Genomic DNA, 56,378 nt, shown 5'->3' with positions numbered 1-56,378 from the left:
CCGGTGGTGATGACCGGTGTGCGCTCGGCCGCGGTGCAGGTGGTCGCCACGGCGACCGTCGCGGCGATGGTCGGGCAGGGCGGTCTCGGCCGGATCATCACGGCCGGCTTCGCCACGTACGACACCGCGCAGGTCGTCGCGGGCGCCGTGCTCGTGGCCCTGCTGGCCCTCCTGGTGGAGGGCGTGATGGTGGCCGCGGAGCGTCTCTTCGACCGGCTCGCGCGATGACCGGCTCGCCTCGCGGCGACCGGATCGCCCGACGACCGGCCCGTGCGACGACCGGCTCGCGCGCCGAAGGACTCGCGCGTCGGAGGGCGCGCGGGCCTCTGAACTTCCAACTGAACGCTGACTGGGGATGGGTGATCTCGTGAACAGGGTCTCGCGTATCGCGGGCGCGGTACTGGGTACGGCGGCGCTGACCGTCGCGCTCGCCGCGTGCGGCGGTGACAGCCTGGAGCAGGGCAAGAAGAAGGACTCCGGGAGTTCCGGGGACGCCGGGAACTCCGGTGGCGGCACGAAGGGTTCGCTGGTCGTCGGCGCGGCGGCCTTCACCGAGGCCAAGGTCCTGGCCGAGCTCTACGCGCAGACGCTGAGGGACGCCGGATACTCCGTGTCCATCACCACGGTGAAGAATCGCGAGCTCTACGAGCCCTCGCTGGAGAAGGGCGAGATCGACGTCGTCCCGGAATACGCGGCGACGATCGCGGAATTCCTCAACGCGAAGGTGAACGGGCCGAAGGCGCCCGAGGAGAAGCCGGTCGCCTCCGGTGACGCGACGGCCACGGTCGAGGCGCTGCGCAAGCTCGCCGAACCGCGCGGCCTGAAGGTGCTGGCGGTCGGTGAGGCGGTCGATCAGAACGCCTTCGCGGTGACGAAGGAATTCGCCGAGAAGAACAAGCTGACGACGCTTTCGGATCTCGGCAAGTCGAAGCTGAAGGTGAAGATCGCCGCCGGTGACGAATGCGCGGTACGGCCGTTCTGCGCCCCCGGTCTGAAGAAGACGTACGGGATCGACGTGACCGGGATCGACCCCAAGGGAGTCGGTACCCCGCAGGCCAAGCAGGCGGTGAAGGACGGGGTGGACCAGCTGGTCCTGACGACCACCACGGACGCCACGATCGACGGCTACGGCCTGGTCTTCCTCGAGGACGACAAGAAGCTGCAGAACGCCGACAACGTGCTGCCCGTGGTCAACGCCAAGGACGCCGGTTCCCCGGAGATAGCCGCCGCCCTGGACAAGATCACCAAGGTGCTGACCACAGCGGATCTCGCCGAACTCAACCGCAAGGTGGACGCCGAGCGGGCGAAGCCGGAGGACGTCGCCAAGGCGTATCTGGAGACGAAGGGGCTGCTCAAGAAGTAGGCGCCCGGTGGGGGGAGTCGGCCCGAAACGGAACCGGAACGGTGGATATCCACTTCTGGTGACGAGAAGTGGCCAAGAGATTGCCGGGCCGACACCCCACACGGCGCCTACGCACGGTAAATTTCAGGCCATGCCACGTGGACGCCACCGCCATTCCCCGCCTCTGCACAAGCTGATGCCGCCCTCCGCGGTCGCCGGCGCCGCGGTCGTGTGCGCCGCGGCCGCCTGGCTGCCCGGCGAGCTGGTCGTCGTACGGCTGCTCGCCGCCGCGGCGGCCGCCGCCGCCGTCACCGGCGCCGTCCTCATGCGCAGTTGGGACCGGAGCGCCGGCCTGCGGGTCGCCGAACTCGACCGGGCCCGCACCGCCGAGGAGTGGAAGGCCGAGGAGCGGGTCGCCGAGCTGGAGTCCGACCTGGAGGAGGCCCGCGCGCTGCGGTCCCGCCTCGACGCCAAGCTCCGCGCCAAGCGCGTGGAGCTCGCCGGGCTGCGCGGCGAGCACGCTGACCTGCTCCGCCGCTACGCCACCGCCGAGACCGAGCGGGCCAGCGCCCTGGAGGGCGCCCGCGTCCTGGCCCTGGAGACGTCCGCCGCCGCGGCCGGCACCGCCAGGGCACTGCCCGCCGGTGGCTCCACGCCCACCCCGGAGGCCTTCCGCCGCGCCGCCCAGGCGCTGCGCGACCTCCCCCGCAACGCCGCCGCCCAGCAGGCCCGCCGCACCACCGAGGCGGCCCGCGCGCGTGACCTCGCCGAGCGGGCCCTGGAGACGGAGGAACCGCGGGGGAAGCACGCGGCGGCCGCCGGAACCGAGCAGCACACCCGCCCGGCCGCCCCCGCCCTCGCGCTCCCGCCGGCCGCGCCGGTCCCGCCCTCCTCCACGAAGGTGCCGGCGGTCCCGACCGCCGCCGCGATCGTCCCGTACGCGGCCCGCAGGCCCGTCCCGCGCCCCGAGGGCGGCTTCGACTTCTTCGGTACGCAGAAGGCGGCGGAGGCCATCGAGGCCGTGCAGAACACCGACCTCGCCGATGTCGTGGGCGAGGAGGTCCTGGAAGAGGCCCTGGCCGCCCAGGCCGTGCCCGGCGCCCCCCTCCTCACCCCGATCAGCCCCTCCGGCGCCTTCGGCAACCCGCTCGCCCCCCGCCCCACGCCCCCGTCCCAGGCGGTCGGCCAGGTCATCGACCTGACCGCGCACGACGAGACCGAGCAGTTCGACGTGGCCGAGCTGCGCGGAGCGGTGAACTCGTGACCCACCGCCTCACCGACCTTCCGGTCGGCGAGGGCATCCGGCGCCGCGACGAACTCCTGGCCCTGTGCGCCCAGGCGTTCTGCGGCGCCCCCTGGCACGAGCCGCCGCTCGGCGCCGTACGGACCGTGGACAGGCTCCTCGACGCGGCCGCGTCGAAGGACGGATTCACCGCGGTGATCGCGCTCGACCCCGACGAGGCCCTCCTCGGCTTCGCCGCCGGATGGAACGACACGGCCCTCTCCGGAGCCGCCCCCGCCTTCGAGTTCGCCGAACTCGTCGTCGCCCCCGCCCACCAGGGCCGGGGCATCGGCCGGAGCCTCCACGACGCGCTGCTCGTGGTCGGGACGCCCGGCCCCGCCCGGCTCATGACCCTCGACGTACCGGAACTCACGGACCGGTACGGGCGCTGGGGCTGGACCACCGTCGAGCGACGGCGCCCCGGCAAGGAGGAGCGGGAGTACGTCGTGATGGGCCGGGAGTCCTGACCCCCGCCGGGCGTCGACAGCCCCCGACGGCCCGCTACTCGCCCCTCACTTGTCGATGTCGCCGACGACGAAGAACAGCGAGCCCAGGATCGCCACCATGTCGGCGACGAGCGTTCCGGGCAGCAGTTCCACGAGCGCCTGGATGTTGTTGAAGGAGGCCGAGCGCAGCTTCAGCCGGTACGGCGTCTTCTCGCCCTTCGACACCAGGTAGTAGCCGTTGACGCCGAGCGGGTTCTCCGTCCACGCGTAGGTGTGGCCCTCCGGGGCCTTGAGCACCTTCGGCAGCCGCTGGTTGATCGGCCCGGCCGGCAGCTCCGCCATCCGGTCCAGGCACGCGTCCGCCAGGTCCAGGGAGTTGTGCGTCTGGTCGAGCAGGCACTCGAACCGGGCCAGACAGTCGCCCTCCTCGCGCACGGCGACCCGCAGGGTGTCCTGGAGCTCGCCGTAGGCCAGGTACGGCTCGTTACGGCGCAGGTCGAAGTCGACGCCCGAGGCGCGGGCGATGGGCCCCGACACCCCGTACGCGTGGACGGCCGCCGGGGACAGGACACCGACCCCGCGCGTACGGCCCCGGAAGATCTCGTTCCCGAGGACCAGCCGGTCGTACACGTCCATCCGCGAGCGCACGTCGGCGACGGCCTGCCGCGCGCGGCCCAGCCAGCCGGCCGGCAGGTCCTCCTTGAGTCCGCCGACCCGGTTGAACATGTAGTGCATCCGGCCGCCGGAGACCTCCTCCATCACCGCCTGGAGCTCCTCGCGCTCCCGGAAGGCGTGGAAGACCGGGGTGATCCCGCCCAGTTCGAGGGGGTACGAGCCGAGGAACATCAGGTGGTTGAGGACCCGGTTCAGCTCGGCGAGGAGCGTACGGGTCCACACCGCGCGCTCCGGGACCTCCATGCCCAGCATCCGCTCGACGGCCATGACCACGCCGAGTTCGTTGGAGAAGGCGGAGAGCCAGTCGTGACGGTTGGCCAGCATGATGATCTGCCGGTAGTCCCGCGCCTCGAACAGCTTCTCCGCACCGCGGTGCATGTACCCGATGACCGGCTCGGCCTGCCGCACGACCTCGCCGTCGAGCACGAGCCGGAGCCGGAGCACACCATGGGTCGAGGGATGCTGCGGCCCGATGTTCAGCACCATGTCGGTGCTCTCCGCCGCGCCGCCGATGCCGACCGTCGTCTCCGTCATACGGCCAGTATCCCCCGCGCCCCGGACGCCCCGTCGCCCTGTCCGCGGGCCCGGGTGACCGGATCGGGCGGGCGGAGTCAGTGCCCCGCCGCCGGGACCCGCCGGGTCAGCCAGAGGAAGTCGCCGAGACCGCCGCGGGCGGTGAGCTCGGCGGCCTCGCCGGCGGTGGAGAGGGCGCGGACGTACGCCGCCGGATCGGTCGAGGCCAGCGCGATCGGGGGCCGTCCACCGGACACCCCCAGGGCCCGCAGGGCCTCCCGCTGCGCGACCGGACCGTCCGCGTCCCCGGCGGAGGCGACCGCCGCCGCGCACGCGTCCAGGGCCACGTGGGACGTCAGGTCGCAGGTGCCGTCCGGCACCGGGGGGACCTCGCGGCCCGCGCGGAAGCCGGTCAGCGTGCCGAAGGGCGGCCGGGCGTCCCGTACGTGCGCGTAGTCCACGGCCACCGCGCGGCCCGCCGCCAGTGAGGACACCGCCGCCGCCCACGCCTCGTCCCGGGGCCGGCCGATCTCGGCCCGCGCGCCCGGCTCCCGCAGCGGCCACCAGCGGGCCAGCCACTCCGCGTCCGGGCCGGAGACCGGCCCGCCGAGCCGTTCCGCGCCGTCCGCGCGGACCTCCACGTACCGGGCCGTGCCCGCCGCGTCCGCCTCGGCGACGTCCACCGGCACGTTGTCCAGCCACTCGTTCGCGAAGAGGAGCCCGCGCGCCCCCGCGGGAGGCCGGTCCGTCCACACGATCCGGGGGTCGAGCCCGGCCGGACGGGCGGCGCGCTCGACGGCGTACGCCCGGACCGTGAGGCCGCTCCCCGCCGTCGCGGCGAGTACCCCCGCGAGCAGCTCGCCGCGCCCCGCGCCGACATCCACAAGGTCGACCCCGTCGGTTCCCAGCTCCTCCGCGACCTCGCCGAGCAGCCGGGCCACGGCCGCCGCGAAGAGCGGGGAGGCGTGCACCGAGGTGCGGAAGTGGCCCGCCGGCCCCTCGGGGCGCAGGTAGAAGCCCCCGGGGCCGTAGAGCGCCCGTTCCGTGGCCTGTCGCCACCCCTGCCACTGACACGTCTCATCCGTCACGCGCCCCAGTCTCCACCTCGGGGAGTACGGGCCCCGCGCCAAGGATCGGCCCCACGGTTGATCCCGGCACCTGTCCGCCTTCCCTACTCTGGGTGACGTGCAGCGCCTCTACGACTTCATCCGCAGACACCCGACGGGCGTCGACACCTTCTGGGCCGTCGTCTTCCTCGGGTTCTCCCTGCTGTGGGTGGCAAGCTCCGTGACGACCGGCCACCCCGTCGCGTACGGGCTTGTCGCCGTGCTCTTCTCGCTGGTCGTGGCCCTGCGCCGACGGGCCCCCGAGAAGATGCTGCTGCTCGCGGTCGCGCTCGGGCTCGTCCAGGTGGGGCTCGATCTGGCACCGTTCCTGGCCGATTTCGCCATGCTCGTGATCGTCTTCACGGTCGCGGCGCACGACGGGCCGCGCTGGGCGTCCCGCCTGGCGCTCGTCGCCGGTCTCCTCGCCGCACCGATCGCCCAGGTGAGATGGCCGGTGGAGGACCCCAGCTCCGGCCCCGCCAAGATCTTCTTCACGGTCATCATGGCCGTGCCGTTCGCCCTCGCCTGGGTCCTCGGCGACTCCCTGCGCACCCGCCGCGCCTACTTCGCGCAGCTGGAGGAGCGGGCCTCCCGGCTGGAGCGGGAGCGCGAGGCGCAGGCCAAGGTCGCGGTCGCCGCCGAGCGGGCCCGGATCGCCCGCGAGCTGCACGACGTCGTCGCGCACAACGTGTCGGTGATGGTGGTGCAGGCCGACGGCGCCGCCTACGTCATGGACTCCTCCCCGGAGACCGCCAAGCAGGCCCTGGAGACCATCTCCACCACGGGCCGCCAGGCGCTCGCCGAGATGCGCCGGCTGCTCGGCATCCTGCGCACCGGGGAGCACCAGGAGGCCGGGGAGTACGTGCCCCAGCCGGACGTGAAGCAGATCGAGGACCTCGTCGAGCAGGTCAGGAGCGCCGGTCTCACCGTCGACTTCGCCATCGAGGGGAGCCCCCGCCCGCTGCCCAGCGGCGTCGAGCTCACCGCGTACCGGATCGTGCAGGAAGCACTCACCAACACGCGCAAGCACGGCGGTCCCGATGTCGGAGCCAGCGTCCGGCTGGTCTACTTCGACGACGGCCTCGGGCTGCTCGTCGAGGACGACGGCCGGGGGGCGCCGCAGGAGATGTACGAGGACGGGGGCGCCGACGGCCGGGGGCACGGTCTGATCGGCATGCGGGAGCGGATCGGCATGGTCGGCGGCACGCTGGACGCGGGCCCGCGTCCCGGCGGGGGCTTCCGGATCAGCGCCCTGCTCCCCCTCAAGCCCGCTCACTGACGAACCGAAGGAATCTGATGTCCATCCGCGTGATGCTTGTCGACGACCAGGTGCTGCTGCGTACCGGGTTCCGCATGGTGCTCGCCGCCCAGCCGGACATGGAGGTCGTGGCGGAGGCGGGCGACGGCGTCGAGGCGCTGGAGGTGCTGCGCGCCACGGCGGTCGACGTCGTCCTGATGGACGTGCGCATGCCCAAGCTCGACGGGGTGGAGACGACCCGGCGGATCTGTTCGCAGCCGGACCCCCCGAAGGTGCTGATCCTGACCACCTTCGACCTCGACGAGTACGCCTTCTCGGGGCTCAAGGCGGGCGCGAGCGGCTTCATGCTCAAGGACGTGCCCCCGGCGGAGCTGCTCGGCGCGATCCGCTCCGTGCACAGCGGCGACGCGGTGGTGGCGCCGTCGACCACGCGCCGTCTCCTCGACCGCTTCTCGCCGATGCTGCCGTCCTCGGGCAAGGACCCCGAGCACAAGGAGCTGGGGCGGCTCACCGACCGGGAGCGCGAGGTGATGATGCTGGTCGCGCAGGGCCTGTCGAACGGCGAGATCGCCGCCCGTCTCGTCCTCTCCGAGGCGACGGTGAAGACCCACGTGGGCCGCATCCTGACCAAGCTGGGCCTGCGCGACCGGGTCCAGGTCGTCGTCCTCGCGTACGAGACCGGCCTGGTGCGGGCGGGCGGCGGCGCGGCGGGCTGAACGGGGGCGCGGCGATGCCGCTGTGGATCAACGGGCCCTTCGGCGGCTGTGCGGCCGGTGCGACCCCGGACCCGGCCGCCCCGCCCCGGCCGGCCTACCGCAGCACGCTCTCCAGGAAGTCGCTGCCGAGGCGGGCGACGACCGTGACGTCCAGCTGGTGGAGGACGTAGCGGCCGCGGCGCTGGGTGGAGATCAGACCCGCCTTCCTCATGACCGCGAGGTGGCGGGAGACCTCGGGGGCGGTGATGCCGTACGTGTCGGCGAGTTCGCTCGTGGTGTACGCGCCCCGGGCGAGGCTGCGGCTCAGCCGCATCCGCATCGGGTGGGCGACCGCCTCCAGACGCAGGGTGACCGTGCCGACCGGGACGCCGCCGCCGAGGTCGCGGGTGGGGACGGGGTACTGGATGACCGGCTGCCAGCCCGGCGCGTGCAGGGCGATGAGGTGCGGCCAGCCGAACGCCGTCGGCAGGAACGTCACGCCGGAGCCCCCGGCGCCGGTGCGGGCGTGACCCAGCTTGTCGACGACGATGCGGGAGCCCGCCGCGTCCTCCTCCAGGACCATGGCGGCGGAGGCGTCCGCGACGGCCTCGGCCAGGCCCTTGCGGCGCATCAGCTCCGTCTTGTGGCGGGCGTCGGCCGCGAGCTGGACCCGGACGCGGCGCCAGGTGTCGGCGAAGAAGGCCTCGTCGCAGTCCTCCAGGAGACGCCGGATCCACGCGCGCGTGCCGGGCGGGTCGGCGAGCATCCGCTCCACGAACGCGGCCTGGCGCGGCCCGCGCGCGGTGGCCAGGTCGAGGGCGCGGCGCCGCATCCGCTCGTCGACGAGCGGCGAGGGGGCGCCGTCCGAGTAGGGGCTCGCGCAGGAGATCTCCAGGGCCGACCCGACGTACTTCTCGTCGTCCATGCGGTCGAGGTCGTCCAGCTCCTCGGCGAGCGTCTCGCGGGGCCGGGCGGGCAGCAGGATGTCGGAGCGGGTGGAGCGCCACATGAAGTCGGCCTCGTGGAGCCGGTCGGCCAGCTCGGGCCGCAGGGCGGCGGAGGTCGTGGTGGTCCAGGCGTGGAGCCTGGCGTGGTGCGCGGGCTCGGCGAGGGCGTGCAGGGCGGCGCCCAGCTCGGCCAGCGGCGAGGGGCAGAAGGCGATCCGCTCGTGCGGCAGTCCGGTGATGTCGATGGTCACGCTCACCCGTCCATGGTGCGGGGTGGGACGGGGGTGCTGTCGTGTCGTTTGACGGGTGCCGTCAATCGTTCCGCCGGGCGGGCCGGATCCGCCGTTTGACGGGTGCCGTCAATCGGCGCGCCCGGGGGGCGGGGCCCGGCGCACGGTGAGGTCATGAACGCGCTGCATCAGTACCTCTTCGACACCTACCGCGCCGCTCAGCTGGGTGAGCCGATGCCGCCGGCGCCCGGCACCCGGGACGTCGCCGTCCTGCGGGCGGTCCGCGACCGGCGCCGCTTCGAGCGGGTGGCGGCGGGCCGCCCGGCGCGGGGCGGCCTCCGGACCGCCCTGCGCCGCTGGTGGCACCCGCGCGCCACCTGAACCGGAGCGGCCCGGTGGGACCCGGCTCCGGTGGGACCTGGCTCCGGGCCGGATCCCGGCGTGACCGGCCCCGGCGCGGCCCCCGGCCTGGACAAGCCCCCGGCACGGCCCTCGGCCCGGCACGGTCCCCCGGCCTGACCGGCCCCGGCCCGGCCCCGGTCCCCTTTCCGACCCGGTCCGGATCTCAGCCCAGGCGGCCCAGGAAGTCCCGTGCCGCCGCCTTCACGTCCTGCGCCGTCCACTCCAGGCCCGGTGCCGTCACCGTCAGTTCCGTCACCGAGACGCCCGGCGGGCCGCCCGCCCCCGGGGCGAACCAGCGGCGGAAGAGGACCGTGCCGGTGGCCTCGGTCTGGGCGAGGGCCGCCGCCGTCAGGCTCTCGGCGTCGTACGGCAGCCAGACCTGGAACTGGTGGGTGTGCGGGGTCTCCGGGTGGACCCGGAACCATCCCGCGCCCGCCTCCGCGAACCCCTCCCGGACCGCCTCCGCCACCATGCGCGCGTGGGCCACGTACGAGGGCAGCCGGGGCAGCTCGACGTCCAGGCCGCGGAGCGCGGCGAGCGCCGCCGGGTACTGCTGGAAGAGCAGGCCCCCGTACCGGTGCCGCCAGACCCTGGCCTCCGCCATGACGTCCTCGGGGCCGGCGAGCGCGGCGCCGGAGAGGCCGCCGAGGGACTTGTAGAACGAGACGTACACGCTGTCGGCGAGCCCCGCGATCTCCGCGAGCGGACGGCCGAGACGCGCCGGGCACTCCCAGAGCCGCGCCCCGTCGAAGTGGACCACCGCGTCCCGCTCCCGGGCCGCCTCCACCACCCCGGTCAGCTCGTCCCAGGACGGCAGCACGAAGCCCGCGTCCCGCAGCGGGAGCTCCAGCATCAGCGTCCCGAAGGGCTCCGGGTGGTCCCGTACCTCCTCGGCGGTGGGCAGCCGGGGCGCGTCGGTCGGGTGGACCGTGCGGAGCCCGGAGACGGCCCCCAGCGCGCCGTCCTCGTGGACCTCGGGGTGGGCGAGCGGGTGGAGGGCGACGACGGGGCTGCCGGTGCGTCCGGCCCAGCAGCGCAGCGCCACCTGCTGGGCCATCGTGCCGGTGGGGAAGAAGACGGCGGCGGGGTGGCCGAGCTCTTCGGCGACCCTCCGTTCGAGCTCCTCGACCGAGCCGTCCCCGTAGGTGTCGAGCGGCCCCTCGCCGTGGCCCGCCGCGTCGGCCCAGTCGGCGAGCTCACGCAGGCGCGTGCCGACCGTGCCGTCCGCCGGGGAGTGCCACAGTTTCCGCTCGGCGCCGCCCCAGACCTTCGCCCGGTGGAGCCGGGTCGCTTCCTCGTCCTCAGGGTCCACAGGATTCATGGGACCGATCATCACACCGCCGCCCACACCCTGTGGACAGCCACGGAGCAGCGCGAAACGCTGGCGTAGCATGACCAGAAATCGTCCGGTACCCGCCGAGGACTGGAACGGAAGGCCGTCCCACCGTGAACGCACCAGCAGCGCCAGAGCCCCGAGCCGAGGACCGACCCGCCCGACTCACCGTCGGAGTCGTCGGCGCGGGCCGCGTGGGCCCCGCCCTCGCCGCCGCCCTCCGGCTCGCCGGGCACCGCCCCGTCGCCGTCTCCGCGGTCTCCGACGCCTCCCGGCGCCGCGCCGCCGACCTCCTGCCCGAGGTCCCGGTCGTCGAGCCCGCGCGCGTCCTCGCCCTCGCCGACCTCGTGCTCCTCACCGTGCCGGACGACGCCCTGCCCGGTCTGGTCGAGGGCCTCGCCGACACCGGGGCCGTACGTCCGGGACAGCTGATCGTGCACACCTCCGGGCGGTACGGGGCGCGGGTCCTCGATCCCGTCCGGCGGGCCGGCGCGCTGCCGCTCGCCCTGCACCCCGCCATGACCTTCACCGGCACCCCCGTCGACGTCCAGCGGCTCGCCGGCTGCTCCTTCGGGGTGACCGCGCCCGAGGAGCTGCGGCTGGCCGCCGAGGCCCTGGTGATCGAGATGGGCGGCGAGCCCGAGTGGATCGCCGAGGAGGCCCGCCCGCTCTACCACGCGGCTCTCGCCCTCGGCGCGAACCACCTGGTCACCCTGGTCGCCCAGTCGATGGAGCTGCTGCACAAGGCCGGGGTCGCCGCCCCCGACCGGATGCTGGGCCCGCTCCTCGGCGCCGCCCTGGACAACGCCCTGCGGTCCGGGGACGCGGCCCTCACCGGCCCCGTCGCGCGCGGTGACGCCGGGACGGTCGCCGCCCACGTCGCCGAGCTGCGCAAGCACGCGCCCGGCACCGTCGCCGGGTATCTGGCGATGGCCCGCACGACCGCGGACCGGGCGCTCGCGCACGGTCTGCTCAAGCCCGAGCTGGCCGAGGACCTGCTGGGGGTGCTCGCCGACACCTCGGCGGGCGCGACCGGCGCCACCGGCACCAGCGGCGCCGCCGACGGGCCGCAAGGAGACGACCGATGAGCCCGTTCGCCCGGGACCGCGCCGGCACCGCGCGACCCGTCCGCCACCAGCCGGCCGAGCTCCTGCGCACGGCCGGGGACCTCGCGGACGCCGCCGCCCGCTTCGGCGCCCCCGGCTCCACCGCCGTGGTCATGACCATGGGCGCCCTCCACGAGGGCCACGCCACCCTGGTCCGGGCCGCACGCGCGCGCGTGGGACGGCAGGGCCTCGTCGTCGTCACCGTCTTCGTCAACCCGCTGCAGTTCGGCGCGGGCGAGGACCTCGACCGCTACCCGCGCACCCTCGACGCCGACCTGGAGCTGGCCTTCGACGCGGGCGCGAGCGTCGTGTTCGCGCCCTCCGTCGACGAGGTCTACCCCGGCGGGGAGCCCCAGGTCCGGATCACCGCCGGCCCCATGGGCGAGCGGCTCGAAGGCGCCTCCCGGCCCGGTCACTTCGACGGCATGCTGACCGTGGTCGCCAAGCTGCTCCACCTCACCGCCCCCGACCTGGCCTTCTTCGGACAGAAGGACGCCCAGCAGCTGGCCCTGATCCGTCGCATGGCCCGCGACCTGAACTTCCCGGTCGAGATCGTCGGCGTGGAGACCGTCCGCGAGGGCGACGGCCTGGCCCTCTCCAGCCGCAACCGCTACCTGTCGGCCGGGGAGCGCCGTACGGCCCTCGCGCTGTCCGGCGCCCTGTTCGCCGCCGGCGACCGGCTCGCCGCCCAGGAGGCGCTGCGCGCGCGTGCCGAGGCCCTGCCCGGCACCCAGAACCGTGCCGCGGCGCTCTCCCGGCTCGGCGAGGCCCGGGCCGCGGCCGACGCCCACGCGGTCGCCCAGGCGGCCGACGGCGGCGGCGCCGAAGCCGTGTGCGCCGCGGCCCGCGCCGTCCTCGACGACGCGGCGAAGGCCGAGCCGCCGCTCGTCCTCGACTACCTGGCCCTGGTCGACCCGGCCGACTTCACCGAGGTCGCCGACGACCACGACGGGGACGCGATCCTCGCCGTCGCCGCGCGCGTGGGGAGCACGCGGCTCATCGACAACATCCCCCTGACCTTCGGAGCCACCCCGTGACCGGAATACGGCTGCACGCACCCGCACCCGGCTGGGCCATCGACGCCGACGTCGTCGTGGTCGGCTCCGGCGTCGCCGGTCTCACCGCCGCCCTGCGCTGCACGGCGGCCGGGCTCCGCGCGGTCGTCGTCACCAAGGCCCGGCTCGACGACGGCTCCACCCGCTGGGCCCAGGGCGGCATCGCCGCCGCGCTCGGCGAGGGCGACACCCCCGAGCAGCACCTCGACGACACCCTCGTCGCCGGTGCCGGGCTCTGCGACGAGCGGGCCGTGCTCGCCCTCGTCACCGAGGGACCGGACGCCGTCCGCCGGCTGATCGCGACCGGCGCCGACTTCGACAAGACCGCCGACGGCGAGATCGCGCTGACCCGCGAGGGCGGCCACCACCGCCGCCGGATCGCCCACGCGGGCGGGGACGCGACCGGCGCCGAGATCTCCCGCGCCCTGGTCGAGGCGATACGGGACCGGGGCGTGCGCACCATCGAGCACGCCCTCGTCCTGGACCTCCTGACGGACGCCGAGGGCCGTACGGCCGGCGTCACCCTGCACGTCATGGGCGAGGGGCAGCACGACGGCGTCGGCGCCGTCCACGCCCCCGCGGTGGTCCTCGCGACCGGCGGCATGGGCCAGGTCTTCTCGGCCACCACCAACCCGGCCGTCTCCACCGGCGACGGCGTCGCGCTCGCCCTGCGGGCCGGTGCCGAGGTCTCCGACCTCGAGTTCGTCCAGTTCCACCCCACCGTGCTCTTCCTCGGCGCCGGCTCCGAGGGCCAGCAGCCGCTGGTCTCCGAGGCGGTACGGGGCGAGGGCGCCCACCTGGTCGACGCCGACGGGGTCCGCTTCATGACCGGGCAGCACGAGCTGGCCGAGCTGGCGCCCCGGGACATCGTCGCCAAGGCGATCACGCGCCGGATGCAGGAGCAGGGCACCGAGCACATGTACCTCGACGCCCGTCACTTCGGCGCCGAGATGTGGGAGCGGCGCTTCCCGACGATCCTGGCCGCCTGCCGCTCGCACGGCATCGACCCGGTGACGGAGCCGATCCCGGTCTCCCCCGCCGCCCACTACGCCTCCGGCGGCGTCCGCACGGACCTGCGCGGCCACACCACCGTCCCCGGCCTGTACGCGTGCGGCGAGGTCGCCTGTACGGGCGTCCACGGCGCCAACCGGCTCGCCTCGAACTCGCTCCTCGAAGGCCTGGTCTTCGCCGAGCGGATCGCCGAGGACATCATCTCCGCCGCCCCGCGCGTGCCCGGCGCCCCGGTGCCGCACCCGGCCCCGGTGACCCTGCCGCTGCCCGTGGCCGGCGCCCGGACCCGTATCCAGCGGACCATGACGGCCGGCGCGGGCGTGCTGCGTTCCGAGGCCAGCCTGCGGGAGGCCGCCGAGGCCCTCGACGCCCTGCACAGCGACGCCCTCGCGGGCGGCGACGACGACACCAAGGCCGGCGAGCCGGGCGTGGACGCCTGGGAGACCACCAACCTGCTGTGCGTCGCCCGGGTCCTGGTCGCCGCCGCCCGCCGCCGCGAGGAGACCCGCGGCTGCCACTGGCGCGAGGACCACCCGGACCGCGACGACGCGGAGTGGCGCCGCCATCTCGTCGTACGCCTCACGCCGGAGCGGACGCTCGACGTCCGGACGACCGCCACGCACGACCTTCCCCCCACCTCCGATGCCCCCAGGGAGCCGTAAGTGACCACGCCCGAGGAAGCCCGTCCGCAGCCCGTGGACGTCCCTCTGATCCAGATCAACTCGGTCTCCTCCGACGAGGAGACCGGTGGCTGCGGCGACGGCTGTGGCTGCGGCGGCGGTGAGGAGTTCGAGTGCGGGCTCGACCCCGCGCTCGCCGAGCTCCTCGCGGACGCCGGTCTCGACCCCGTCCAGGTCGAGGACATCGCCCACCTCGCGATCGCCGAGGACCTCGACGGCGGCGTCGACGTGACGACCGTCGCGACCGTCCCCGAGGACGCCGTCGCCACCGCCGACTTCACCGCCCGCGAGGCCGGCGTCGTGGCCGGTCTGCGGGTCGCCGAGGCCGTGCTCTCCATCGTCTGCGCGGACGAGTTCGAGGTCGAGCGGCACGTCGAGGACGGCGAGCGGGTCGAGGCCGGGGACGTGCTCCTCAGCGTCACCGCCCGCACCCGCGACCTGCTCACCGGCGAGCGCAGCGCGCTCAACATCCTGTGCCGCCTCTCCGGCATCGCCACCGCCACGCGCGCGTGGGCGGACGTCCTGGAGGGCACGAAGGCCGAGGTCCGCGACACCCGCAAGACGACGCCGGGCCTGCGCGCCCTGGAGAAGTACGCGGTCCGCTGCGGCGGCGGTGTCAACCACCGGATGTCGCTCTCCGACGCGGCCCTGGTGAAGGACAACCACGTGGTCGCGGCCGGCGGCGTCGCCGAGGCCTTCAAGGCCGTGCGCGAGCTCTTCCCCGAGCTGCCCATCGAGGTCGAGGTCGACACCCTGCCCCAGGTCTCCGAGGTCCTGGAAGCCGGCGCCGACCTGATCCTGCTGGACAACTTCACCCCGGCCGAGACCGAGGAGGCCGTCGCCCTCGTCGCGGGCCGCGCGGTCCTGGAGTCCTCGGGCCGCCTCACCCTGGAGAACGCGGCGGCGTACGCGGCGACCGGCGTGGACTACCTGGCGGTCGGCGGGCTCACCCACTCCTCCCCGATCCTCGACATCGGCCTCGACCTGCGCGAGGTGCGGGCCTGATGCTGCTCACCATCGACGTCGGCAACACGCACACGGTCCTCGGTCTCTTCGACGGTGACGAGATCGTCGAGCACTGGCGGATCTCCACCGATCCGAGCCGCACCGCCGACGAGATGGCGGTCCTGCTCCAGGGCCTCATGGGCATGCACCCGCTGCTCGGCGTCGAGCTGAGCGACGGCATCGAGGGGATCGCCATCTGCGCGACGGTCCCCTCGGTGCTGCACGAGCTGCGCGAGGTCACGCGGCGGTACTACGGGGACGTTCCGGCGGTCCTGGTGGAGCCGGGCGTCAAGACGGGCGTCCCGGTCCTCACGGACAACCCCAAGGAGGTCGGCGCGGACCGCGTGATCAACGCGGTCGCCGCCGTCGAGCTCTACGGCGGTCCGGCGATCGTCGTCGACTTCGGTACGGCGACGACGTACGACGCGATCACCGCGCGCGGCGAGTACGCGGGCGGGGCGATCGCGCCGGGCATCGAGATCTCGGTGGAGGCGCTCGGCGTCAAGGGCGCCATGCTCCGCAAGATCGAGCTGGCCAGGCCGCGCAGCGTGATCGGCAAGAACACGGTCGAGGCCATGCAGTCGGGCATCGTCTACGGCTACGCGGGCCAGGTCGACGGCGTGGTCGCCCGGATGAAGCGCGAGCTGGTCGGCGCCGGCGGCGACCCGTCGGACGTCACGGTGATCGCGACGGGCGGTCTGGCCCCGATGGTCCTCGCGGACTCCAAGGAGATCGACGAGCACGAGCCGTGGCTGACCCTGATCGGCCTGCGCCTGGTCTACGAGCGCAACGTCGCCCGCATGTGACGCCCCGGGCCCGGGAGACAGCGCGCGACTCCGGGCCCGGTGACCCGCGGACGGCGTCCCCGGCCCGGCGGCCCCACCGGCCCGGCGCCGCAGGTGGGGCGCCCGGCGGGCCGCTCGGCCGTCGGCGCGCCGGAATGATCGCTAAGAGAAAATTGTCCGATTAGCGCGTATCGTCGGCCCATGCCCACGCCATACGGATCCCGCGGCGGCATGGCGTTCAGCGCGGACGAGCTGCGTGTGCTCCGCCGTGCCCTCGCCGTCGCCCTCCACCCCGCCCCCCTCCAGGACGAGGACGTCCAGGACGCGCTGCTCCTGGCCGCCTCCGTGGACGAGGCCGTGCGCGAGGCGGGCCGGCTGCGCGCCTTCCTCCTCGCCGACCTGGCCCGCTACCGCGAGGCGCTGCCCGGCTCCCTCAGCGGCTATCTGGAGCTCCTCCGGGACGCTCTCGCCGCCGGGTACGACCCCCAGGCCGACGACCTCGCCGCGCTCCGCGCGCTGCGCCGCAACCCGGCGGCCTCGGAGCTGCTCGCCCGCTGCCAGATCCTCGCCGAGCGCTCCGTGCGCGCGCGCCTGGCCCGGGTCTCCCAGGCCACCGCCACCTCGGCCCCGGTCGGTCCGCGGGCCCGGCTGCTCGCGCTGCCCGGCGGGCGCGCGGCGGGCGACGAGCCCAAGCCGAACCCGCCGGCCCCGGCCGAGCGTCCGGTGCCCAAGCCCTCCGAGGTGTTCCCGCCGCGCCGGAGGCCCGCACCCCCGCCCCCGCCCGAGGAGCGGGCGGCCGGATAGCTACTCTGGTCGCCATGGAATACGTATCCGCGCTCCTGCCGCCCATCGTGATGGCCGCGTTCTTCACCGCCATCGTCGTCGTCATCGTGAAGACCCAGGGCGGCTCGAACAAGGCCAAGGAGGACGCGGTCGTGGACGCGGCCCTCGCCCGTGTCGAGGCCACCCGCCAGGCGGACGGCACCACCACTTCCTGAACTCCGACCGCCCTCCTGCGGTGCCCTGGACGTACGACCCTTCGAGGTCGTACGTCCTTTTTGTTGCGTTTCCTTCCGTCAATAGCCCCTTAGTGACGCTTTGCGCACTAAAGTGGCGCTGTGCCCCGTCCTCTGGGAGAGCTCGAAGACGCCGTCATGACGCGCGTCTGGCAATGGAACCGTCCGGTGACCGTCCGGGAAGTTCTGGAAGACCTTCAGCAGGAACGGTCCATCGCCTACACCACCGTCATGACCGTGATGGACAATCTCCACCAGAAGGGCTGGGTCCGCAGAGAAGTCGAAGGCCGCGCCTATCGATATACGGCGGTCTCCACCCGCGCCGCATACGCGGCCGCGCTGATGAACGGGGCATGGGCCCAGAGCGACAACCCGGCCGCCGCGCTCGTCGCCTTCTTCGGGATGATGTCGCAGGACCAGCGCGAGGCCCTGAACGACGCCATCCGAATCGTCCAGCGCGACAACCCGCTTCCCGCCCCGCCCGAGGAGGGCGCCGAAGGAACCGGGGCCCAGGAGCGATAGCGTCCCCCCATGTCGACGCCCGCTTCCCCGGCCGCTTCCGCGGCCTCCGCAAAAGCCGTCACCGTACGCAGGGCCCGCACCGGCGATGTCGCCGCGGTCCGTCGTCTCGTCGATCCGTTCGTGCGGCGCGGCATCCTGCTCGACAAGGCGACCGTCACCCTTTACGAGTCCATCCAGGAGTTCTGGGTCGCGGAACGCGACGAGGACGCCACCGTCGTCGGCTGCGGCGCTCTCCATGTGATGTGGGAAGACCTCGCGGAAGTCCGCACTCTCGCCGTCGATCCCGAGTTCAAGGGCGCCGGCGTCGGACATCAGGTGCTGGACAAGTTGTTGCACACCGCCCGTTGGCTCGGTGTGCGGCGGGTATTCTGCCTGACCTTCGAAGTCGACTTCTTCGCGAAGCACGGCTTCGTCGAGATCGGCGAGACCCCGGTCGACGGAGATGTCTACAGCGAGCTCCTGCGTTCCTATGACGAGGGAGTCGCCGAGTTCCTCGGTCTCGAACGAGTGAAGCCGAACACCTTGGGCAACAGCCGGATGCTTCTGCACCTGTGACGCGGAACCCGCGCGGAACGCCGGGGGGAACCCCGCACGGAACCCTATGTCCGAATCGCGCACGTTTCCCGCGTTGCCGGGGTTCTGAACCTCTGCCAGGGGTTTGTGTTTTCCCGGGAAAAGCGGTTTCCTTTCCGCGTACTCCATTTTCGATGAAAGGAAATCCGGTGGCACAGAAGGTTCAGGTCCTTCTTGTCGACGACCTCGACGGCGTCGAGGCGGACGAGACCGTGACGTTCGCGCTGGACGGCAAGACCTACGAGATCGACCTCACCACCGCCAACGCGGAAAAGCTCCGTGATCTGCTCGATCCGTACACCAAGAGCGGTCGCCGCACCGGTGGCCGCACCACCGGCGGACGCGGCAAGGGCCGCGCCGTGGCGACGGGCAGCCCGGACACCGCGAAGATTCGCGCGTGGGCCAAGGAGAACGGCATGAACGTGAACGACCGCGGTCGCGTTCCCGCCGACATCAAGGCCGCCTACGAGGACGCGAACCGCTGAGGCGACAGCTGCTGAGCCACCGGCCCCCGGGCCCGGGCACTCAGCAGCCGCACCCGGTGGCACTCCGCGGCGGCGGCGGCCACGAGACGCACCAGGCAGGGGGCATCCGCATCGCCCCACGGCGCGGACCGCAGCGCCGGCAGCGAGGACTCGACCTCGCGACCCGGTGCCGGGGCCCGCAGCCACACGGCGGCGCCCGGCGTGCCGGATCCGCCCCGCCCCGGGGGAAGGGGCGCGGTCATCCGGCCGTCGGTGCCCAGCGCCGTGAGATCCAGCGAGATCCCGCCCCACTCGAGCCAGTCGAGCAGGCCGGGTAGCTCCTCCGCGCTCCCCGCGGCCACGAGCAGCCGCATCCGGTGCCCCCGCAGGGCCACCGGGCCCGTCGCGGGGCCCATCCGGCGCAGCACGCCGTGACCGGCCGAGGCGGGAAGCTCCAGGACGTCGAAGCGCAGCCCCGTGACGAGCCGCACCGGCGGACCGGCCACGGTCGCCCAGCCGAGCTCGTTCTCGTACCACCGCGCCAGGCCGCCTTCGAGCGGTGCGCGGGGGAGCGGGACGGTGAAGGCCATACCCGGGGAACTCCCGGGACGGTGCGTTGGTTACGCCCGGACGGGCCGCCGCGGTCACCTTCGGTCCCCGTCCGAACGCGCAAGGTGTCCGTGATGGGGTGTACGAGTGCATTCGGCAGCGCAAGGGTGTTCGCTGGTAGCGGAGGGAACCGGGGTGCGCCGCATGGAGTGTCCGTCCTTACGGGTAAGACATTCCTAGTGGAGAGGGGCGACTCGTCGGCTTCGGCGTCTCACGTTCGCCATCGGCGTACTGAAGACGCGGGTAACTACTTGGCCTGCGGGAACATCGTCTCGCACCATCGGGTTGGAGCATTTGTCGGCTGTTCGGCAGCAGGTCTCCCCGCGGAACAGGGGGTGATCCGGACGGATGTCGGCAGTTGGAATGAGCGGTCCCCGCTTGCGGGACTAAGCTGCGGAAGGACAGGGAGGGGATCGACCCCTAACTGACTGACCGCTCTGAGGAGCGATTAACGATGTTCGAGAGGTTCACCGACCGCGCGCGGCGGGTTGTCGTCCTGGCTCAGGAAGAAGCCCGGATGCTCAACCACAACTACATCGGCACCGAGCACATCCTTCTGGGCCTTATCCACGAGGGTGAGGGTGTCGCCGCTAAGGCCCTGGAGAGCCTCGGGATTTCGCTCGAGGCGGTCCGCCAGCAGGTGGAGGAGATCATCGGGCAGGGGCAGCAGGCCCCGTCCGGGCACATCCCCTTCACCCCTCGCGCCAAGAAGGTCCTGGAGCTCTCGCTCCGTGAGGCCCTCCAGCTCGGCCACAACTACATCGGCACCGAGCACATCCTGCTCGGCCTGATCCGCGAGGGCGAGGGCGTCGCCGCCCAGGTCCTCGTGAAGCTGGGCGCCGACCTCAACCGGGTGCGGCAGCAGGTCATCCAGCTGCTCTCCGGTTACCAGGGCAAGGAAGCCGCCACCGCCGGCGGGCCTGCCGAGGGCACCCCCTCGACGTCCCTGGTCCTCGACCAGTTCGGTCGCAACCTCACCCAGGCGGCCCGCGAATCCAAGCTCGACCCGGTCATCGGGCGCGAGAAGGAGATCGAGCGGGTCATGCAGGTGCTGTCCCGCCGCACCAAGAACAACCCGGTGCTCATCGGCGAGCCCGGCGTCGGCAAGACCGCCGTCGTCGAGGGCCTGGCGCAGGCCATCGTCAAGGGCGAGGTGCCCGAGACCCTCAAGGACAAGCACCTCTACACCCTGGACCTCGGCGCGCTGGTCGCCGGCTCCCGCTACCGCGGTGACTTCGAGGAGCGCCTGAAGAAGGTCCTCAAGGAGATCCGCACCCGCGGCGACATCATCCTGTTCATCGACGAGCTCCACACCCTCGTGGGTGCGGGCGCCGCCGAGGGCGCGATCGACGCCGCCAGCATCCTCAAGCCGATGCTGGCCCGCGGTGAGCTCCAGACCATCGGCGCCACCACGCTCGACGAGTACCGGAAGTACCTGGAGAAGGACGCGGCCCTCGAGCGCCGCTTCCAGCCCATCCAGGTCGCCGAGCCGTCGCTGCCGCACACCATCGAGATCCTCAAGGGTCTGCGCGACCGGTACGAGGCCCACCACCGGGTCTCCATCACCGACGAGGCCCTCGTCCAGGCCGCGACCCTGGCCGACCGGTACATCTCGGACCGCTTCCTCCCGGACAAGGCGATCGACCTGATCGACGAGGCCGGCTCCCGGATGCGCATCCGCCGGATGACCGCGCCGCCGGACCTCCGCGAGTTCGACGAGAAGATCGCCGGCGTCCGCCGCGACAAGGAGTCCGCGATCGACTCGCAGGACTTCGAGAAGGCCGCCTCGCTCCGCGACAAGGAGAAGCAGCTTCTCGCCGCGAAGGCCAAGCGCGAGAAGGAGTGGAAGGCCGGCGACATGGACGTCGTGGCCGAGGTCGACGGCGATCTGATCGCCGAGGTCCTCGCGACCGCCACCGGCATCCCGGTCTTCAAGCTGACCGAGGAGGAGTCCAGCCGCCTGCTCCGCATGGAGGACGAGCTCCACAAGCGCGTCATCGGGCAGAAGGACGCCGTCATCGGCCTCTCGCGGGCCATCCGCCGTACGCGGGCCGGTCTGAAGGACCCGAAGCGCCCCGGTGGCTCGTTCATCTTCGCCGGTCCGTCCGGTGTCGGTAAGACCGAGCTCTCGAAGGCCCTCGCCGAATTCCTCTTCGGCGACGAGGACGCGATGATCTCCCTCGACATGTCGGAGTTCAGCGAGAAGCACACGGTTTCCCGTCTCTTCGGTTCGCCGCCCGGATACGTCGGCTACGAAGAGGGCGGCCAGCTCACCGAGAAGGTGCGCCGCAAGCCGTTCTCCGTCGTCCTCTTCGACGAGGTCGAGAAGGCCCACCCCGATATCTTCAATTCCCTTCTCCAGATCCTGGAGGACGGTCGCCTGACCGACTCCCAGGGCCGGGTCGTGGACTTCAAGAACACGGTCATCATCATGACGACCAACCTCGGGACCAGGGACATCTCGAAGGGCTTCAACCTGGGCTTCGCGGCCCAGGGCGACACGAAGTCCAACTACGAGCGGATGAAGGCGAAGGTCAGCGACGAGCTGAAGCAGCACTTCCGCCCGGAGTTCCTCAACCGTGTGGACGACATCATCGTCTTCCCGCAGCTGACGCAGGACGACATCCTCCAGATCGTCGACCTGATGGTCGGCCGCGTCGACGAGCGCCTGAAGGACCGGGACATGGGCCTCGAGCTCTCCCAGTCCGCGAAGGAGCTGCTCGCCAAGAAGGGTTACGACCCGGTGATGGGCGCCCGGCCGCTGCGCCGGACGATCCAGCGCGAGATCGAGGACACCCTGTCGGAGAAGATCCTCTTCGGCGAGCTGCGCCCCGGTCACATCGTGGTCGTGGACACGGAGGGCGAGGGCGAGGAGCGCACCTTCACCTTCCGCGGCGAGGAGAAGACGGCTCTGCCGGACGCCCCGCCGATCGAGGCGACGGGCGGCACGGGCCCGAACCTGTCGAAGGACGCGTAAGCGTTCCGCGCGACTGAGCGGTGAGGGGCGGCCCCGGAACCTGACGGTTCCGGGGCCGCCCCTTTGCGTCGGAGCCGAGCGTGGTCCACGCAGGTGCTGTGGTCTGCCCCGCTCCGGACCTGATCCTCGGTCCACGCCGGACCCGAGCCCGGTTCAGGACCGGATCTCGACCGTGGGCGCGAGGTTCTCGGCGCCGGTGAAGCGCCCGCCGATGCCCACGACGGAGCCGAGCCGTGTCAGGGACGCCAACGGCGTGAGGTCGTGGACCTGTCCCGTGAGGTCGCCCAGAAGCCTGAGCTGATCCAGGGCCGGGAAGGTCCGGGCGATGACGTCCAGAGGCACGGCCGTGCCGTCGCAGTGCACGTACAGTGCCTCCGTCTGCGGCAGGCGCAGCGACTCCGGGACACGGCCCACGGCCGCCGCGTCCCACACGAGGAACGCGAGCCGGTCCAGGGTGGCCAGCGCGTCCCAGTCCTGCTCCTCGGCCGACGACGTCCCGCCGTAGAACTCCAGCGCTCCGAGGTGGGTCAGACGGCGCAGGAAGGCGAGTCCCCCTTCGGGCCGGCCTCTCAGGATGAGGGTCTCCAGCTCGTTCTCGGGGGGCAGGAGATCCAGGAACCGGGCGAGGGACCCCGGGAGCTGGACGCTCCGCGCTCCACCGATCACGTCACGGAGCAGGGTCATGCCGCGGGCACCGAGCCCCGGACGCAGGTCGAGGCCCCGGGGCCGCAGCCCGAGGCGCACGATCTCGACGGCCTGCTCGCAGGACACCACGGTGAAGTCGAGAAGGCGGGGGTCGAGCCGGGCGATGATCTCCTCCGCGTAGCCGGTCGCCGGGAAGCGGGACCAGCCCCACATCAGCTGGGAGCGGACCTGGAGGTACGGGTGCCGGGTGAACCGGGCGAGGTAGGGGAGCGCGGCCTCGTCCGTGATGTGGGTCGCTGTGATCACCACGTCCAGGGCCGCGCCGTCGTCCAGATGCTCAGGGCCCGGCAGCAGGTCCAGGACCGCCCGCCCCACCGACGCCAGCTCCCGCGCCTCCTCCGCGCCGCGCGGCGGGATCACCTCCGCCGTCCGTGCCAGGATCCGCGCCCGGATCTCCGGTGCCACCTCCGTCGCGTGGTCGAGGGCCGTCGCCGCCACCACCAGGACGCGGAGCTGCGTACGGCGGTCCTCCGCCGCGTCCGCCGCCTTCAGGAGCTCCTCGAAGATCTCGGCGCACTCGCGCGGGCGCGCGTGCCCCACGGCCATGCGGATGACGTCCTCCCACTGGTCGTCGGCCGCGTGCCCGACCAGGACCCCGATGTCCCACCGGTCCACGAGGGCCTTCGCCGCCAGGTAGTCCTGGAAGGTGCGGTGGACGAAGTCGACGGTGTCCGCGGTCGGCTCGCGCAGCAGGCCGCTGCGGTGGAGCAGGTGCGTGAAGACCGCGCCCGCGTCGTACCCGGCCGCCTCCGTGATCGCCGGCACCGTCTCCCGTACGACCGACTCCGCGTGCGCGCGGTCCATCGTCGTGCGGCCGTTGAGCGTCAGCCAGTAGGCGAGGCGCTGGATCAGCTGGATCTGCGGGGCGTCGCCCAGCTCGATCCCGTACGGGGTCCCCATGTCCCGCTCGCGGTCCCGGCGCGAGAGCAGCATCGAGAGCGCCGCGTCGTACAGCGCCTTGCGGCCGCGCGGCAGGAACCCGCGCCGCCCGTGGTGGAGGGCGCAGATCAGGCCGCACATCAGCGGGTTCGTGGCGAGCTGGGCGACGTCCGGCGTCGTGCGCAGGGCGCGGAGGAGGGCCCGGCCGTAGGGCGCGGCCTCCGGCCCCGCCGCCCGGTGCCAGCGGCGGACGAAGGTGGCGACCTCGGTGGGGGACATCGGGGCGAGGGTCAGCTCGGCGAAGCCGTCCGGAGCGAGCCAGTCGTCGCGTACGGCGGTCGGGCGGGAGGTCACGAGCCAGCGGTTGCCCTCGTAGGAGTCGAGGAGGTCGCGGAGCCAGCGGCGCGCCCGGTCGCGCTCGGCCTCGGGGATCTCGTCGATGCCGTCGACGAGGACCAGGCCGCGCCCGGCGGCGAGGACCCGGTCGGCCCAGCCGTCGGGCGGGGTGAGCGGGCAGCCGGCGGCGGAGAGGAACCGGTCGGGGGTGGGGAGCCGCTCGCCGTGGCGGGTGAGGGCGCGCAGGGGGAGGACGAAGGGGACGCGGTCGTGGAGGTACGCCATGCCGTCGGCGGTCCTGTCGCCGCCGGTGGCGTCCTCGCGTGCGGCGGAGACCGCCAGCCACTGGACGAGGGTCGTCTTGCCGGAGCCGGCCGCTCCGCGCAGGAGCACCTTGTCGTGCCGGGCGAGGACCTGGTCGGCGCGGCCGTCGAGGAGGTCGCCCCGGTGGAGGGAGGTGGAGGTGGTGGCGTAGGCCTCGTGGTCGAAGTCCTCGGGGAGAGGGTCCGGCCGCGTCCCCAAGGCTGCTTCCAGCCGCGCCGGTGCGACCAGAGCGTCGGCCCGCTCCGGCCACGGTCCGCCCGTCGTCTCCAGCGACAGGTAGGCCACGTCCAGCGGCCACTTCTCCGGTGCGTCCCGGAGGTCCACCCCGTAGATGGTCAGGCGGCCGTGCTTCTTCGCGAGGTGCGCCAGGTAGCGCCGCTCGAACTCCGCGTCCCGGGTGTCCGGGCGCGGCACCCGGCGGAGGGCCTCGTCGACCTTCGCGATCAGCTCGGCCTGGCCCCGGGTCTGCTCGACCAGGCTGCGGGCCACGAAGGTGGAGCGGCGGGTGAAGAACTCCAGGATGTGGAGGCAGGCCCACTCCGTCATCGACTCCAGGTAGAGGAGGGAGTCGGACGCGAGGCCGTCGGGGGCGGGGGCCGCCGCGCGCAGGCCGCGGGCGAGGGCGGTGTGGCCGAGGCGGACCGCCTGGACGTCGTCCATGTCGAGGTCGCCGAGGGCGAGGAGGGTCCGCGCGAGGGTGTCGGTGACGGCCTCGGTCTCGTCGTGGGGGAAGGGGGCCTCTCCCCTCGGGTCGAGGGACCGCTCCACCAGCGCCGCCGCCAGCTTCCGTACGTCCTTCTCCGTCAGCGTGCGCTTCTCACCGCGGAAGGAGACGAGGGAGGAGAGGCGCACGGTGCCCGACGAGCCCGTGAGACCTGCCCCCGGACCCTCGCTGACCAGCAGTTTCTTCAAGAGTGGGCCGATCGCGGCGGAGGCGAGGCGCGTGCCGATGAGTGCCGGTTCCATGTGTGTCCCCCCGTGGGTCCCCGAAGCGGTCAGCGTAGTGCGGGACGGCCTTCCGGGGGGCTCGGTCGCGTGACCCAGATCCCATTGGCGGCCGGTGCCTGGTGACAAGGCGCACAGGGGTTTTGGGCGGTACTAGGCGGAATAGTGGCGACCTTTGGTGGTGAATCGGGACGTTCAGGCGCGAACCGTCGGGACTTTGGTCCCTGAGCCTCCCGAACCGGACGCCAGATGGCGTTTTACACGGTTCCGGCACCTCATGACATGCGGATAAACCGGTTCTCTTGTGTCGGTATGTCCGATTTCGAAGGAGGTCTCCGGGGCCGTCAAGGGCTGAACTTCTCCGGAGATCGCTACGACGTGATGTCGTAGATGGGGTGTTTTGGGCTGGCCGGGGGTCCGGGTTACCAAGGATGAGCAAGCCCGACGCAGAGCACCGTTCGCGTCGGGTCCCGTACTTCCCGGAGGTTTCCCCCGTATGTCGAAGCGCATGAACCCCGCCGCCCGTGTCACCGTCGTCGCTCTCGCCGCCGCCGGCCTGGGAGCGACGATGGTGACCGGAGCTGGGTCCGCCTTCGCCGCCGAGGGCAAGGCCGTCGCCGCCCCTGTCGCGGTGTCCGCGTCCGCCGCCGTCGCCGCGCAGGCCGACGCCCAGGCCCACGTCGCCGCTCAGGTGAAGGCCGCCGCCGCCAAGGCCACGGCCGCCAAGAAGGTCGCCGCGGTCAAGAAGGTCACCGTCAAGCCGGTCGCGGCCAAGAAGGCCCCGGCGTGGGTCAAGCCGGTCTCCGCCTACACGCTGTCCGCCAGCTACAACCAGGGCGGCGCCATGTGGGCCCACAAGCACTCCGGCCAGGACTTCGCCGTCCCGGTCGGCACCCCGGTCAAGGCCGCGGGTGCGGGCACCGTCGTGAAGGCCGGCCCGAACGGCGGCGGCGACGGCCCCGCGTACGGCAACGCGATCGTCGTCAAGCACGCCAACGGCACGTACTCGCAGTACGCCCACCTGTCGAAGATCAAGGCCAAGGTCGGCCAGAAGGTCATGGCCGGTCAGCAGATCGCCCTCTCGGGCAACACCGGCAACTCCTCCGGCCCCCACCTGCACTTCGAGATCCGTACGACCCCGAACTACGGCTCCGCCGTCAACCCGGCCGCCTTCCTGCGGTCCCACGGCGTCTCCATCTGAGCCGTGTGACCCCTTCCGGTCGGCACCGGCCGGGTGACCCGGTCAGGTCGACACCGGCCGTGCGACCCCTCCGGTCGGCACCGGCCGGGTGATCTCCACGGCCGGCACCAACTGCATACGACGCCGGATCAGGCCCCGTGGGCCTTGTCCAGCAGATCGAGGGCGACCTCGAGGGTGGCCCTGTGCTTCTCCTCGGGGTCGCCCTCGATGTTCTCCATGAAGAACGTGCCCGCGTGCAGGGTGAAGATCGCGCTGACGCAGCGGACCTTGTCCGCCATGGGGAAGTCCGGCTCCTGGATCAGGCCGGTCAGCGTGATCATGCGTTCCTTGAAGGTGAGGCCGACGCTGAGTTCGCGGACCGTGGCCTGGTTCTCCTGCATGAAGCGGAAGAGGGGGGCCGCCGCGCGCAGCGCCACCTGGTAGCGGCGCAGCACCTCCCGCCGGGTCTCCAGGGTGCGGGGCTGCTCCTGGGCCCAGGTGATCAGCTCGTCCATGGGCCGGGTCAGGTCCTCGAAGATCCCGATGAGGATGTCTTCCTTGGTCTTGAAGTGGTAGTAGAGCGCCGCCTTGGTGACGTCGAGGCGTTCCGCGATCTCGCGCAGGGAGGTCTTCTCGTAGCCCTGCTCGGCGAAGAGGTCGAGCGCCACGTCCTGGATGCGCTGGCGGGTGTTGCCTCGGGACATGACTGCCCTCCACTTTCCACAGAACTTACTTGACGACCGGCAAGTTACAGGTCTACCGTCCCCAGTGTAGTAACTAGCCGGGCGGCAAGTAAGGGAAGAAGATGGCGACGCAAGCGACAGAGAAGCCGGCACAGGGGGAATCGGAGCAGCAGCCACGCAGCGTCCGCGTCGTCCTCCTCGCCCTGATGATCGCGATGCTCCTCGCGATGCTGGACAACATGATCATCGGCACCGCGATGCCGACGATCGTCGGCGAGCTCGGCGGCCTGGAGCACCTCTCCTGGGTCGTCACCGCCTACACCCTGGCCACAGCCGCCTCCACCCCCCTCTGGGGCAAGTTCGGCGACATGTTCGGCCGCAAGGGCGTCTTCCTCACCTCGATCGTGATCTTCCTGATCGGCTCGGCCCTCAGCGGCATGGCCCAGGACATGGGCCAGCTCATCGGCTTCCGCGCCGTCCAGGGCCTCGGCGCCGGCGGCCTCATGGTCGGCGTGATGGCGATCATCGGCGACCTCATCCCGCCCCGCGAGCGCGGCAAGTACCAGGGCATGATGGCCGGCGTGATGGCCCTCGCCATGATCGGCGGCCCCCTCGTCGGCGGCACCATCACCGACCACTGGGGCTGGCGCTGGTCCTTCTACATCAACCTGCCGCTCGGCGCCGTCGCCCTCGCCATGGTCAGCACCGTCCTGCACCTGCCGAAGAAGCGGCGCGCCACGGGCACCCGCATCGACTTCCTCGGCGCCGCGCTCCTGACCGTCGGCATCACCGCGATCGTCCTCGTCACCACCTGGGGCGGTACGGAGTACGCCTGGGGCTCGGCCACCATCGTCGCCCTCGCGGTCGGCGGAACCCTCGCGCTCGCCGCCTTCCTGTGGGTGGAGACCCGCGCGAGCGACCCGATCGTGCCGCTGCACATCTTCCGCAGCCGCAACTTCACCCTGATGTCCCTGATCGGCTTCATCACCGGCTTCGTGATGTTCGGCGCGGTGCTCTACCTGCCGATCTTCCAGCAGTCCGTCCAGGGCGCCTCGGCGACCAACTCCGGTCTGCTGCTCCTGCCGATGCTGCTGTCGATGATGGTCGTCTCCCTGCTCGTCGGCCGCTTCACCACCAGCACCGGCAAGTACAAGGTCTTCCCGATCGCGGGCGGCGCCCTCATGACGGTCGGCCTCTTCCTGCTCTCCACGATGGACACCGGCACCTCGCGGCTGACCTCCGGGGTCTACATGGCCGTCCTCGGCGCGGGCATGGGCTTCCTGATGCAGATCACCATGCTGGTCGCGCAGAACAGCGTCGAGATGAAGGACATGGGCGTCGCCTCGTCCTCCACCACCCTCTTCCGGACGCTGGGCTCCTCCTTCGGCGTCGCGATCATGGGCGCGCTCTTCACGAGCCGCGTCCAGGACGAGATGACCGCGCGCGGCGGATCCGGGCTCACCGAGCGGACGGCGCAGCTCGACGCGGCGAGCCTGGCCAAGCTGCCGGCGACGCTCCGCGAGGCCTACCAGCACGCGGTGGCCTCGGGCACGCACGGCGCCTTCCTGCTCGCCGCCGCGGTCTCCGTCCTCGCCTTCCTCCTCGCCTGGCTGGTCAAGGAGGTGGCGCTCCGCGGCGCCGGACCGGAGACGGCCCCCAAGACGGGCGAGGACGGTACGGCGAAGGTCGCCGAGACGGTCTGACCTCATGTACGGGAGTGGGGCAGGTCCTGCGCACAGGACCTGCCCCACTCTCGTACCCGCACACCCCTACCCCGGCGGCCGCAGGATCGGGAAGCTCCCCGTGTTCGTCGGCGCGTGGTCCGGCAGCCACAGCACGGCGATGGCGCCGCCCACGCCGTTCGGGGCGCCCTCGGCGGCCACGTTCCGGAAGGTCAGCCGGGCGCCGAGGACCCTGGCCTGGCCGGCCGCGATCGTCAGGCCCAGGCCGTGGCCCTGACCCGCCCGGTCGCTCGTCCCGGTACGGAACCGGCTCGGGCCCTCCTTGAGGAGCGCCTCGGGGAAGCCGGGCCCGTGGTCGCGGACCCGGACGACCCGGCCCTCGACGGTGACCTCCACCGGCGGCTTGCCGTGCTTGGCGGCGTTCGCGAGGAGATTGCCGAGGACGCGTTCGAGGCGCCGGGGATCGGTGTTCACCCAGGAGTCGTGGACGACCCGGACGACCACCTCGGGGTCGAGGACCCGCACCCGCCGCTCCACGAACTCGCCGAGCGCGATCTCCTGGAGCTCCGCCCGCTCCGACGCGCTGTCCAGCCGGGCCACCTCCAGGACGTCCTCGACCAGCGTCCGCATGGCCTGCGCCCGGTCGCGGACGAGCTCGGTGGGACGCCCCGGCGGCAGCAGCTCGGCCGCCGTGAGCAGCCCGGTGACCGGGGTGCGGAGCTCGTGCGCGATGTCCGCGGTGACCCGCCGCTCGGCCTCGATCCGCTCGTTGAGGGCGTCGGTCAGGGCGTCGACCGCCCAGGCCAGGTCGTCGGTCTCGTCCCGTACGACCCCGCCGACGGCCTCCCTGACCCGCACGTCCGTGTTGCCCTGGGCGACCCGCCCGGCCGCGACGGCCGCCTTCCGCAGCCGCCGCGAGAGCTGGCCGCCGATGAGCACCCCGAGCGCGCAGCCGCCGAAGACCACCGAGACCGAGCCGATGACGAGGGCCCGGTCCAGATCGCTCATGATCGTCGCGCTGCGGTCGGCGAAGGGGATGTGCAGCGAGAGCACGTCGCCGTTGGCGAGCGGCACCGCCGCCCACACGTCGGGCGGCCCGCCGTGCCGGTGCTCCTGCACGTACGTACCGCGCCGCTTGTCCCGCATCAGCTGGTCGAGCTGGGCGGGCAGCGACGGGTCGTTGATCTTCGTGCCGAAGCGCGGTTCCTTGGGCTTCGCCGTCTCGTACATCCGCTGCGCGAAGAGGAGCCGCTCCATCTGCACCTCGCGCGCGTTGTCGAGCATCGAGATGCGGGCGGCGTTGTGCACGACCACGCTGAGGGTGACCGCGATCAGCGCGCCGACCGCCGCGATGGCGACGGCGATCTTCCAGCGGACCCCGGTACGGAGGGGGAGCAGCTTCATCCGGAACGTGCCCTAGTTCTTGAGCTTGTAGCCGAAGCCGCGGACCGTCTCGATCCTGTCCTGGCCGATCTTGGCGCGCAGCCGCTGCACATGGACGTCGACGACCCGGGTGTCGCCGCCCCAGCCGTAGTCCCAGACCCGCTCCAGGAGCTTGTCGCGGGAGAGCACCGTGCCCGGCGCGGAGGAGAACTCCAGGAGCAGCCGCATCTCGGTCGGGGTCAGCGCGACCGGCTCCCCGCCCCTGCGGACCTCCATGCCCTCGGTGTCGACCTCCAGGTCGCCGAAGACGAGGAGTCCGCCGCCGTCCGGCCCGTCCTCCCCGCGCTCGCCGGCGCCGGCACCGCCCGCGTGGCCGAAGCGGCGCAGCACGGCGCGGATACGGGCCATCAGCACGGCACCGTCGAAGGGCTTGGTGACGTAGTCGTCGGCCCCTGCCTCCAGGCCGAGGACGACGTCGATCGAGTCGGCGCGCGCCGACAGCATGATCACCGGAACCGTCGACTCGTCGCGGATGCGACGGCAGAGGCTGACCCCGTCCATGCCCGGCAGCATCACGTCGAGCAGGGCGATGTCCGGCCGCCGCTCCCGGAAGGCGTCGAGGCCGGAGAGGCCGTCGGGCATGGCCGTGACCCGGAAGCCGTCCCGCTCCAGGGCGAGCTGGGTGGCCTCACGGATGACGTCGTCGTCCTCGACGAAGAGGACATGGGTCTCGGCCATCGTGCGTGCCCTTCGGTTCTGTGCGCCGCTTCCGCGTTCGCGAGGTGTACGGCTGGTGATGTACGGCTCTGGGGGTCCGGCTCGTGGTGCCGGGCTCCGAGGTCCGGCGCGGGGTCCGGCTCCGGGGTCCGGTTCGCGGGGCTGTCGCGTCTCCGGGTCCGGCTCGTGCGATCCGGCTCCTGGGGTACGGCGCCCGGGGTGCGGCTCAGTTCGCGGGCGGCTCGCTGGGCGCGGGCTCCTGGACCTCGGCGCCGTCGACCCCGCCGTCGCCGACGGCCCGGCTGTAGTCGTTGTGCACCCAGTCGTGCTGGGTGAAGCGGTTCCCCGACCAGCGGTAGGTGATCACGTCCTCGCCCGAGGGGTACGCGACCGGGTCGCCCTTCGCGTACACCTGCTTGGTGACGACGAGCTCGCCGCGGTCGATCGTGGCGTAGACCGCCGGCTCCTCCGCCATGAACACGTTCTCGTAGCGGTCGCTCTGCCTGCGGTAGACGTACGTGCCGATGCCGACCGCGTCACCGCAGGTCATCACGTTGACGACGACGTCGGGCGAGGGCGCGTCGGTGAGGTTGCCGTAGGAGGCGTCCACCGGATAGGCGTCCGCGACGCACGGCTTCAGGTCCGTCTTGAGCCGCTCGCCGATCTTCGGGTCGGCCTTGAGCAGCGCGATCGGGTCCACCCGCTCGGCGGACCGCTTCTCCCCCTCGTCCGCGGGGGAGGGGGTGGGCGCCGCGGCGGCCACCTCGTGGGTGCCGGCCGCCCCCTCGTCACGGGACCCGGTGCCCCCCGTGGAGCAGGCGGCCATGGACAGCCCGACGGCGACGAGCCCGGCCGCCGCCGTGATGCTCGCCGCCTTCGCGGTACGACGATGACGCCCGGTCCCGTACCGGTCGCCGCCACCGCCTTCGTTCCGTCTGCCGCCTTCGGAGTCGCCGTCTAGGCCGCGCACCGCTCCCGCCCCCGTTCGTCGCCTCGTACGGTCGTCCGCCCTCCGGTCCGCCCGAGGGCACGGGCGTCGAGATCACGGCTCTCCAGCTCCTGGCGGAGCCGGGCGAGCGCGCGGTGGAGCGTCGACTTCACGGTACCCGTCGACATGCCGAGCGCCGTCGCCGTCTCCTCCGTGCTCATCTGTTCCCAGTGGCGCAGGACGACGACACTGCGCTGCTTCGGCGCGAGGACCTTCAGGACGTCCATGAGGAGGGCCCGGTCGGCGTGCTGCTCGGTCGGGTCGTCGACGCAGGCGTCGGGCAGCTGCTCGGTGGGCACCTCTTCGAGCTTGCGGGAGCGCCACCACTCGGTCCGGGTGTTGATCATGACCCGGCGGAGGTACGCGTCGGCGAGGGACTTGTCGGCGATGCCGTCCCAGCGGCCGAACGTCCGGGCCAGGGCGGTCTGGAGGAGGTCCTGGGCGTCGACGGGGTCGGCCACGAGACGACGTGCACTGCGCAGCAGCGCGTCCTGCCGCGTGCGTACGTACTCCTCGAAATCGAGCACCTCGCCATGCCTCATCCGAACCGCCTCCGAACCCCGTGACCTGCTTCGTTCCTCGTGTCGTCGATGACGCTACGGAGCGGTTGTCACGGGGTTGTGCGGGGCAGCCGTCGGTGGACGCACGGCTAGCCATCGGTTGTGTAACAGCGGAGGAAAGGGGGAAGGGGCGGCGGTGGCCACCCGCCGGCGGCCACCTGGCGTCCACGCGGGCGGGGGCGCCGCCCACCGTCCCGGACCCGGGAGGGCCGGTGACTCAGGACGTGGGAAGCCGGTAGTACCCGTCGTCCAGGGGCTCGACGAGGCCGTCCGCGACCAGGCCGTCCAGCGCCCTGGCCCGCTGCACCGGCTCGTCCCAGACCGTGTCCAGGACCGCCTGCGCCACCGGGTCCGCCGACTCCCGCAGCACGGCGAGGAGCCGCCCCCTGACCTGCCGGTCGGTTCCGGCGTACGTCTGGCCGCGCCGGGGCGGACCGTCGTGCGCCGGCTTCCCGGCGAGCAGCCAGGCGCACTGCCCCGAGATCGGGCAGCGCCCGCAGTCCTCGCTCTTCGCCGTGCACACCAGCGCGCCCAGCTCCATCGAGGCGGCGGCCCAGCGGGACGCCGTCGCCTCGTCCTCCGGCAGCAGCGCGCGGGCGAGCCGCCGCTCGGCGGCCGTGGTCGCGTTCGGCGGGTACTGCACGCCCGTCGCCGCCCGGGCGAAGACCCGGCGCACATTGGTGTCCAGGACCGCGTGCCGCTGCCCGTACGCGAACGAGGCCACCGCCGCCGCCGTGTACTCGCCGATGCCGGGCAGCGCGAGCAGCTGCCCGTGATCGCTCGGAACGTCGCCGCCGTGCCGCTCCTTTATGGCCACGGCCGCGGCGTGCAGCCGCAGGGCCCGGCGCGGATAGCCGAGCCGGCCCCAGGCGCGGACCGCCTCGCCCGAGGCGTCGGCGGCCAGGTCGGCCGGGCGGGGCCAGCGCGCGAGCCACTGCTCGTACACCGGCAGGACCCGGACGACGGGGGTCTGCTGGAGCATGAACTCGCTGACCATGACGCCCCACGCACCGGCCTCGGGGCGGCGCCAGGGCAGGTCGCGGGCGTGCCGGTCGAACCAGGCGAGGACGGGCCCGTGCAGCTCGGCTGGGGGCGTCGGGAGCGCGGGGGCGTCGGGGGTGAGGGCAGTGTCGATGGAAGTCATGGCACCTCCGATCCTGGCACGTCCACGGCGCGTTCCGTACGCGTGGTGGCACGGCGCCGGGGTGGGATCGATACGCGCCGTGGTGCGCGCGCCGGGGCGGCATCGGCTCGCGCCGTGGTGCGATACCGGACCGTGGCCCGAACGCGCCGCGTGGTGCGCGCCGGGGCGGCATCGGCGCGCACCGTCGTGCAAGGTGCCCGGAGCGGGGTCAGTACGCGCCGTGGCGTGCGCGCTGCGGCTCCTCGACGCGCCCCGCGGCGTGCGCCCGGGGACCGCGCCCCGCACACCACACCACGGCCGAGCTCCGGCTCGACCGGGCCGTCTCCACCAGAGCGCCCACCGGCCGGACCGCCGCCTTCATGACGAGGAGGGCGATCAGACCGCCGAGGACCACGCCGACGGTCACGTCGTGCGGGTAGTGCACGCCGACGAAGACCCGCGAGAACGCCATGAGCAGCGCCATCGGCACCGTCAGCCAGACCATCCCGCGCCAGGACAGCGCGAGCGCGATCGCGGCGGCCCCCGCGATCGCCGAGTGGTTGCTCGGGAAGGACCAGTCGCCGTGCGGCGGGCAGGTGACGAGCGAGGCGGGTGCCCCGACGACGGCACGGCACGGACGTTCCTCGTCGACCAGCGACTTGAAGCTCTCGCTCACCACGTACCCGAACGCGGTGGCGAGCGGGGCCAGCAGCGCGAGCGCCATCAACCGGCTCGAACCCTCGCGGGAACGCCACCAGCCGGCCAGGAACAGCGCGCCGAAGAGAAGCAGTCCGGCCTCGGTCCAGACCTCGGCGAGCCACTGGAACCAGTGGGGGGTGGAGTGGGCGAAGTCGGCTACGTCGAGATACAGCCGGTCGGAGAGGTCGAGGAGGGTGTTCATGGTGCACGACGCTAACCGGAATCCGGAGTGCTCCGCCCCGGGCCAACGGCCAGAGCGACCCCCGACGAAAGTGGGGGTCCCCGCGATTCGCTCCGGTTCCCACCGATTTCAGGTGAGGTCACGAGGGGCTCGGGGCGGGGGTCCGGGAAAAGTTCCCGGAAAGAGGGGATGTGATCATCGGCAAAACTTGATGCCTCGGGCGGCGGGTGGGGCGGGAGTTGGGCCGGATCTCTCGTAAGGTTCGGGTCGTGGGATCTTTGCGCAATCCGGTCGGGCCGCTTCCCTCCACCATCTACTGGCGACGGAGGGCGGTGGCGGCGTGCCTGGTGGCGCTTCTCGCACTCCTCGCCGTATGGGCCGTCACCTCGGGTGACGGGGGCGGGAAGAAGGCGAACGACGCGGCCAACGGCTCGTCCCCCACACCCCCGTCGATCACCCCGGGCCCCTCCGGCACCGGGCCGGCGATCAGCCAACAGCCCGGCGGGCGCGACGAGTCGGGCGACTCCGGCGAGGCCACGGGCGGCAGCGGCGGCTCGGGCGGCGGCGGTACGGACCCGGGCTCGGGCACCGACGCCGGCGCGGACGCGGGCGCGACCGCCGGCCCCGACGGCGGCGGCAAGAACGGCGACACCGACGGCGCGGGCGGCGACGGAGGCGCGGGCGCCGGTGCGGGACAGCAGGTTCCGGCCAATTCCCCGCTGCCGAACTGCCCCGCCGGAGCACTCCAGTTGACCCTCCGCAGCGTCAAGGTCAGCTACGAGACGGGCGAGAAGCCCCGCTTCCACCTCGTCGCCAGGAACACCTCGAACACCGCCTGCAAGGCCGACTTCGGGCCCCGCAGCGCGGTTCTGACGATCAGTGACAAGCAGGACGACGAGGTCTGGTCCTCCGCCGACTGCCCGCGCCCCGGCAACCCGGTCCTGCTGCACATCCCCGCGCGGGCCACCGTCACCCACACCGTGGAGTGGGACCGCGGGCGCAGCGCACCGCGGTGCGCCACCGCCCCGGCCGGTCAGGCCGGACCCGGCACCTACCTCGTGGAGGCGACGATGCCGGGCGCCAAGGTGCTCGCGGCCTCGTTCACGCTCGCCAAGGACTGACCCCGGAGCGGGTCCTAGGACCTGTCGTCACCTTCCCGTCTGCCCCGCGGCGACGACCGGAAGGTGACGACAGGCCCTAGACGTACCGCTCCAGGATCGAGGACTCCGCGAGCCGGGACAGGCCCTCGCGCACGCTGCGGGCACGGGCCTCGCCGACGCCGTCGACCGTCTGGAGATCGTCCACGCTGGCCGCGAGCAGCTTCTGCAGCCCGCCGAAGTGCTCCACGAGCCGCTCGATGATCGCGCCCGGCAGCCTCGGCACCTTCGCGAGCAGCCGGTAGCCGCGCGGCGAGACCGCCGAGTCGAGGGTCTCGGGCGAGCCGCTGTACCCCAGGGCGCGCGCCACGACCGGAAGTTCGAGCAGCTCCGTGTGGGTCAGCGCGTCCAGCTCCGTGAGCGCCTCCGCCACCGTCCGCGAGCGCTTGGCCGTCGGCTCCGGCACGTAGTCCCGGATCACCAGCTCGCGCTCCGGCTCCACGCCCGCGATCAGCTCGTCCAGCTGCAGCGAGAGCAGCCGCCCGTCCGTACCGAGCTCGACGACGTACTCGGCGATCTCGGTGGCGATCCGGCGGACCATCTCCAGACGCTGCGCGACGGCGGTGACGTCCCGGACCGTGACCAGGTCCTCGATCTCCAGGGCGGAGAGCGTGCCGGCCACCTCGTCGAGCCGGAGCTTGTACCGCTCCAGGGTCGCGAGCGCCTGGTTCGCGCGGGACAGGATCGTGCCCGACTCCTCCAGGACCCGTCGCTCGCCGTCCACGTACAGCGCGATCAGACGCATCGACTGGGAGACGGAGACGACCGGGAAGTTGCACTGCTTGGAGACCCGGTCCGCCGTGCGGTGGCGGGTGCCGGTCTCCTCGGTGGGGATGGAGGCGTCCGGAACCAGCTGCACGCCCGCACGGTGGATCTTGGTGATGTCCTTGTCGAGGACGAGCGCACCGTCGAGTTTGCACAGCTCACGCAGGCGCGTGGCGGCGAACTCGACGTCCAGCACGAAACCGCCGGTGCACATCGAGTCGACCGTCTTGTCCAGGCCCAGCACGATGAGACCGCCCGTGTTGCCGCGGAGGATCCGCTCCAGGCCGTCGCGCAGCGCGGTGCCGGGCGCGACGGCGCTCAGGGCGGCGCGCATCAGCGCTTCGTTGCCGGAGCCCGCGCCGGACTTTCCAGGACCTGCCGGCCCGTCCTTGGCTGCCACTGCACTCCTCCGGCTCGTACGGATGGGCGAGACCAGGGCAAAGTCTAGCGACACCACCCCGCCGCCCTCCGCCCCCGACCGATCCCGGGTGGTCCGAAAGGAGTCCCCGCCCCGACACGGGGCTAACCCTCCGCGTCTTTGCGAAGCGTACGGAGCGAACCGCCCGCCCGGCACGCAGGGCACGAACCCGGCCCCCCGAAGGTCGGGGAAGCACCCGGCCCCGCGAACCCGCGGCGCACCCTGCGGGCATCCACCCGCCGCGCGCCCCCCCGAGCCACGGAGCACCCGGCTGGCACCCACCGGCCGCCCCGGTCCGGGCCGCCGCCTACCCCTCCGGGTCCGCCGGGGCCTTCGCCCGGCGGCTGCGGGGCAGCACCCGCAGCGCGTCGCCCATGTCCGCGACCTCCGTCACCTTCATGCCCGCCGGAACCTTCCCCGGGTCCGAGGGGACCAGCGCGTGCGTGAAGCCCAGCCGGTGCGCCTCGGCGAGCCGGCGCTGGACGCCGGTCACCCGCCGGACCTCGCCCGCGAGCCCGACCTCGCCGATCGCCACCAGGTTCTTCGGCAGCGGGGTGTCACTCGCCGCCGAGGCGAGCGCGAGCGCGATCGCCAGGTCGGCGGCGGGCTCGGTGAGCCGCACACCGCCCACGGTCGCGCTGTAGATGTCCCGCTTGCCCAGCGCGCTGATCCGGCCGCGCTGCTCCAGGACCGCCAGCATCATCGAGACCCGGGAGGTCTCCAGACCGGAGACGGTCCGGCGCGGTGAGGGGATCTGGGAGTCCACGGTCAGCGACTGGACCTCGGCGACGAGCGGACGGCGGCCCTCCAGGGTGACCGTCAGACAGGTACCGGGCACAGCCACGTCACGCCGGGTCAGGAAGAGCCCGGACGGATCGGCCAGGCCCGTGATGCCCTCGTCGTGCAGCTCGAAGCAGCCGACCTCGTCGGTCGCCCCGTACCGGTTCTTCACGCCCCGGACCAGACGGAGCCGCGCGTGCCGGTCGCCCTCGAAGCTCAGGACGACGTCGACCAGGTGCTCCAGCAGCCGGGGACCGGCGATGGCCCCGTCCTTGGTGACGTGGCCGACGAGGAGCGTGGACATCCCCCGCTCCTTGGAGGCCCGGATGAGGGCGCCGGCGACCTCGCGGACCTGGGCCATGCCACCGGGCGCGCCGTCGATCTCGGGGGAGGCGACGGTCTGCACCGAGTCCATGATCAGCAGCGAGGGCTTCACGGCGTCGAGGTGCCCGAGGACGGCCGACAGGTCGGTCTCGGCCGCCAGGTACAGGTGGTCGCTGAGCGCGTTGATCCGGTCGGCGCGCAGCCGGACCTGGCTCGCGGACTCCTCTCCCGTGACGTAGAGCGTGCGGTGCTCGTCGCTCGCCGCCTTGGCCGCCACGTCGAGGAGGAGCGTGGACTTGCCGACGCCCGGCTCGCCCGCGAGCAGCACGACGGCTCCGGGCACCAGACCGCCGCCGAGGACCCGGTCCAGCTCGTCGACGCCGGTCGAGCGGGCGGTCGCCTGCCGGCCGTCGACCTGCCCGATGGGCACGGCTGCGGTGGACACCCGCCCCGCCGCCGTCGTGCGGACGGCGGGCGCGCCGTACTCCTCGACCGTCCCCCAGGCCTGGCACTCGGGGCAGCGGCCGAGCCACTTGGCCGTCTGCCAGCCGCACTCGGTGCAGCGGTAGGACGGCCTGTCCTTGGTCGATTTCGTACGGGCAGCCATGTCGCCCACCGTAGCGGCCCCCACCGACAACGGGCCCCGCGTCCCGGAAGGGTGACGGCGGACCCCCGGAACGCGGGCCTCCTGTCCCCTTTCGAGCGATACCTTCACCCGTAAGAATGAGAAGAACGCGACCGGTACGAAAAGTGCTCCCCGCGCTGCCTACGGTCGACCGGTGACGAGCAGCAGGCTGGAATCCCCCGCACGCACCACCGGCGCACACCGGGCGCACCCCGCCACGGACAACGGACCGCGCGCGCTCGGCCAGCGGCCCCCCGCACGCTACGAGGCCGCCCTCGACGGCCTCTTCACGTACTGCCTCTCCGTGCTCTGCGACCACGACACCGCCACCGCCGTCCTCGGCGACGTCCTGGCCGTCGCCGAGCGCCACCACGGCCGCCGCCCCTCCGACGAGGACGGCCGTACGGCCTGGCTGTACGCCCTCGCGCGCTGGGCGTGTCTGCGCAGCCTCGGCGAGCAGCGCGGCAGGCGCCAGGGCGCCCACACCGGGCGCCCCGCCGTCACCGCGCCCGCACCGCCCCGGGTCCCCGAGGAGACCGCCGAACGGCGCCGCGCCGAACTCGCCCTGCTCGCCTGGCCCGAGGCCGCCGGCACCACCCCCGAGCAGCGCGAGGCCCTGGAGCTGGCCGTACGGCACGGCCTCAGCCACCGTCAGGTCGCCGCCGTGCTCTCCCTCGACCCGCTCGCGGCCCGCGAGCTCCTCGCGACCGCCGGCTGCGAGGTCGAGCGCACCCGCGCCGCCCTCGCCGTCGTCGACACCGGCAGCTGCCCCACCGTCGCCCGCCTGACCGGCGACCACCAGGTGCTCCTCTCGGCCGCGCTGCGCGCCGAACTCGTCCGGCACGTCGACGACTGCCCCCGCTGCCGGAAGGCCGCCGAGCGCGTGGGCGCCACCGGCCCCTGGCCCGGCACCGGTTCCCTGCCCCAGGCCCGGCTGCCCCTCGTCGAGGCGCCCCGGGCCGCCGCGTACATGGCGATGCTGCACGTCCCGCGCGCGCGTGCCGGCGCCCCCCGCTTCTCGCCCACGGGCTTCCCCATGGACCCGAAGGACCACGTGGCCCGCCGTGACCGGATCCGGGCCCGCGCGGTGACGACCACCGTCGTCGCGGCCGTGGTCGCCGCGCCCGTTCTCGCCCTCTGGACCTCCTACCGGGGCACCCCGGTCGCCGACACCGAGGCCCGCGACGGGTCCCGGATCAGCGCGCGCGAGGCCGACGAACCGGTGGGCCCGGACGGCCGCCCCTACGACCGGTACGAGAACACGGGCAACGCCCGCACCACTCCGGAGCCCCGCTTCACCCGCGGCAGCCGCGCCCCCGACGTCTCCGTGGAGGTGCTCAGCCCCGGCGGTCCCACCGGCCCCACGGAACCCACCGCACCCGGCGAGCCCGTCCCCGGCTGGATCACGGTCGCCGCGCGCGGCCAGGGCGATCTGACCCTGCTCACGCTCACCGCCTCCGGCGGCACCCCCGTCGACTGGTCGCTGTGGACGGACGCGCCCTGGCTGTACGTGACCCGGGCCTCCGGCACGCTCCGCCCCGGCGAGACCGTCAGGATCGCCGTCCGCGTCGACCACGACCGCGAACCGCAGGGCGCGTGGAGCGCCCGGATCGGGGTGAACCCCTCGGGCGCCGTCGTACGGATCGACGGACGCGGGCAGGCGTCCCCGCCGCCCGTCGTCGACCCGATCACCCGCCCGCCGACGACGACCGAACCGACCACTCCGCCGACGTCCCCGCCGACCACGGAGCCGACGACTCCGCCGACGACCGAGGAGCCCCCGACGCCGACGGACCCGCCGACCACTCCGCCGACGTCCCCGCCGACCACGGAGCCGACGACTCCGCCGCCGACGACGGAGGAGCCCCCGACGACGGACCCGGGGACGCCGGAGCCCACCACGCCCCCGCCGACGACGGAGGAGCCGCCCCCGCCGTCCCCCTGAGGCGGATCGCGGTGGCCAGGGGTGCCGTGGCGGTCAGGCCGGGCTCGGCCGCCACGACACCCCCTAGACCTTCGGGTCGGCCGGGTGCGGGGCGACCAGCGGCAGCTGCGAGGAGAGCCGCGCCTCGCAGAGCCCCGCCAGGACCTCGTACGCCTCCTTGCCCATCATCTCGGTGAGCTCGGGCCGGTACGAGACGTAGACCGGCTCGCCCGCCCCGTGCGCCGAGGTGGCGGACGTGCACCACCAGTGCAGGTCGTGGCCGCCCGGACCCCAGCCCCGGCGGTCGTACTCGCCGATCGACACCTGGAGGACCCGGGTGTCGTCCGGCCGCTCGATCCAGTCGTACGTGCGCCGCACCGGCAGCTGCCAGCAGACGTCCGGCTTGGTCTCCAGCGGCTCCTTGCCCTCCCTCAGGGCCAGGATGTGCAGCGAGCAGCCCGCGCCGCCCGCGAAGCCGGGACGGTTCTGGAAGATGCAGGACCCCTGCCAGCGGCGGGTCTGCCGGTCGCCGTCCTCGTCGAGCTGCGTCCAGCCCGACTCCGTACCGACGTCGTGGAACTGCCACAGCTCCGGGGTGAGGCGTGCCACGTGCGTCGCGACCCGCTTCTCGTCGTCCTCGTCGGAGAAGTGCGCGCCCAGCGTGCAGCAGCCGTCGTCGGCCCGGCCCGCCTGGATGCCCTGGCAGCCGCTGCCGAAGACACACGTCCAGCGCGAGGTCAGCCAGGTCAGGTCGCAGCGGAAGACCTGCTCCTCGTCGGCCGGGTCGGGAAACTCGACCCACGCGCGCGCGAAGTCCAGGCCCTTCTCGTCCGGCTCCACGTTCCCGCTCCGCTTCTTGCCGCTCTTCACGGCCTTGTCCGCCTTGGCCGCCCCGGCGCCGCGGGCCGCCTTGCCCGCCTTACCGGATTTGCCGGTCCTGCCCGTCCCGTCGCCCGCACCGACCGCGTCGGCCGTCACGCCCGTCACACCCGTGTCGTCGCCACTGCCTTCGCCGCTGTTTTTGCCCGGCTTCGCCTTCTTCGTCTTTGGCACAACGCCAAGCGTATGCGGGTGGGCGCAGTAGCGTTCCGCCCATGAGACTCGGAGTCCTCGACGTCGGTTCGAACACGGTGCACTTCCTGGTGGTGGACGCCCACCCCGGGGCCCGGCCGCTGCCCGCCCACTCCCACAAGGCGGAGCTGCGGCTCGCCGAGCTCCTCGACGAGCGGGGCGCGATCGCGCCGCACGGCGTCGAGCGGCTCATCGCGACCGTCCGGGACGCGCTCCTCGCCGCCGAGGACAAGGGCTGCGAGGAGGTCCTGCCGTTCGCGACCTCCGCGGTCCGCGAGGCCAGCAACGCCGACGCCGTCCTCGCGCGCGTGAAGGACGAGACCGGGGTCGACCTCCAGGTCCTCACCGGCGAGGAGGAGGCCCGGCTCACCTTCCTCGCCGCCCGCCGCTGGTTCGGCTGGTCCGCGGGCAAGCTGCTCCTCCTCGACATCGGGGGCGGCTCCCTCGAAGTCGCCTACGGCATCGACGAGGACCCCGACACCGCGGTCTCCCTGCCGCTCGGCGCGGGCCGCCTGACCGCCGGCTGGCTGCCCGGCGACCCGGCCGACGCCGAGGACGTGAAGGCGCTCCGCCGTCATGTGCGCGCGCAGATCGCCCGTACGGTCGGCGAGTTCAGCCGCTCCGGCCGCCCCGACCACGTCGTGGCCACCTCCAAGACCTTCAAGCAGCTGGCGAGGATCACCGGCGCCCCCGGCTCGGGCGAGGGCCTCCACGTCCAGCGCCTCCTGACCCGCAAGTCCCTGGAGGAGTGGGTCCCGCGCCTCGCCGGGATGACCGCTCCCGAGCGCGCGGCCCTGCCGGGCGTCTCGGAGGGCCGCGCGGCGCAGCTCCTCGCGGGCGCGCTCGTCGCGGAGGGCGCGATGGACCTGCTGGGGGTGGAGGAGCTGGAGATCTGCCCCTGGGCCCTGCGCGAGGGCGTCATCCTGCGCCGCCTGGACCACCTGCCGGTGGAGTAGCGGGCACGTACGCGCGCGTGGCCGAGCCGCCCGGCCCGGCGCCCGCGCCCCGCCGCCGCCGGAGGGGCCGCTCCGCGCGCGTGGCCGAGGCGTTGCCCGCGCGTGCCTCCCCGCCCGCCCCGGCGGGCGTGACCGGAACCACCCCCCTGCCCAGCGGCACGCCCCGTACCCTGTCTCCGTGGCAGAACCAGTGGTGCGCGTCCCGGATGCGAAGGTCGCCCTGTCGACAGCCTCGGTCTATCCGGAGTCGACGGCGACGGCCTTCGAGATCGCCGCGCGCCTCGGGTACGACGGTGTCGAGGTCATGGTGTGGACCGATCCGGTCAGCCAGGACGTCGAGGCACTGCGCCGGCTCTCCGACTACCACCAGGTCCCGATCCTGGCCGTGCACGCCCCCTGCCTCCTCATCACCCAGCGCGTCTGGTCGACCGACCCGTGGGTCAAGCTCCAGCGCGCGCAGGCGGCGGCCGAGCGGCTCGGCGCGTCGACGGTCGTCGTGCACCCGCCGTTCCGCTGGCAGCGCCAGTACGCCAAGGACTTCGTCACCGGCATCTGGCGGATGGCGGACGAGACCGACGTGCGGTTCGCCGTCGAGAACATGTACCCGTGGCGGTACAAGGACCGCGAGATGCTCGCGTACGCCCCCGAGTGGGACGTCACCAAGGACGACTACCGGCACTTCACCGTCGACCTCTCGCACACCGCGACCGCCCGCACCGACGCCCTGGCGATGATCGACCGGATGGGCGACCGGCTCGGCCACGTCCACCTCGCCGACGGCAAGGGGTCCGCCAAGGACGAGCACCTCGTCCCGGGGCGCGGCACCCAGCCCTGCGCCGAACTCCTGGAGCGGCTCGCGCTCACCGGCTTCGACGGCCACGTCGTCATCGAGGTCAACACCCGCCGCGCGATGTCAGCCGCCGAACGCGAGGCCGACCTCGCGGAGGCCCTCGCCTTCACCCGGCTCCACCTCGCCTCGGCGGCCTCCCGCCCGTCCCGGGTGCCGCGACCGTGACCGAACCGGCCCCGCGCCGGCGCGGCCGCCCGTCCCGTACCGAGGAGGAGAGCGGACCGGGCGCGCGCGAACGCATCCTGGAGGCGGCCCGCGCCCAGTTCGCCGAGCGCGGCTACGACAAGACCTCGATGCGCGCCGTCGCCAAGGCGGCCGGGGTCGACCCGGCCCTGGTCCACCACTACTTCGGCACGAAGGACGAGGTCTTCGCGGCGGCGATCGAGGTCTCCTTCGAGCCCGCGACCGTCATCCCGGCGATCGTCGGCGGTCCGCGCGAGACCATCGGCGAACGGCTCGCCCGGTTCTTCATCGGGGTCTGGGAGAACCCGGTCAGCCGGGCCCCGCTCCTCGCGGTCGTCCGCTCCGCGCTCACCCACGAGGCGGCGGCCAAGGTGCTGCGGACCTTCGTGCTGCGGCGGCTCCTGGAGCGGATCGCGGACGAGCTCGACGTACCGGACCCGAAGTTCCGGGCGGAGCTGGCGGCCTCGCACATGATCGGGATCGCGATCATGCGGTACGTGATCCAGGTCGAGCCGATGGCCTCGGCTGACCCGGAGGAGATCGTGGCCATGGTGGCCCCGACCCTCCAGCGGTACCTGACGGAGGCCTGAGGCCCGCCGGACGGGTGTCGGCCGCAGGCCTGCCGGACAGCCCGGCAGCCGTCGGCCGCAGGTCTGCCGGACAGTCCGACGGCCGTCGGCCGAGGCCTGTGCCCCACCGGCCGGCCGCTGACCGAAAGCTGAACAGCGAGTCCGCCATGCGGACGCGCTGTCCAGATCTTGGTCCGTCGGCGTACGCTCGAAAGCAAGCACCCCCATCACGAGGAGCGAGCGACGATGCCCGAGCTGAGGTCCCGCACAGTCACCCACGGCCGCAACATGGCGGGCGCACGCGCCCTTATGCGCGCCTCCGGTGTACCCGGCGCGGACATCGGCCGGAAGCCGATCATCGCGGTCGCCAACTCCTTCACGGAGTTCGTCCCGGGCCACACCCACCTCCAGCCCGTCGGCCGGATCGTCTCCGAGGCCATCACGGCCGCCGGGGCCATCCCGCGCGAGTTCAACACGATCGCCGTCGACGACGGCATCGCGATGGGCCACGGCGGCATGCTCTACTCGCTGCCCTCCCGCGACCTGATCGCGGACAGCGTGGAGTACATGGTCGAGGCGCACTGCGCCGACGCCCTGATCTGCATCTCCAACTGCGACAAGATCACCCCCGGCATGCTGATGGCCGCCCTGCGCCTCAACATCCCGACGGTCTTCGTCTCCGGCGGCCCGATGGAGTCCGGCCGCGCGACCCTGGTCGACGGCACGGTCCGCACGCTCGACCTGGTCGACGCCATCTCCGACGCCGTGAACCCGAACATCTCGGACGAGGACATCCTCCGCATCGAGGAGAACGCCTGCCCGACCTGCGGGTCCTGTTCCGGCATGTTCACCGCCAACTCGATGAACTGCCTGACCGAGGCCATCGGCCTCTCCCTCCCCGGCAACGGCTCGGTGCTCGCCACCCACACCGCCCGCAAGGCGCTGTACGAGAACGCGGCCCGCACCGTCGTCGACATCACCCGTCGCTACTACGACGAGGACGACGCCTCCGTCCTGCCGCGCTCCATCGCGACCCACGCGGCCTTCGAGAACGCCATGGCGCTCGACATCGCCATGGGCGGCTCGACCAACACGATCCTGCACCTGCTCGCCGCCGCCCAGGAGGCCGAGCTCGACTACGGCCTCAGCGACATGGACGAGGTCTCGCGCCGGGTGCCCTGCCTGGCCAAGGTCGCCCCGAACGTCGCCAAGGACCGCACGTACTACATGGAGGACGTGCACCGGGCCGGCGGCATCCCGGCCATCCTCGGCGAGCTCTACCGCGCCGGCCTGCTCAACGAGGACGTCAACTCCGTCCACTCCCGCTCCATCAAGGAGTGGCTGGACGCCTGGGACGTGCGCGGCGGCTCCGCGACCGAGGAAGCCGTCGAGCTGTTCCACGCGGCCCCCGGCTGTGTCCGCTCGGCGACCGCCTTCTCGCAGTCCGAGCGCTGGGAGGCGCTGGACGTGGACGCGGCCGGCGGCTGCATCCGCGACGCGGCCCACGCGTACTCGAAGGACGGCGGCCTCGCGGTCCTGCGCGGCAACCTCGCCGCCGACGGCTGCGTCGTGAAGACGGCCGGCGTCGACGAGTCGATCTGGACCTTCGAGGGCCCGGCCGTGGTCTGCGAGTCGCAGGACGAGGCCGTCGAGAAGATCCTCAACAAGCAGGTCACCGACGGCGACGTGGTCGTCATCCGCTACGAGGGCCCGCGCGGCGGCCCCGGCATGCAGGAGATGCTCTACCCGACCTCCTTCCTCAAGGGCCGAGGCCTGGGCAAGACCTGCGCGCTCGTCACCGACGGCCGCTTCTCGGGCGGCACGTCCGGCCTCTCCATCGGCCACGCCTCGCCCGAGGCGGCCTCGGGCGGCACGATCGCCCTCGTCGAGGACGGCGACCGCGTCCGCATCGACATCCCGAACCGCTCCATCGAGCTGCTGGTCGACGAGGACACCCTCGCCGCCCGCCGCGAGGCGCTGAACGGCGTCTACGAGCCGAAGAACCGCCAGCGCAAGGTGTCGGCCGCGCTGCGCGCCTACGCGGCGATGGCGACGAGCGCCGACAAGGGCGCGGTCCGGGACGTGACGAAGCTGGGCTGAGCCCGCGGGGCACAGCGGACACCGGGAGGGGAGCGGGCTGACGGCCCGCTCCCCTCCCTCGTGTGTACGGGGGGGTGACGAGGCGGACGACCCGTCGGCACTCACCGGGACGGCTCGCCACGACCGCCCACCGGGAATCCGGCGCTCAGGACCCGCCGCCGATCAGGACTCGGCGCTCACCGGGACGCGAGGCTCACCAGGACGCCGGGTCGCGCGCGTCCACCGCGAAGACGGAGCCGTCCGGAGCCGTCCCGAACACCCGGTCCCCGGCGACCAGCGGAGCCGGCACCAGCGTGACGTACCCCCCGAGGCGGCCGTTCGGCAGCTTCGGCCGGGTCTGGCCGATCAGCGCGCCGCGCGCGGTGTCGACGGCGAGCAGCCGCCCGTCCTGCACGGAGAAGTAGAGGTGGCCGCCCGGGCCGAGGACGGGGGCCGAGACGTTCTGCGCGGCCGTCTCCAGCTCCCACAGCACCCGCCCCTTCTCGGCGGCGGTGTCGAAGGCGGTGAGGTGTCCGTCCGCGTCGAGCAGGTGGACGACCGCGCCGCGCACGGCGACGCCCCGGAGGTCGATCCGGTGGGGCAGGGAAAGCCGCCGCGCGGACGTGCCGTCGGGGCCGAGCAGCACCAGCCCGTCGGTCAGCGTGCCCTGGTAGCGGGAGGCGAGGAGCAGCGTCCCGTCGCCGGTGCGGCCCAGCGGGTCGAGGTCGCCGTCGAGGTCGTGGACCCAGGCCTGCCCGCCGGTGCGGGGGTGGATCGCCGCGACCCGGGTCCGCTTCCCGTCGGGCGAGATCTCGGAGACCGGGAGCAGACCGGACGGAGCGTCGTACGGCCCGGGGCGCGGCGCCGTGAAGCCGGGCAGGCCGTGCCGCCAGAGCTCCTTGCCGGTGCGGCTGTCGACCGCCCGGAACCCGCCCGTCCCGTCGGCGAGGACGACGGCGGTGCCGGCCGGCCGGTAGGTCTCGGGGAGCTCCGCGCCGGCGGTCCAGGCCGGTGCGCCGCCCCCGTCCGGGTACGCCCGCAGCGGCCCCGTCGGAGCGGCGGCGCCGACCAACCCGCCCGCACCGTCCGCGAGGAGGACGGGCACGGACGGGGACTCCGCCGTGACGGGCGAGGTCCGCGACCAGAGGACGGCTCCCGTCACGGGGTCGAGCCGGGCGAGGTCGACCCCCCGGGCCGTGCAGTACAGCGCGCCCCCGCCGTGCGTGCAGGCGGGCGCGGCCGTGGGGCCGTGCTCCTGGAGCGCGGTCCGCCAGCCGGCGAAGGCGGTGGCCACCTCGTCCGGGCGGGCCGGGGCCTCGGGCCCGCGGCCCGCCGGGGTGCTCAGGGCCGCGTACACACCGGCGCCGGTCAGCGCCAGAGCGGCGGCGACGGCGATCGTCAGGCGCGGCCGCAGGCGCGCCCGGCCGGTGCGCGGGCGTCGGCCGGGCGGGGCCGGCACGGTGGCCCGCACCGGCGTGTCCGCGTCCCACGCGGGCGCGTGGCCCGGCTCGCCGCCCTCCGCGCCGTCGCTGTGGGGCAGCGCGGGCCGCCGCCGCTGCGCCGGTATGAACGCCTCCGCCGCGTACGAGGGCGGCAGCAGCGCCGCCATGATCTGGGCCGGGGTGGGCCGTTCGGCGGCCTCCTTGGCGAGGCAGCGGGCGACGAGCGGCGCCAGCTCCGCCGGGACGCCCGTCAGATCGGGCTCGTCGTGGACGACCTGGTACGCCACGATGTACGGGCTGTCGGAGTCGAACGGGCCGTGCCCGGTCGCCGCGTGCACGAGGACCGAGCCGAGGGCGAAGACGTCCGCCGCGGGCCCGACCTCGCGCGGCCGCTGGAACTGCTCGGGCGCCATGAACGGCGGCGAGCCGATGAGCTTGCCGGTCTCGGTGTGCAGGTCGCTGTCGACGGGCCGGGAGATGCCGAAGTCGATGACCTTCGGGCCGGTGTCGGTGAGCAGCACGTTGCTGGGCTTGAGGTCGCGGTGGACGACACCGGCGCGGTGGATGTCGCGCAGGGCCTCGGCGAGCCCGGCGGTGAGCCGGCGCAGTTCGGCGGGGGACAGGGGTCCGTTCCGCCTCACCTGGTCGGCGAGGGTGGGTCCGGGGACGTAGAGGGTGGCCATCCAGGGGCGTACGGCATCGGGGTCGGCGTCGACGACCGGCGCGGTGAAGGCGCCGCTGACCCGGCGGGCCGCCGCGACCTCCTGGCGGAATCGCGCCCTGAACTCGGGGTCCTCCGCGTACCGAGCGTGTACGACCTTGACCGCGAGCCGCAGCCCGGAGGCGGAGGCCGCGAGGTGCACGACGCCCATGCCGCCGGAGCCCAGACATGCCTGGAGACGGTAGTCGCCCGCGTACTCGGGCCCCTCGGCTTCCCGGTCGGCACCGGTCCCGCGCAACGGCGGCATCGCCCACCCCCGTGTGATTCCCCGTCACCTCGCGCGCACGTGCGCGAACTCGACGGAGCCTAGTCCATGGCCCCCTCGATGTCGGTGGAGCTTGCTAGCCTGCGCGTCGCGGAGAGTGAAACTCGGCGGAGCGCTTTTGCGCCAAGGGGGAGGACACGATGGGTACGGACGAGAAGACGGACCAGAGACCGAGCGGGAACAGGGCGCCGGGGGACGCCGTGGCGACGGCGGGCGCGGTGGTGTCGGCCGACGTCGCGGTGACGGCGGCAGCGGTGGTGTCGGCGGGCGCCGGCACCCGCTACGCGGTCGCGCCGGGCTACCGGGTCAACGTGCGCTCGGGCCCGAGCACCCAGTACCCGCTCGTCCGGGCGCTGCCCCTGGGCGCCACGGTGGCGATCTCCTGCCAGAAGAACGGCGAGTGGATCAGCGGCCCGTACGGCACCACGAGGATCTGGGACAACATAGCGCCGGGCGAGTACATCTCCGACGCGTACGTGCGCACGGGCAGCGACGGCTACGTCGCACCGCGCTGCACCTGAGCCGCTTCTCCGCCGCCCCGGGGATAATCGACCTCGTGAGCGACGAAGAGCAGACCCCCAGCACCACCGGTGGCCGTACCGGCGGCACCCCCGCCGGTACTCCCACCGGGCCTCAGCCCGAGGAGATCCGTTTCTTCGGCACGACCTGGGTCGATCACAGCGGCAACTACACGCTGCGCCGCATCGGCCTGGCCGTCGGCTCGCTCGCCGCCGCCGTCGCGGCCTGCTTCGTGCTGCGCTTCGCCTACCAGGGCCTGGAGATCGCGGACGTCGGCGGCATCGTCAACATGCTGGTCGTCGTCATGTTCGCGGTCTGCAGCGCCATCGCCTTCCGCAAGACCTGGGAGGGCTACCTCCGCCGCCCCGCGGACCCGGCCCGCGAGGAGTCCCTGCGCAGCCTCAAGGCGATCGGCTTCATCGGCACGCTCCTCGCCTACTGCGTCCGCTGCCTCGTCGAGGCACCCGGCGAGAAGCTGCGCCGCGAGGAGTACGAGACGGCCCGCACCCAGTACGAGAAGCGCCGCGGCGCCCGCACCGGGAACCCCGCCACCCGCAAGAAGCCCAAGCGCAAGTAGGCGGACGAAGACACGGCCGCGAGCGCCGGAACGCCGTCGCGCGCCACCGGGAGCCGGACGCGAGCGCCCGGGCGCCGAGGCCCACGCCGACCGGCCCGCGGACCGATGTCACATTCCGAGGGGCCGCGTTCGTCCCCCTCGCATGAAGACGACACCGCAGCAGCGCCCCGGCCACCCGACCCCCCGCGTCCTCGTCCTCGGCGCGGGCTACGCGGGCCTGATGACCGCCCTCCGTCTCGGCCCGCACGCCCAGGTGACCCTGGTCGACCCGGCCGACCACTTCACCGAGCGGGTACGGCTCCACGAGCGGGCGGCCGGCCGCCCCGACGTGACCCGCCCCCTCGCCCGGTTCCTCCACCGCACCGGCATCGAGCACGTCCCGGCCCGCGCCACCGCCCTCGACCCGGAGGCCCGTCTGGTCACGACGGACGACGGACGCGGCCTTCCGTACGACCGGCTCGTCTACGCCCTGGGCAGCCGCACCGCCCTGCCCGCCACCGCCGGTGACCCCCGCGCGTACACGGCGGAGTCCGCCGAGGCGCTCCACAAGCACCTGCGGGACCGCCCCGGCGCGGTCACCGTCGTCGGCGGCGGTCTCACCGGCATCGAGATGGCCACCGAGCTGGCCGAGACCTACCGTCCGCTCGGCACCTCGGTACGCCTCCTCTCCGGGGGCCGGGTGGCCGCCGGGCTCTCCCCGCGCGGCGCGGCCCATGTCCACCGGGCCCTCCAGGCCCGGGGCGTCCGCGTCGAGGAGGGCCGCAGGGTGGCGACCGCGGACGAGGTCGACGGGGACGTGGTCGTCTGGGCGGCGTCCTTCGTCCCGAACACCGAGCTCGCCGGAGCCGCCGGCCTCGCCCTCGCCCCTTCGGGCCGGGTGGCGGTCGACGCCACCCTGCGCTCGGTCTCCCACCCGGAGATCTACGTCCCCGGCGACGCGGGCGCCGCGGCCCACCCGGTCGCGGGCGGCGAGCTGCGGATGTCCTGCGCCACTGCCCTGCCCACGGGCATCCACACGGCCCGGTCGATCGCCCGGGAGCTGCGCGGCGAGGAGCCCGAGCCCCTGAGCTTCGGATACCGCTTCCAGTGCGTCAGCCTCGGCCGCCGCGACGGTGTCATCCAGTTCGTCCGCCCGGACGACTCGCCCCGCGACCGCCTGATCACGGGCCGCCCGGCGGCCACGTTCAAGGAGCTGGTGGTGAGCGGCGCGACGTGGCTCATCGGGCGCTCGGCCCACCGCGTCCACCCGCGGAGTGCTTGACGGCGGATACCGCCGGGAGCACTATTCATCACATGATGAATTACCCGGCGGGTGGGGCCGCCGACAAGACCGCACCCGACACCACGACACCCGCCCCGCCCGAACCCCCCGAGCCCGCCCGGCCCGCCACGACGGGGGCGGCCACGACGCCACACACCACGACCGAGACGGCCACACCCGCCCCGGCCATCGCCGCGCACGGCCTCACCGTCGTGCGCGGCGACCGCACCGTCCTGCGCGGCCTCGACTTCACGGTCCCGGCCGGCCGCGTCACCGGCCTCCTCGGCCCCTCCGGCTGCGGCAAGTCCACCCTCCTGCGCGCGATCGTCGGCACCCAGGCCAAGGTCGACGGCACCCTTCAGGTCCTCGGCCGACCCGCCGGCGATGCCGGCCTCCGCTCCCGCATCGGCTACGTCACCCAGGCCCCCTCCGTCTACGACGACCTCACCGTCCGACAGAACCTCGACTACTTCGCCGCCGTCCTGCTCCCCGGCCGCGCCCGCCGCCAGGAGCGCCGCACCGTCGTCGACCGGGCCGTCGAGGACGTCGACCTCGTCTCGCACGCCGACTCCCTGGCAGGCCGGCTCTCCGGCGGCCAGCGCAGCCGCGTCTCCCTCGCCGTCGCGCTCCTCGGCACCCCCGCCCTGCTCGTCCTCGACGAACCCACCGTCGGCCTCGACCCCGTCCTCCGCCGGGACCTGTGGCAGCTCTTCCACCGGATCGCCGCCGAACGCGGCACGACGCTCCTCGTCTCCTCACACGTGATGGACGAGGCCGAACGCTGCCACCGGCTCCTCCTCATGCGCGAGGGCGAGATCCTCGCCGACGACACCCCCGAGGCCCTCCGCCGACGCAACGACACCGCCACCGTCGAAGAGGCCTTCCTCCGCCTGGTCGACGCGGCCGCCGCCCGCGCGGCGCACCCCCGAACCACCCACGAGGAGCCCCGGTCATGAGCAGCGCCCGCACCCTCGCCACCGCCGCGCGCGTCCTGCGCCAACTGCGCCACGACCCGCGCTCGATCGCCCTGATGCTCCTCGTACCGTGCGTGATGCTCTTCCTGCTCCGCTACGTCTTCGACGGCAGCCCGGGCACCTTCGACACCATCGGGGCCTCGCTCCTCGGCATCTTCCCGCTCATCACGATGTTCCTGGTGACCTCCATCGCCACCCTCCGCGAACGCACCTCCGGCACCCTGGAACGCCTCCTCGCCATGCCCCTCGGCAAGGCCGACCTCATCGCCGGCTACGCCCTGGCCTTCGGACTCCTCGCCGTCGTCCAGTCCGTCCTCGCCACCGGCCTCGCCGTCTGGGCCCTCGGCCTCGACGTCGTCGGCTCCCCCTGGCTCCTCCTCCTGGTCGCCCTCCTCGACGCCCTCCTCGGCACCGCCCTCGGCCTCTTCGTCTCCGCCTTCGCCGCCTCCGAGTTCCAGGCCGTCCAGTTCATGCCGGCCGTGATCTTCCCCCAGCTCCTGCTCTGCGGCCTCTTCACCCCGCGCGACCGGATGGCCCCCGCCCTCGAAGCGATCTCCGACGTCCTGCCCATGTCGTACGCCGTCGACGGCATGAACCAGGTCCTCCGCCACCCCGAGATCACCGGTGACTTCGTCCGCGACACCCTCGTCGTCGCCGGATGCGCCCTCCTCGTCCTCGGCCTCGGCGCCGCGACCCTCCGCCGCCGCACCGCGTGACCGCCCCTCGGACGCCCGCACACCGGCCGGCCCGCCGGTGCGAGGATGTCCAAGCGGACGAATGAATCATCCATCCGCATGGACAGGCGCAGGCCCCTTCCGGCGAGGTGAAAGACCCATGACCCAGACCGTCGCAGTCCTCGGCACCGGCAAGATCGGTGAAGCGCTCCTCAGCGGCATGATCCGCGCGGGCTGGCGCCCCGCGAACCTCCTGGTCACCGCCCGCCGCTCCGAACGCGCCGAGGAACTCCGCGCCCGCTACGGCGTCGAGACCGTCACCAACGCCGAGGCAGCCAAGCGCGCCGACACCCTCATCCTGGCCGTCAAGCCCCAGGACATGGGCCGTCTCCTCGACGAGCTCGCCCCGCACGTCGCCGCCGACCGCCTGGTCATCAGCGCCGCCGCCGGTATCCCCACCTCCTTCATCGAGGAACGTCTCACCACCGGCACCCCCGTCGTCCGCGTCATGCCCAACACCCCCGTCCTCGTCGACGAGGGCATGTCCGTCATCTCGGCCGGCAGCCACGCCACCCCCGCCCACCTCGCCCACACCGAGGAGATCTTCGGCGGCGTCGGCAAGACCCTCCGCGTCCCCGAGTCCCAGCAGGACGCCGCCACCGCCCTCTCCGGCTCCGGCCCCGCGTACTTCTACTTCCTCGTCGAGGCCATGACCGACGCCGGCATCCTCCTCGGCCTGCCCCGCGCCCAGGCCCACGACCTCATCGTGCAGGCCGCCATCGGCGCCGCCGTGATGCTCCGCGACAGCGGCGAACACCCGGTCAAGCTCCGCGAGGCCGTCACCTCCCCGGCCGGCACCACCATCAGCGCCATCCGCGAGCTGGAGAACCACGGCGTCCGGGCCGCCCTCATCGCCGCCCTGGAAGCCGCCCGCGACCGCAGCCGCGAACTCGCCTCCGGCAACAGCTGACCCACCGCCGCCCGCCGCCGGGACCGGCCATCACCGGCTCCCGGCGGACGCCCCCCGCACGACGTCCTCCGTCGACACGACCTCCGCGAACCGGCCCCCGTGCAGGGAGACGGCCGTCGCCCGCGACAGCTCGTCGGCACCCGCCGCCCAGCCGAACGGCCCCTCCAGGTCGAAGGTGTGCATGGCGTCCAGCGGGAACACCACCTCGTAGCCGAGGTTCCCGCCCATCCGGGCCGTCGTCTCGTTGCACATGTTCGTCTGGATCCCGACGATCACGATCTGCGCGATCTCCTGCCCGGACAGCCACCCGTCCAGCGACGGCTCCCCGTAGAAGGCCGAGTTCACGCTCTTCGTCACCAGCAGCTCCGGCCCGCCGCCCTTCCCGCGCCGCTCCTCGACGAAGTCCTTGAACGCGTTCCCCACGTACCCCGTCCGCAGCGGCGAGCGCGATCCCTCCGGCGAGTCGTGCCGCACGAAGACGACCGGCCGCCCCGTCTCCTGCCACAGGTCGATCAGAGCCGCGATGTTCTCCTCCGCGGCCGGGTTGTTCCGCTTCCCCCAGAACTCCTCCTCGAAGCCCTTCTGCACGTCGATGACAACCAGCGCTGCGTTCTCCGCGATCTCCATACCCACGATGCTCCCGCCGCGGAGCCTCCCTTCCCAGAAGGAGGAATGACAGCGATCGATGCTTTACTGCCACACGTGACGCCGACCCCCGCACCCCGCCCCCAGCGCATCGCCCTCCTCTCCTTCCCCGGCATCCGCGCCTTCGACATCTCCGTCATCACCGAGGTCTGGGGCAGCGACCGCACCCTCCGCGGCGTCCCGCCCTTCGAACTCCACCGGGCCGCCGCCGACCCGGACACCCCCATCTCCCTGCGCGGCGGTCTCACCCTCACCCCCGACCGCCCGCTCAGCTGGCTCGACGACCTCACCACCACCGACCTGGTCCTCGTCCCGGGCATCGAAGACCCCGACGCCGACCTCCCGACCCCCGTCCTCGACGCGCTCCGCCGCGCCCACACCGCGGGCACCCCGGTCGCCTCGCTCTGCGCCGGCGCCTTCGTCCTCGCCCGCGCCGGACTCCTCGACGGCCGCCGCGCCGTCACCCACTGGCACCTGGCCAGAACCCTGGCCACCCGCCACCCAGCCGTCCAGGTCGAACCCGACGCCCTCTTCGTCGAGGACACCGGCGTCTGGACCTCCGCCGGCACCGCCGCCGGTATCGACCTCTGCCTCCACCTCGTCCGCACCGCCCACGGGGCCGAGGCAGCCGCCGCCATCGCCCGCGCGATGGTCACCGCCCCCTTCCGCACAGGCACCCAGGCCCAGTTCATCGAGCACCCCACCCCCCGCGCCGACCGCGACGCCGACGCCCTGGCCGATGTCCGCGCCCACGCCCTCGCCCACCTCGACGAGCCCCACACCGTCGCGACCCTGGCCGCCCGCGCCGGCATGTCCCCCCGCACCTTCGCCCGCCACTTCCAGGCCACCACCGGAACCACCCCTCTGCACTGGCTCATCACCCAGCGCGTCGCCGCCGCCCAGAAACTCCTCGAACTCACCGACCACCCCCTCCCCGAGGTGGCCCGCCGCGCGGGCTTCGGCAGCGAGGTCACGATGCGCCAGCACTTCGCCTCGCACCTCGCCACCAGCCCGCGCGACTACCGCAACGCGTTCCGTCACCCGGCGGGCAACAGCCCGATCGCCCGATAGGCCCGGTCCACCAGGGGCCGCGCCGTCTCCCGGGCCCGCAGGGCCCCGTCCCTCAGCACCTGATCCACGTGGCCGGGGTCCGCCGCGAGCTCGGCATGCCGCTCGCGCACGGGCCTCAGCAGCTCGACGACCGCGTCCGCCGTGTCCCTCTTCAACGCTCCGTACGATTCATATACACCGGCCAGCGCCTCGGGGTTCCCACCTGTCGCGGCCGCCATCAGATCGAGCAGATTCGCGATCCCGGGTTTGGCCTCCCGGTCGTACTCCACGTCCCGCCCGCTGTCGGTCACGGCCCGCATGATCTTCCGCCGCACGGTCTCCGCGTCATCGAGCAGATAGACGATCCCGGCCCCGTTCGCGTGCGACTTCCCCATCTTCGACAGGGGGTCCTGAAGGTCCATGACCCGCGCCGCCACCTCGGGCCGCGTCGCCCTCGGCACCGTGAACGTGTGCCCGTACCGCTGGTTGAACCGCACCGCCAGGTCCCGCGTCAGCTCCACGTGCTGCGTCTGGTCCTCACCCACCGGCACCTCGTCGGCCCCGTGGGCCAGGATGTCCGCCGCCATCAGCACGGGATACGTCAGCAACGACAGCCGCACGCCCTGCCCCGCAGCCCGCGCCAGGACGCTCTTCTCCCTGTACTGGATCATCCGCCGCAGCTCGCCGTCCGTGGCCGTGCACTCCAGCAGGTACGACAGCCGGGCATGCTCGTCCACGTGGCTCTGCACGAACAAGGTGCACAGCCCCGGATCGAGCCCCGCGGCGAGAAGCAGCGTGGCCGCCTGCCGACTCAGCCGCCGCACCCGCGCCGGATCGTGCTCCACGGTCAGCGCGTGCAGGTCCACGACGCTGAACAGCGCCTCCGCCCGATGCTGATCGACCTCGACCCACCGTCGTACGGCCCCGAGGTAGTTGCCCAGCGTCAGGTGCCCGGTCGGCTTGACCCCGCTGAAGATCCTCTTCATCGCGTTCCTCTCCCTCTTCTCCTGGGCGCCGACCCGGCGGCCCGGCTCCCGGAGGGGGAAACGCGAACGGCCGCCGAGGCGGCGGCCGCTTGCTGCATGCGCGAGTGGTGGGCCGCCGTCAGGCGTACGCTCCGGGTGTGACTACGCGTGCGCTCACCACCCGGTGGTGGGCCGCC

Annotated in this window: 52 protein-coding genes (1 of these 52 running past the window's edge); 33 read left to right on the top strand and 19 right to left on the bottom strand. The window is 73.2% G+C overall.

The annotated features are described in order from the left end of the window. The 4 genes from ABT129_RS15455 to ABT129_RS15440 all read left to right on the top strand — a co-directional run. Positions 1–228 carry the 3' portion of an ABC transporter permease gene (locus ABT129_RS15455; RefSeq protein ID WP_351900988.1) on the top strand. It extends 435 nt beyond the left edge of the window, so 228 of the gene's 663 nt are visible here — the last part of the coding sequence; its start codon lies off the left edge, out of view; it ends in the stop codon at positions 226–228. Between the two features lie 127 nt (positions 229–355). Continuing rightward, positions 356–1,363 (top strand): ABC transporter substrate-binding protein, encoded by a 1,008-nt coding sequence (locus ABT129_RS15450; protein WP_351900986.1) that lies wholly within the window; start codon positions 356–358, stop codon positions 1,361–1,363. Between the two features lie 130 nt (positions 1,364–1,493). Continuing rightward, the gene (locus tag ABT129_RS15445) at positions 1,494–2,606 is read left to right on the top strand and encodes a hypothetical protein (protein ID WP_351900984.1); all 1,113 of its coding nucleotides are present in this window, start codon (positions 1,494–1,496) and stop codon (positions 2,604–2,606) included. Next, positions 2,603–3,091, top strand: a complete 489-nt coding sequence (locus ABT129_RS15440; protein ID WP_351900982.1) for a GNAT family N-acetyltransferase — start codon at positions 2,603–2,605, stop codon at positions 3,089–3,091. Before ABT129_RS15445 ends, ABT129_RS15440 begins: the two co-directional genes overlap by 4 nt. Before the next feature lie 45 nt (positions 3,092–3,136). Here the strand turns inward: ABT129_RS15440 and ABT129_RS15435 are convergent, their stop codons facing one another. Beyond that, complete coding sequence (locus ABT129_RS15435) at positions 3,137–4,279, bottom strand: NADH-quinone oxidoreductase subunit D (RefSeq protein ID WP_351900980.1); 1,143 nt, start codon at positions 4,277–4,279, stop codon at positions 3,137–3,139. A gap of 77 nt (positions 4,280–4,356) precedes the next feature. Beyond that, entirely contained in the window at positions 4,357–5,346 is a 990-nt protein-coding gene (locus tag ABT129_RS15430; RefSeq protein WP_351900978.1) for an SAM-dependent methyltransferase, read from the bottom strand. A gap of 97 nt (positions 5,347–5,443) precedes the next feature. Here ABT129_RS15430 and ABT129_RS15425 point away from each other — a divergent pair, with 97 nt between their 5' ends. Together ABT129_RS15425 and ABT129_RS15420 are read left to right on the top strand one after the other, a co-directional pair. Next, entirely contained in the window at positions 5,444–6,643 is a 1,200-nt protein-coding gene (locus ABT129_RS15425) for a sensor histidine kinase (RefSeq protein WP_351900976.1), read from the top strand. A 17-nt stretch (positions 6,644–6,660) separates the two neighbouring features. Further along, positions 6,661–7,338 (top strand): response regulator transcription factor, encoded by a 678-nt coding sequence (locus tag ABT129_RS15420; RefSeq protein ID WP_351900974.1) that lies wholly within the window; start codon positions 6,661–6,663, stop codon positions 7,336–7,338. Positions 7,339–7,432: 94 nt separating this feature from the next. Here ABT129_RS15420 and ABT129_RS15415 read toward each other — a convergent pair whose 3' ends face one another. Further along, complete coding sequence (locus ABT129_RS15415; protein ID WP_351901121.1) at positions 7,433–8,515, bottom strand: DUF5937 family protein; 1,083 nt, start codon at positions 8,513–8,515, stop codon at positions 7,433–7,435. Between the two features lie 153 nt (positions 8,516–8,668). Here ABT129_RS15415 and ABT129_RS15410 point away from each other — a divergent pair, with 153 nt between their 5' ends. Further along, complete coding sequence (locus tag ABT129_RS15410; protein ID WP_351900972.1) at positions 8,669–8,875, top strand: hypothetical protein; 207 nt, start codon at positions 8,669–8,671, stop codon at positions 8,873–8,875. Between the two features lie 184 nt (positions 8,876–9,059). On the opposite strand, the gene ABT129_RS15405 is transcribed toward ABT129_RS15410, so the two are convergent. After that, on the bottom strand, positions 9,060–10,217 hold the full coding sequence (locus ABT129_RS15405; RefSeq protein WP_351900971.1) for a threonine aldolase family protein: 1,158 nt from the start codon (positions 10,215–10,217) through the stop codon (positions 9,060–9,062). A gap of 125 nt (positions 10,218–10,342) precedes the next feature. Between ABT129_RS15405 and ABT129_RS15400 the strand changes: the two genes are divergently transcribed. The 10 genes from ABT129_RS15400 (at position 10,343) to ABT129_RS15355 (ending at position 18,467) form a co-directional block, all read left to right on the top strand. Continuing rightward, positions 10,343–11,317, top strand: coding sequence for a Rossmann-like and DUF2520 domain-containing protein (locus ABT129_RS15400; protein WP_351900969.1), 975 nt, complete (start codon positions 10,343–10,345; stop codon positions 11,315–11,317). After that, positions 11,314–12,372 (top strand): pantoate--beta-alanine ligase, encoded by a 1,059-nt coding sequence (gene panC, locus ABT129_RS15395; protein WP_351900967.1) that lies wholly within the window; start codon positions 11,314–11,316, stop codon positions 12,370–12,372. Before ABT129_RS15400 ends, panC begins: the two co-directional genes overlap by 4 nt. Further along, the gene (locus tag ABT129_RS15390; RefSeq protein WP_351900965.1) at positions 12,369–14,063 is read left to right on the top strand and encodes an L-aspartate oxidase; all 1,695 of its coding nucleotides are present in this window, start codon (positions 12,369–12,371) and stop codon (positions 14,061–14,063) included. Before panC ends, ABT129_RS15390 begins: the two co-directional genes overlap by 4 nt. Beyond that, entirely contained in the window at positions 14,064–15,086 is a 1,023-nt protein-coding gene (gene nadC, locus ABT129_RS15385) for a carboxylating nicotinate-nucleotide diphosphorylase (protein WP_351900963.1), read from the top strand. Beyond that, positions 15,086–15,892, top strand: coding sequence for a type III pantothenate kinase (locus ABT129_RS15380; protein ID WP_351900961.1), 807 nt, complete (start codon positions 15,086–15,088; stop codon positions 15,890–15,892). The genes nadC and ABT129_RS15380 overlap by 1 nt, the downstream gene beginning before the upstream one ends. Positions 15,893–16,102: 210 nt before the next feature. Further along, positions 16,103–16,675 (top strand): hypothetical protein, encoded by a 573-nt coding sequence (locus tag ABT129_RS15375; RefSeq protein ID WP_351901119.1) that lies wholly within the window; start codon positions 16,103–16,105, stop codon positions 16,673–16,675. Positions 16,676–16,689: 14 nt separating this feature from the next. Continuing rightward, the gene (locus ABT129_RS15370; protein ID WP_351900959.1) at positions 16,690–16,869 is read left to right on the top strand and encodes a hypothetical protein; all 180 of its coding nucleotides are present in this window, start codon (positions 16,690–16,692) and stop codon (positions 16,867–16,869) included. Positions 16,870–16,989: 120 nt separating this feature from the next. Beyond that, entirely contained in the window at positions 16,990–17,409 is a 420-nt protein-coding gene (locus tag ABT129_RS15365) for a BlaI/MecI/CopY family transcriptional regulator (RefSeq protein WP_351900958.1), read from the top strand. A 9-nt stretch (positions 17,410–17,418) separates the two neighbouring features. Continuing rightward, a complete protein-coding gene (locus ABT129_RS15360) occupies positions 17,419–17,964 on the top strand; it encodes an amino-acid N-acetyltransferase (RefSeq protein WP_351900956.1) in 546 nt (181 codons plus the stop codon). Between the two features lie 167 nt (positions 17,965–18,131). Then, complete coding sequence (locus ABT129_RS15355; RefSeq protein WP_351900954.1) at positions 18,132–18,467, top strand: histone-like nucleoid-structuring protein Lsr2; 336 nt, start codon at positions 18,132–18,134, stop codon at positions 18,465–18,467. Here ABT129_RS15355 and ABT129_RS15350 read toward each other — a convergent pair. After that, positions 18,446–19,036: an SCO3374 family protein gene (locus tag ABT129_RS15350; RefSeq protein ID WP_351900953.1), complete on the bottom strand. Its 591-nt coding sequence runs from the start codon at positions 19,034–19,036 to the stop codon at positions 18,446–18,448. The two genes, ABT129_RS15355 and ABT129_RS15350, sit on opposite strands and share 22 nt — an antisense overlap. A gap of 473 nt (positions 19,037–19,509) precedes the next feature. Between ABT129_RS15350 and ABT129_RS15345 the strand changes: the two genes are divergently transcribed. Next, complete coding sequence (locus tag ABT129_RS15345; RefSeq protein WP_351900951.1) at positions 19,510–22,032, top strand: ATP-dependent Clp protease ATP-binding subunit; 2,523 nt, start codon at positions 19,510–19,512, stop codon at positions 22,030–22,032. A gap of 153 nt (positions 22,033–22,185) precedes the next feature. On the opposite strand, the gene ABT129_RS15340 is transcribed toward ABT129_RS15345, so the two are convergent. Further along, a complete protein-coding gene (locus ABT129_RS15340) occupies positions 22,186–25,242 on the bottom strand; it encodes an NACHT domain-containing protein (protein WP_351900949.1) in 3,057 nt (1,018 codons plus the stop codon). Between the two features lie 475 nt (positions 25,243–25,717). Here ABT129_RS15340 and ABT129_RS15335 point away from each other — a divergent pair, with 475 nt between their 5' ends. Then, on the top strand, positions 25,718–26,422 hold the full coding sequence (locus ABT129_RS15335; RefSeq protein ID WP_351900947.1) for a M23 family metallopeptidase: 705 nt from the start codon (positions 25,718–25,720) through the stop codon (positions 26,420–26,422). 128 nt (positions 26,423–26,550) lie between these two features. On the opposite strand, the gene ABT129_RS15330 is transcribed toward ABT129_RS15335, so the two are convergent. Further along, positions 26,551–27,105 carry a TetR/AcrR family transcriptional regulator gene (locus tag ABT129_RS15330; protein WP_351900945.1) on the bottom strand — a complete coding sequence of 185 codons (555 nt, stop codon included), beginning with the start codon at positions 27,103–27,105 and terminating at the stop codon, positions 26,551–26,553. 101 nt (positions 27,106–27,206) lie between these two features. Here ABT129_RS15330 and ABT129_RS15325 point away from each other — a divergent pair, with 101 nt between their 5' ends. Then, positions 27,207–28,787 (top strand): MDR family MFS transporter, encoded by a 1,581-nt coding sequence (locus ABT129_RS15325; RefSeq protein ID WP_351900943.1) that lies wholly within the window; start codon positions 27,207–27,209, stop codon positions 28,785–28,787. A gap of 66 nt (positions 28,788–28,853) precedes the next feature. Here ABT129_RS15325 and cseC read toward each other — a convergent pair whose 3' ends face one another. From cseC to ABT129_RS15295, 6 genes are all read right to left on the bottom strand, one after another. Then, a complete protein-coding gene (gene cseC / locus ABT129_RS15320; protein ID WP_351900941.1) occupies positions 28,854–30,170 on the bottom strand; it encodes a two-component system sensor histidine kinase CseC in 1,317 nt (438 codons plus the stop codon). A gap of 12 nt (positions 30,171–30,182) precedes the next feature. Continuing rightward, the gene (gene cseB, locus ABT129_RS15315; RefSeq protein ID WP_351900939.1) at positions 30,183–30,887 is read right to left on the bottom strand and encodes a two-component system response regulator CseB; all 705 of its coding nucleotides are present in this window, start codon (positions 30,885–30,887) and stop codon (positions 30,183–30,185) included. A gap of 205 nt (positions 30,888–31,092) precedes the next feature. Next, positions 31,093–31,836, bottom strand: a complete 744-nt coding sequence (locus ABT129_RS15310) for a hypothetical protein (protein ID WP_351900937.1) — start codon at positions 31,834–31,836, stop codon at positions 31,093–31,095. After that, entirely contained in the window at positions 31,824–32,396 is a 573-nt protein-coding gene (locus ABT129_RS15305; protein ID WP_351900935.1) for a SigE family RNA polymerase sigma factor, read from the bottom strand. The genes ABT129_RS15310 and ABT129_RS15305 overlap by 13 nt, the downstream gene beginning before the upstream one ends. Before the next feature lie 235 nt (positions 32,397–32,631). Further along, a complete protein-coding gene (locus ABT129_RS15300) occupies positions 32,632–33,558 on the bottom strand; it encodes an iron-sulfur binding domain-containing protein (RefSeq protein ID WP_351900933.1) in 927 nt (308 codons plus the stop codon). 208 nt (positions 33,559–33,766) lie between these two features. Further along, positions 33,767–34,438 (bottom strand): phosphatase PAP2 family protein, encoded by a 672-nt coding sequence (locus ABT129_RS15295; RefSeq protein ID WP_351900931.1) that lies wholly within the window; start codon positions 34,436–34,438, stop codon positions 33,767–33,769. A gap of 248 nt (positions 34,439–34,686) precedes the next feature. On the opposite strand from ABT129_RS15295, the gene ABT129_RS15290 reads away from it, so the two are divergent. After that, complete coding sequence (locus ABT129_RS15290; RefSeq protein ID WP_351900929.1) at positions 34,687–35,538, top strand: hypothetical protein; 852 nt, start codon at positions 34,687–34,689, stop codon at positions 35,536–35,538. Between the two features lie 76 nt (positions 35,539–35,614). On the opposite strand, the gene disA is transcribed toward ABT129_RS15290, so the two are convergent. Both disA and radA read right to left on the bottom strand, forming a co-directional pair. Then, complete coding sequence (disA, locus tag ABT129_RS15285; RefSeq protein ID WP_194480357.1) at positions 35,615–36,673, bottom strand: DNA integrity scanning diadenylate cyclase DisA; 1,059 nt, start codon at positions 36,671–36,673, stop codon at positions 35,615–35,617. Positions 36,674–37,064: 391 nt separating this feature from the next. Next, positions 37,065–38,468, bottom strand: coding sequence for a DNA repair protein RadA (gene radA, locus ABT129_RS15280; RefSeq protein WP_351900927.1), 1,404 nt, complete (start codon positions 38,466–38,468; stop codon positions 37,065–37,067). A gap of 172 nt (positions 38,469–38,640) precedes the next feature. Here radA and ABT129_RS15275 point away from each other — a divergent pair, with 172 nt between their 5' ends. Continuing rightward, the gene (locus ABT129_RS15275; protein WP_351900925.1) at positions 38,641–40,431 is read left to right on the top strand and encodes a BACON domain-containing protein; all 1,791 of its coding nucleotides are present in this window, start codon (positions 38,641–38,643) and stop codon (positions 40,429–40,431) included. Between the two features lie 63 nt (positions 40,432–40,494). Here the strand turns inward: ABT129_RS15275 and ABT129_RS15270 are convergent, their stop codons facing one another. Next, positions 40,495–41,280 carry a DUF3109 family protein gene (locus ABT129_RS15270; protein WP_351901117.1) on the bottom strand — a complete coding sequence of 262 codons (786 nt, stop codon included), beginning with the start codon at positions 41,278–41,280 and terminating at the stop codon, positions 40,495–40,497. Between the two features lie 224 nt (positions 41,281–41,504). Between ABT129_RS15270 and ABT129_RS15265 the strand changes: the two genes are divergently transcribed. The 4 genes from ABT129_RS15265 (at position 41,505) to ilvD (ending at position 46,139) form a co-directional block, all read left to right on the top strand. Beyond that, entirely contained in the window at positions 41,505–42,437 is a 933-nt protein-coding gene (locus ABT129_RS15265) for a Ppx/GppA family phosphatase (RefSeq protein WP_351900923.1), read from the top strand. Between the two features lie 178 nt (positions 42,438–42,615). Continuing rightward, positions 42,616–43,452 (top strand): sugar phosphate isomerase/epimerase family protein, encoded by an 837-nt coding sequence (locus tag ABT129_RS15260; protein WP_351900921.1) that lies wholly within the window; start codon positions 42,616–42,618, stop codon positions 43,450–43,452. Next, the gene (locus tag ABT129_RS15255; protein ID WP_351900919.1) at positions 43,449–44,060 is read left to right on the top strand and encodes a TetR/AcrR family transcriptional regulator; all 612 of its coding nucleotides are present in this window, start codon (positions 43,449–43,451) and stop codon (positions 44,058–44,060) included. Before ABT129_RS15260 ends, ABT129_RS15255 begins: the two co-directional genes overlap by 4 nt. A 225-nt stretch (positions 44,061–44,285) precedes the next feature. After that, complete coding sequence (ilvD, locus tag ABT129_RS15250; RefSeq protein WP_351900917.1) at positions 44,286–46,139, top strand: dihydroxy-acid dehydratase; 1,854 nt, start codon at positions 44,286–44,288, stop codon at positions 46,137–46,139. Positions 46,140–46,332: 193 nt separating this feature from the next. On the opposite strand, the gene ABT129_RS15245 is transcribed toward ilvD, so the two are convergent. Further along, positions 46,333–48,528, bottom strand: coding sequence for a serine/threonine-protein kinase (locus ABT129_RS15245; protein ID WP_351900915.1), 2,196 nt, complete (start codon positions 48,526–48,528; stop codon positions 46,333–46,335). A gap of 158 nt (positions 48,529–48,686) precedes the next feature. Between ABT129_RS15245 and ABT129_RS15240 the strand changes: the two genes are divergently transcribed. From ABT129_RS15240 to proC, 6 genes are all read left to right on the top strand, one after another. After that, a complete protein-coding gene (locus ABT129_RS15240; protein WP_351900913.1) occupies positions 48,687–49,067 on the top strand; it encodes an SH3 domain-containing protein in 381 nt (126 codons plus the stop codon). 35 nt (positions 49,068–49,102) lie between these two features. Continuing rightward, entirely contained in the window at positions 49,103–49,642 is a 540-nt protein-coding gene (locus tag ABT129_RS15235; protein ID WP_502981775.1) for a hypothetical protein, read from the top strand. Between the two features lie 142 nt (positions 49,643–49,784). Further along, positions 49,785–50,903: an NAD(P)/FAD-dependent oxidoreductase gene (locus tag ABT129_RS15230; RefSeq protein WP_351900911.1), complete on the top strand. Its 1,119-nt coding sequence runs from the start codon at positions 49,785–49,787 to the stop codon at positions 50,901–50,903. A 32-nt stretch (positions 50,904–50,935) separates the two neighbouring features. Continuing rightward, the gene (locus ABT129_RS15225; RefSeq protein WP_351900909.1) at positions 50,936–51,859 is read left to right on the top strand and encodes an ABC transporter ATP-binding protein; all 924 of its coding nucleotides are present in this window, start codon (positions 50,936–50,938) and stop codon (positions 51,857–51,859) included. Further along, positions 51,856–52,593, top strand: coding sequence for an ABC transporter permease (locus ABT129_RS15220; protein WP_351900907.1), 738 nt, complete (start codon positions 51,856–51,858; stop codon positions 52,591–52,593). Before ABT129_RS15225 ends, ABT129_RS15220 begins: the two co-directional genes overlap by 4 nt. 118 nt (positions 52,594–52,711) lie before the next feature. Beyond that, entirely contained in the window at positions 52,712–53,521 is an 810-nt protein-coding gene (gene proC, locus ABT129_RS15215) for a pyrroline-5-carboxylate reductase (protein ID WP_209495394.1), read from the top strand. 30 nt (positions 53,522–53,551) lie between these two features. On the opposite strand, the gene ABT129_RS15210 is transcribed toward proC, so the two are convergent. After that, entirely contained in the window at positions 53,552–54,148 is a 597-nt protein-coding gene (locus ABT129_RS15210) for a cysteine hydrolase family protein (RefSeq protein ID WP_351900904.1), read from the bottom strand. A 45-nt stretch (positions 54,149–54,193) separates the two neighbouring features. On the opposite strand from ABT129_RS15210, the gene ABT129_RS15205 reads away from it, so the two are divergent. Continuing rightward, positions 54,194–55,237: a GlxA family transcriptional regulator gene (locus ABT129_RS15205; protein ID WP_351900902.1), complete on the top strand. Its 1,044-nt coding sequence runs from the start codon at positions 54,194–54,196 to the stop codon at positions 55,235–55,237. Here ABT129_RS15205 and trpS read toward each other — a convergent pair. Then, entirely contained in the window at positions 55,204–56,202 is a 999-nt protein-coding gene (gene trpS, locus ABT129_RS15200; RefSeq protein ID WP_351900900.1) for a tryptophan--tRNA ligase, read from the bottom strand. The two genes, ABT129_RS15205 and trpS, sit on opposite strands and share 34 nt — an antisense overlap. Between the last annotated feature and the right edge of the window lie 176 nt (positions 56,203–56,378).

The organism is Streptomyces sp. NPDC002057 (genome assembly GCF_040296665.1).
Lineage (GTDB): Bacteria > Actinomycetota > Actinomycetes > Streptomycetales > Streptomycetaceae > Streptomyces.
Note: the sequence above shows the minus strand (reverse complement) of the source record. Positions and strands in the feature narration are given on the sequence as shown.

Bases quoted from the DNA above. Each gene is read 5' to 3' on its own strand.
- trpS (WP_351900900.1), bottom strand. From the start codon at position 56,202: ATGAAGAGGATCTTCAGCGGGGTCAAGCCGACCGGGCACCTGACGCTG.
- disA (WP_194480357.1), bottom strand. From the start codon at position 36,673: ATGCGCGCCGCCCTGAGCGCCGTCGCGCCCGGCACCGCGCTGCGCGAC.
- ABT129_RS15405 (WP_351900971.1), bottom strand. From the start codon at position 10,217: ATGAATCCTGTGGACCCTGAGGACGAGGAAGCGACCCGGCTCCACCGG.
- proC (WP_209495394.1), top strand. From the start codon at position 52,712: ATGACCCAGACCGTCGCAGTCCTCGGCACCGGCAAGATCGGTGAAGCG.
- ABT129_RS15240 (WP_351900913.1), top strand. From the start codon at position 48,687: ATGGGTACGGACGAGAAGACGGACCAGAGACCGAGCGGGAACAGGGCG.
- ABT129_RS15205 (WP_351900902.1), top strand. From the start codon at position 54,194: ATGACAGCGATCGATGCTTTACTGCCACACGTGACGCCGACCCCCGCA.
- radA (WP_351900927.1), bottom strand. From the start codon at position 38,468: ATGGCTGCCCGTACGAAATCGACCAAGGACAGGCCGTCCTACCGCTGC.
- ABT129_RS15225 (WP_351900909.1), top strand. From the start codon at position 50,936: ATGATGAATTACCCGGCGGGTGGGGCCGCCGACAAGACCGCACCCGAC.
- ABT129_RS15410 (WP_351900972.1), top strand. From the start codon at position 8,669: ATGAACGCGCTGCATCAGTACCTCTTCGACACCTACCGCGCCGCTCAG.
- ABT129_RS15325 (WP_351900943.1), top strand. From the start codon at position 27,207: ATGGCGACGCAAGCGACAGAGAAGCCGGCACAGGGGGAATCGGAGCAG.
- ABT129_RS15340 (WP_351900949.1), bottom strand. From the start codon at position 25,242: ATGGAACCGGCACTCATCGGCACGCGCCTCGCCTCCGCCGCGATCGGC.
- ABT129_RS15220 (WP_351900907.1), top strand. From the start codon at position 51,856: ATGAGCAGCGCCCGCACCCTCGCCACCGCCGCGCGCGTCCTGCGCCAA.
- ABT129_RS15335 (WP_351900947.1), top strand. From the start codon at position 25,718: ATGTCGAAGCGCATGAACCCCGCCGCCCGTGTCACCGTCGTCGCTCTC.
- ABT129_RS15380 (WP_351900961.1), top strand. From the start codon at position 15,086: ATGCTGCTCACCATCGACGTCGGCAACACGCACACGGTCCTCGGTCTC.
- ilvD (WP_351900917.1), top strand. From the start codon at position 44,286: ATGCCCGAGCTGAGGTCCCGCACAGTCACCCACGGCCGCAACATGGCG.
- ABT129_RS15230 (WP_351900911.1), top strand. From the start codon at position 49,785: ATGAAGACGACACCGCAGCAGCGCCCCGGCCACCCGACCCCCCGCGTC.
- ABT129_RS15300 (WP_351900933.1), bottom strand. From the start codon at position 33,558: ATGACTTCCATCGACACTGCCCTCACCCCCGACGCCCCCGCGCTCCCG.
- ABT129_RS15435 (WP_351900980.1), bottom strand. From the start codon at position 4,279: ATGACGGAGACGACGGTCGGCATCGGCGGCGCGGCGGAGAGCACCGAC.
- ABT129_RS15345 (WP_351900951.1), top strand. From the start codon at position 19,510: ATGTTCGAGAGGTTCACCGACCGCGCGCGGCGGGTTGTCGTCCTGGCT.
- ABT129_RS15295 (WP_351900931.1), bottom strand. From the start codon at position 34,438: ATGAACACCCTCCTCGACCTCTCCGACCGGCTGTATCTCGACGTAGCC.
- ABT129_RS15330 (WP_351900945.1), bottom strand. From the start codon at position 27,105: ATGTCCCGAGGCAACACCCGCCAGCGCATCCAGGACGTGGCGCTCGAC.
- cseC (WP_351900941.1), bottom strand. From the start codon at position 30,170: ATGAAGCTGCTCCCCCTCCGTACCGGGGTCCGCTGGAAGATCGCCGTC.
- ABT129_RS15420 (WP_351900974.1), top strand. From the start codon at position 6,661: ATGTCCATCCGCGTGATGCTTGTCGACGACCAGGTGCTGCTGCGTACC.
- ABT129_RS15445 (WP_351900984.1), top strand. From the start codon at position 1,494: ATGCCACGTGGACGCCACCGCCATTCCCCGCCTCTGCACAAGCTGATG.
- ABT129_RS15265 (WP_351900923.1), top strand. From the start codon at position 41,505: ATGAGACTCGGAGTCCTCGACGTCGGTTCGAACACGGTGCACTTCCTG.
- ABT129_RS15450 (WP_351900986.1), top strand. From the start codon at position 356: ATGGGTGATCTCGTGAACAGGGTCTCGCGTATCGCGGGCGCGGTACTG.
- ABT129_RS15210 (WP_351900904.1), bottom strand. From the start codon at position 54,148: ATGGAGATCGCGGAGAACGCAGCGCTGGTTGTCATCGACGTGCAGAAG.
- ABT129_RS15375 (WP_351901119.1), top strand. From the start codon at position 16,103: ATGGCGTTCAGCGCGGACGAGCTGCGTGTGCTCCGCCGTGCCCTCGCC.
- ABT129_RS15305 (WP_351900935.1), bottom strand. From the start codon at position 32,396: ATGAGGCATGGCGAGGTGCTCGATTTCGAGGAGTACGTACGCACGCGG.
- ABT129_RS15360 (WP_351900956.1), top strand. From the start codon at position 17,419: ATGTCGACGCCCGCTTCCCCGGCCGCTTCCGCGGCCTCCGCAAAAGCC.
- ABT129_RS15370 (WP_351900959.1), top strand. From the start codon at position 16,690: ATGGAATACGTATCCGCGCTCCTGCCGCCCATCGTGATGGCCGCGTTC.
- ABT129_RS15245 (WP_351900915.1), bottom strand. From the start codon at position 48,528: ATGCCGCCGTTGCGCGGGACCGGTGCCGACCGGGAAGCCGAGGGGCCC.
- panC (WP_351900967.1), top strand. From the start codon at position 11,314: ATGAGCCCGTTCGCCCGGGACCGCGCCGGCACCGCGCGACCCGTCCGC.
- ABT129_RS15350 (WP_351900953.1), bottom strand. From the start codon at position 19,036: ATGGCCTTCACCGTCCCGCTCCCCCGCGCACCGCTCGAAGGCGGCCTG.
- cseB (WP_351900939.1), bottom strand. From the start codon at position 30,887: ATGGCCGAGACCCATGTCCTCTTCGTCGAGGACGACGACGTCATCCGT.